A 54,637-nucleotide genomic window follows, 5' to 3' on the forward strand; every position below is an offset into this window, starting at 1 on the left:
GGGGGGGGGGTGGGGTGGGGGGGGGGGGGGGGGGGGCGGGCGGGCCGGGCCCCGGGGGGGCGGGCGGGCGGGGGGGGGGGGCGCGGGGGGGGGGCGGGGGGGGGGGGGGGCGCCCCCCCCCCCCGCCCCTCTGTCGTCCGTCGTCCCGTCGAACCCGCCCAGTGCGGTGACCCTTTCCGGCCCGGGCGGTGCGACGGCCCGTCGTCAGCCGGCGAGGACCGGCGCGAAGACGAAGGTGAAGTTGGTGTTGGACTGGTCGGCGAGGACCAGGCCCGCGTTGTCCTTCACCCCGAGGTTGTTGTTCTGGTTCGAGGCACCGGCCCCGGTCGCCGTCTGCTGTGTCCAGTTGTAGTTGCCGTCGACGGAACCGAAGACGTTGCCGCTGCCGATGTTCGAGACCACGCTGCCGTTCGAGCCGTGGTCGGCAGCCGCACCGTTGTCGGCCGCTGCGACGCCGACCCCGACGAGCAGCAGACCGGCTGCGAGCGGGACGGCGGCCAACAGGCCGGCCAGGCGAGTGGTGCGGAAGCGCGCCATGAATTCCTCCGTGGTGCCGTGGTGCTGGGAACTGCTGATGGTTGCGGGAGTTCGCGGCCAGACGAACCCCTGCGGGCTGCGACGCCGAGGACCAGACTTCCGCAACAAATCGACAAAGCACCAGCACCGGAACGGCTTTTCCCCCGTTAGCGTGATGTCGACGCGTCGGCGCATAGTCCGCATGCGGTCGGTTCGTTGACAGACACACCGCCGCCCACCTGCGAAATGACCCGTACGGCTGCGGGCCGCACCCGGTCGGACGCCGCGCGGGCGGGGCACGTTCGGCGAGCCGTGCGACTCGCACGGCGCACGAACCACCGAACGCGCCCCGGAAAAGTCGAATCAGCCATCCATGTCGACAATTCCAGCCGAATCGGCCGACTTTGGATGAAATGAATAATGACGGTCAGAAGGTCTTACCCGGATTGAGGATTCCCAGCGGGTCGAAGACCCCCTTGATCTGCCGCTGCAGCTCCAGCCCGACCGGCCCCAGCTCCCGCGCCAGCCACTCCCGCTTCAGCAGCCCGATGCCGTGCTCGCCCGTCACCGTGCCGCCCAGCTCCAACCCCAGCGCCATGATCTCGTCGAACGAACGGCGCGCCCGCTCCGTCTCGTCCTCGTCCTTCGCGTCGAAGATCACCACCGGATGGGTGTTGCCGTCCCCCGCGTGCGACACCACACCGATCGTCAGCCGGTGCCGGTCCGCGATCTCCGCCACCCCGTTCAGCATCTGAGCCAGCCGCGCCCGCGGCACCGCGACGTCGTCGATCATCGTCGTCCCCATCCGCTCCATCGCCGGCAGGGACAACCGCCGCGCCTGCATCAGCAGCTCCGACTCCGCCCGGTCCTCGGCCGGCACCACCCCCGTCGCCCCCGCCTCGGCGCACACCTGCGCCACCGCCGCCACCCGCTCCCGCCGGTCCGGGCCGTCGAACGCCACCAGCAGCAGCGCCCGCGTCGACTCCGGCAGGCCCATCTGCGCCATCTCGTTCACCGCGCGCACCGTCGTCGCGTCCATCAACTCCATCAGCGACGGCACGAACCCCCGCGCCATCACCTCGCACACCGCCGCCCCCGCCGCGTCCACGCTGTCGAACTCCGCCGCCAGTACCAACGCCGGCTCCGGCGCCGGACGCAGCGCCACCACCGCCTCCACCACCACCCCCAGCGTCCCCTCCGAGCCGACCAGCAGCCGCGTCAGGTCGTAGCCCGCCACGCCCTTCGCCGTCCGCCGCCCGGTCCGCAGCAGCCGCCCGTCCGCCAGCACCACCTCCAGGCCCAGCACGTACTCGCTGGTCACCCCGTACTTCACGCAGCACAGACCACCCGCGCCGGTGCCGATGTTGCCGCCGATCGTGCACGACTCCCAGCTCGACGGGTCCGGCGGGTACGCCAGCCCCACCTCGCCCGCCGCGCGCGACAACTCCGCGTTCACCACGCCCGGCTGCACCACCGCGATCCGCTCCACCGGATCGACCGCCAGGATCCGGTCCATCTTCGTCAGCGACAGCAGGACGCAGCCGTCCACCGCGTTCGCCCCGCCCGACAGGCCCGTCCGCGCACCCTGCGGCACCACCGGCACCCGCAGCTCGCTCGCCGTCCGCATCACGTGCTGCACCTGCTCCACCGACTCCGGGAACACCAGCACCGCCGGCTCACCCGCCGCGCAGAACCCCGCCATGTCGTGCTTGTACGCCGCCAGCACGTCCCCGTCCACCGCCACCGAACCCGCCGGCAGTCCCTGCCGCAGCCGCTCCACCAACTCGCCCATACCGCGCCGCCTCCGCACTCGGGTACCCCTGTCCGCCTCGCACTCTCCCCCGCCCGCCGACCCCCGGCAAGCACACCGCACATCGGCTGCGAGGCCGCCTGGCGCCGATCCGGGCGGGGACGGACGCGGACACGCTCGGGAAGGGCGTGGCCGGCGTCTGCACCCAGCCGTACGGCGCGGGGCTCCCGGGTGCGGTGGGGAAGTCCGCCCTCACGGCGCACCGGGACGGCCACGGCGCTACCGGACGGTGGCGAGGGGGATCCTGGTGAGGATGGATCCTGGGTGCCCGGGCAGCGCCTCCCCGCCTGAGCCGGGGTGACCGATGGGTGCCGGGCGGTCGATCCGCAGCAGGTCCACCTCCATGGAGACCGGGTCGATCCCGGTCGGCGGGTGGTGAAAACTGCCGTCGCTGATGGAGAGGTTGAGGATCAGATAGGCGGAGAAGTCCGGCCCCACGCCGGTGCTGTCGGACCACACCTCGGTCAGCCTGTCGGGCGTGGTGCCCACGTACCAGGTGTCGTTGTCCGTATCGAGCCTGACGGCGATGTAGACCCACTTGCCGGCGCCGACCGCGGGATCGGCGTAGACGGTGCTGCCCGAGCGGACATGGTTGACGAACTCGATCTGGTCGGGCCGGTCCGCGTACCACTCAAACAGGTCGACCTCGCTCCCGCCGTCCCGCCACGTCCACAGGCAGGGCCAGGCCCCGGAGTCCGCGGCCGGAAGCCGCACATGGACCGTCACCAGGTCTCCGGTGCGCGCCTGGACGCCGCTGCCGCCCGAGTCGCAGGAGTCACCGGTGGTGATCAGACCGGTGTTCCACTGGCCGTCGTCCCGGTGCGTGGCGGTGACCGTGAGATGCCCCGACGCGACGCTCAGGGACGAAGGAGTGAGCCGGTCGCGTTTCCAACTGTCGGGATTGTCCGTGCAATTGGCATACGCCGCGGTCTGCCAGCCCCAGGCGCTGCCCAGGCCGGTGTCGAGAGTGGCGAACTGTTCGAGGAGGACCGTCCGCATGCCGCCCTGGGACATGGGGCTCGCAGCCACCGGGGAGCCCTGACCGAGCGCGGCGGCCACGGCCATCGAGAGTGCCACGAGGAGTCTGGTCACCATGGCGCCAGGATCCCCGCCCCCGGACGAACGCACCTACGATGAAGCCGAACGGAGGAAACGGCCTGCGGCACCCGACTCGCACGCCGACGAGCAGCGTGTTAGCGGTGACACCGGACCGGCCGGGAGACCGGCCAGGACCGCGCCACCGTCAATCCAGAAGTCCCCGTCGCACCATCTCCGCCTCGATCAGCTCGCGCATGGCCTTCCAGCCACGACGTCCCTTGTTGAAGGCCGCGCGGGCCTCACCGGCTCGATAGCGTTGCAACTCGGCGCGGAGCTCGTCGTCGGGCATGTGCCGGTACTTCTGCGCCTGATCGGCGTCCTTCTTCCACCTGGGCAAGGGGCACCCCCATCGGTCGAGCCCCTTGTTTGTCCCGGGTCACGGGCAGGGGAAAGGAGTCGACCCCTGACCGTTGGTACTGGTCAGGGGTCGTTTCATAGGCGGAGGGTGTGGGATTTGAACCCACGGTGGCGCTAGGCCACGACAGTTTTCAAGACTGTTCCCTTAGGCCGCTCGGGCAACCCTCCTCGGCGGAGGCCAGCCTAACGGGTTCGGGTGGGTTCGGTGCACACCGTTTCGGCCGGATCAGCTGTCGCCCTTGCGCTCGCCGAGGGTGACGGTGGTCTTGGCGGCCTTGCCGTCGCGGGTGTACTCGACCTCGACCTTCTCGCCGGGCTTGTGGGTCCAGATCTCGCTGACCAGGGTCGGGCCGCTGTCGATGGAGATGCCACCGAGCTTGGTGATGACGTCGCCGGGCTTGAGGCCGGCCTGGTCGGCGGGGCCGCCGGGGGTGACGGGCGGGGTGCCCTTGACCGCGGAGGTCTGGATCTGGGCGCCGTCGCCCTTGTACTCGTCGTTGCGCAGGACGCCGAGGATCGCGTAGACGGGCGTGCCGTCCTTGATCAGGGTCTGGGCGACCCACTTGGCCTGGTTGATCGGGATGGCGAAGCCGAGGCCGATGGAGCCGGCCCGGCCGGAGCCCGAACTGTTGGACTGGATCGCGGAGTTGATGCCGATCACGGCACCCTCGGCGTTGAGCAGGGGGCCGCCGGAGTTGCCGGGGTTGATCGAGGCGTCGGTCTGCAGGGCGTTCATGTAGGACGCCTGGGCGCCGGTCTCGTCGCCGGAGGCGACGGGGCGGTCCTTGGCGCTGATGATGCCGGTGGTGACGGTGCCTTCGAGGCCGTACGGGGCGCCGATGGCGATGGTGGCGTCACCGATGGCGACCTTGTCGGAGTCGCCGAGCGGCAGCGGGGTGAGCTTGCCGGTGGGCGGGTTGTCGAGCTTGACGACGGCGACGTCGTAGCCCTGGGCGCGGCCGACCACGGAGGCCGAGTAGGACGAGCCGTCGGAGAACTTGACGGTCAGTTTGCCGCCGTCGGCCGCGGGGGCGACCACGTGGTTGTTGGTGAGGATGTGGCCCTCGGTGTCGAAGACGAAGCCGGTGCCGGTGCCAGACTCGCTGGAGCCCTGGGCCTTGATGGTGACGGTGCTGGGCAGGGCCTTGGCGGCGATGCCGGCGACGGAGCCGGGGGCGCGGTCGAGGTTCTGCTTGCTGTCGCCGACGGAGACGGTGGTGCTGGTGTGGCTGTTGCCACCCGCGGAGCTGCTGCCGCCGTCACGACTGGCGGCGCCGATCGCGCCGCCGACCAGGCCGGCCACCAGGGCGACCGCGGCGACCAGGGCGATCAGGCCGCCGCGCTTGCGGCCGGGCTGCGGGCCGCCGGGCGCGGGGGTGCCCCAGGCGGACGGGTACTCGGGGGTGCCGGAGCCGCCGCCCGCGCCGTGGCCCCAGCCGCCGAGCGGCTGGCCGGCGCCGAAGGGGTGGTGCGGCTCACCGGGAGCGGCCGGAGCGGCGGGGTGAGCACCGGGCGCCGGCTGGGCGAACGCGGCGGTGTCGGCGGTCGGCGAAACAGGCGCGCCGGGCGCAGCGGGTACGGCCGGCGCAGCGGGTGCGGCCGGCGCGGCGTACGGATTGGCGGGCTGCTGCGGCGCACCCTCGGCCGGTCGGGCGTACGGGTCGGCCGGCGGCTGCGAAGCGGCGGGTGCCACCGGGGCGGCGGGCGCGGCCGGGACGGCCGGCGGCGGGGCGTCGATGTACGACGGCTGCCCGGCCGGGGCGCCAGGGGCGGCGGGCGCGGCGGGGGCGGTGGGCTCCGGGCTGTCGGCCTTCGCGAGCGAGGGCGCGGCGGGCGCGGCCGGGGCCGCGGGGGCGGCGGGCGCGGGCGGGACGACCGGCGGCGGGGCGTCGATGTACGACGGCGGCGCGGTGTCGGGAGCGGGAGCAACGGCCTCGGAGCCGGTGGAGCTCTGCTGCTCCTCCGGCCCGGTGGAACCACTCGCGTGCTCGGTGCTCACGGACGACCTCCATAGCTGACAGGACCTTGGCCCATAGTTTTTCGCATAGCCGGTTGGGGCGCCGTAAGCGGCCTCCTGAAGAATCCATGAGAAGGCTTAGGCGCCGCTGACAACCCCTGCCGGTGGTCCCGGGATACGGACGGGTACCCCCTTGGCCTTGGCACTCTCCCCGCCTGGCGTTAGCCTGTCGCCCTTGTAACCGAAGAATCGCGGGAGCTTGGACCAACCAGGCTGAGAGTGCACCGGTTCGACCGTATGCCATGGCGGTGACGCCAGGGCGGTCGAGGGGGTGCAGACCGCCGGAACCTGTCCGGGTAATGCCGGCGTAGGGAGTATCGGCCATGACGGCTGTTTCGCCTGCCCCAATTTCCGAAGAGACCTCGTCGGCGCGTGCCGAGGCGCCGCTGGTGCTGGACACCGCGCCGCCGCGCACCCTCGACTTCCGGGCGCTGTTCGCGCTCTGGGCCAACCTCGGGGTGTCGCTGATCGGCTTCACCTCGGCGGCGACGGTGCTGGGGGCGCCGGGCCAGGAGCTGGGCTTCGCGGCGGCGGTGACGGCGATCGTCGCCGGTACCGCGATCGGTACCGCGATGCTCGGTGTGGCGGCGCTGATCGGTACCCGGACCGGCGCTCCGGCGATGGCGGTGCTGCGCGGTCTGTTCGGCACCCGGCTGTCGTACGTGCCGACGGTGCTGAACATCCTGCAGTGCATCGGCTGGGGCGTGTACGAGCTGATGGTGATCGCCTGGGGTGCCCAGACGGTGGCCGGGACCGAGGGCTGGCGCTGGCTGTTCGTGGTGCTGGCGGGTGCGCTGACCACGGTGCTGACCATCTGGCCGCTGGGTGCGATCGCGGTGCTGCGCAAGTACGTGGCGATCGCGGTGGGCGTGGCGATGGTGTACTTCACGGTCCAGCTGGGCCGGCAGGGCTTCCCGGACCCGGGCGCGGGCAACTGGAACGGCTTCCTGAAGGCGACCGACGCGATCATCGCGGTGTCGATCTCGTTCGTGCCGCTGGCCGCGGACTACACCCGGCACGCGCGGACCACGCGGTCCTCGTTCTGGGGGACGTTCTCCGGCTACACCGTGGCGCAGGTGTGGTGCTACGTGCTGGGCCTGATCGCGCTGCTGCAGTCCGGCGGCGACCCGGAGAAGATCTTCTCCTCGTTCACCGGGGTGGCGGCGGGCTGGGCGTTCCTGCTGGTGCTGGTGGTGCGGGAGACCGACCAGTCGTTCGCGAACGTGTACTCGACCGCGATGTCGGTGCACAACCTGCTGCCGCGGGTGGACCGCCGGGTGCTGACCGGCGGGATCGGCGTGCTGATCACGGTGCTGGCGCTGCAGATCCAGAAGTTCACCGATTCGTACTACGCGTTCCTGGGCCTGATCGGGTCGGTGTTCGTGCCGCTGCTGGCGGTGCTGGCGGTGGACTACTTCTTCGGCGCGGGTCGGCGGGGCTGGGACCTGGGGCAGGACGCGCCGTCCCGCTGGTCGATGCTGCTGCCGTGGGTGCTGGGCTTCGCCACGTACCAGTTCCTGGCGCCGACGGCGATCACCCCCGGGTGGACGGACTTCTGGACGAAGGCGCAGGAGGCGGTGCACTTCACGCCGCAGGCGTGGTCCTCGGCCTCGCTGTTCTCCTTCCTGGTGGCGGGCGTGGTGACCGCCTCGGTGGCGGCGCTGAGCAAGCCGAAGCTCCAGGCCCTCTGACAGGCCCACTGACAGGCCGCTCCGAGGCACTCCGAGGCACTCCGAGGCACTCCGGGGCGGTCTAGGCGCCGGTCGGGGCCGGCTCGGCGCGGGTGAAGGTGCGCCGGTAGTTGCGGGGCGGCACGCCGCGGCGGCGGACGAACTGTTCGCGCAGGACCGCGGCGCTGCCGAAGCCGGAGCGGCGGGCGACATCCTCGACCGGGAGGTCGGTGGTCTCCAGCAGTTCCTCGGCCCGGGCGAGGCGCAGGCCGAGCAGCCAGGCGTGCGGGGTGGTGCCGGTGGCGGCGGTGAAGCGGCGGGCGAAGGAGCGGCGGCTCATCAGGGCACGGCGGGCGAGCTCGGCGACCGGCAGCGGCCGGTCGAGGTGTTCGCGGGCCCAGGCGAGGACCTCGGTGAGCCGGTCGTCGTCGCCGTCGTCGGGCACGGGGGCGGCCAGGTACTGGGCCTGGCCGCCGTCGCGGTGCGGGGGTGCGACGAGTTCCCGGGCGAGGGCATTGGCGGCGGCCGCGCCGTACTCGCGGCGGACCAGGTGCAGGCAGAGGTCGAGTCCGGCGGCGGCGCCGGCGCCGGTGACCACGCTGCCCTCGTCGACGTAGAGGGCGTCGGGGTCGACGGTGGTGGCCGGGTGGCGTGCGGCGAGCAGGTCGGCGAAGCGCCAGTGGGTGGTGGCGCGGCGGCCGTCGAGGAGTCCGGCGGCGGCCAGCGCGAAGGTGCCGACGCAGTGCGCGGCGACCAGGGCGCCGCGCTCGTGGGCGGCGCGCAGGGCGTCGAGCGCGGCGGGCGGCGGCGGGGTGCGGAAGTCCGTCCAGGGCAGGGCGAGGACCAGGTCGGCCTCGGCGATCCGGTCGAGGCCGTGCTCGACGGTGAGCGGGGCGCCGAGGTCGGTGGGGACCGGGCCCGGCCGGTCGGTGCAGAGCGCGAAGTCGAAGCGCGGCAGGGCGGCGGGCGGGGCGCCGAACACCTCGCAGACCACGCCGACGGCGAGCAGTCCGGCTCCGGGCGGCAGGTAGGCGGCGACGTTGTGGAACGGCGGCATCCGGGCAGTCTGGCACGGCCGTGCAGGCGTTGGCACGATTCCCGCGATCGGTGGCACGGCGGCCACTCGTCGCGTCCCGGTCGCCCCGGCAGGCTTGCTGCCATGACTGACGCACCGGTCGGCCGCAGCGCCGCCTACACGATCCTGACCACCGGCTACACCCTGTCCACCGGCCCCGGGGTGGCCGCCACCGTCTCCTTCGTCGAGGACGGGGAACGCCGGGTGGTGATCGACCCCGGCATGGTGGCGAGCCGCGACCGGATCCTCGGGCCGCTGGCGGAGCTGGGGTACGGCCCGGACGACGTGACCGACGTGGTGCTCAGCCACCACCACCCGGACAACGTGCTGAACGTCGGGCTGTTCGGCCGGGCCCGGGTGCACGACCACAAGGCGGAGTACCTGGCCGACCAGTGGGTGGACCGGGACGCCGAGGGGTACGAGCTGACGCCGTCGCTGCGGCTGATCCGCACGCCGGGGCACAGCCCGGAGGACATCACGCTGCTGGTGGGCACGGCGGACGGGGTGGTGGCGTTCGCCGGGGACCTGTGGTGGCGGCCGGACGGCCCGGCCGAGGACCCGGTGGCGCCGGACCGGGACGGGCTGCGGGCCTCCCGGGAGCGGGTGCTGGCGGCGGCGGACGTGATCGTGCCGGGCCACGGCGGCCCGTTCCCGGCGGACGAGCACGCGGTGCGGTGAGCACGCGGTGCCGTGAGCGTGCGACGTGCGGTGACCGGGCGCCGTGCGGTGACCGGGCGCCGTACCGGGGGGCAGCGCCGTGCCTGGCACAGCGCCGTGCCGGGGCGCTCGGCAGCGCTCGTCGGGGCACGGTGCGCGGCCCGGCGCACGCCCCGGCGGATCTGTTCACCCCGGGTTCCCCGTGGCGGTGCGGGGGCATCACGGGAGCCCCAGTAGGGTGGTTGACGTGGACACCCAGCCCCTCCCCGTTCCCGGCGCAGCCGCCCCGGCCGACCGCTCGGCCGTGAAGGTCATCGCGCACCGCGGCTCCTCCGCCGCCCTGCCCGAGCACACCGTCGAGGCGTACGCCCGGGCGATCGAGGAGGGCGCGGACGGGCTGGAGTGCGACGTCCGGCTGAGCGCCGACGGGGAGTTGGTGTGCGTGCACGACCGCACGGTGCGCCGGACCTCGGACGGGCAGGGCGCGGTCTCGTCGCTGACCCTGGCGCAGCTCTCCGAGCTGGACTTCGGCTCGTGGAAGTCGCCGCAGGCGCCGACCCCGGCGTCGATCCTGACGCTGAGCGCGCTGCTGGAGCTGGTGGCGGACGCCGGGCGGCGGGTGGAGCTGGCGATCGAGACCAAGCACCCGACCCGGTTCGCGGGCCGGACCGAGGCCGAACTGCTGCGCATGCTGGAACGGTTCGGGTTGATGCCCGAGGACCCCGCGGAGTCCTCGGTGCGGGTGATGAGCTTCTCCGAGCTGTCGCTGCACCGGGTGCGCCGGGCCGCGCCGCAGGTGCCCACGGTGTACCTGCTGGAGCGGAAGCTGCCGGTGATCGGCCGGACCAGGGCGCTGCCGGGCGGCGCGCGGATCGCCGGACCGGGCATCGAGCTGGTGCGCCGCGACCCCGGGCTGGTGACGGCGCTGCGCCGGGCCGGGCACCGGGTGCACGTGTGGACGGTGGACCGGCCGGAAGATGTCGAACTCTGTCTGGAACTCGGTGTCGAGGCGCTGATCACCAATCGGCCGGCCGAGGTACTTGCTCAGCTCGGTCGTTGAAAACGGTTAATTTCCAGCCGTTTTCACGACGGAACGTGAGCTGCGCATCACCTTTTGCACACCGTGTGTGGTGCTGCTCCGAAATGGCCGTCGACGATCGTCGAACGCCCGTTTCCGACGCATTACCAAGGGGCATCCATCCCTCGGCAGGAGCTGAAGGAGGTCCGGGGGTGGCGTTGATGGTGGCGCGTACTGTGCCAGTTGCAGCCGGGACGACCTCATCGGCGATGGCGGTTCCACATGGTCCGTCCAGCGTCGGCGTGGCCCGGCGCAGGCTGCGTACCGATCTCGGTGACCGCGCGATACCTGACGCGGTGATCGACGATGCGGTGCTGATTCTCTCCGAACTGCTCAGCAATTCCTGTCGGCACGCACGTCCGTTGGACATCGACGAGGCGTCGGCCGATCAGGACGGAACGGTGCTGGTGCGGTGGGGAATGCGGCGGGACGGGCTGCTCACCCTGGAGGTGACCGACGGCGGTGCGAGCACCAGACCGCGGCCGGGCAGTCCGTCGGTGAGCGCGCACGGCGGCCGGGGGCTGAACATCGTGGGCGAGCTGGCCAGCGACTGGGGGGTGCGGCACGCACCCGGTCAGGTGACGGTGTGGGCCGAGCTGCCGGCGTTCGAGCAGGTCGGAGCGGCCGTGGAACAGCACGGCCGCTGAGCGGGGCACGTGAAGGTCTAGGCTGCGGGGAGCAACGTCGCCGTCCCCGGGAGAGCCGCACCATGGCCAAGAAGGCCGCCAAGAAGCAGACCGGTCAGTCCACCGTCGTCGAGGGCGACATCCCCGTCGTCGGTGCCCGTGAGGCGTGCCCGTGCGGCTCCGGCCGCCGGTACAAGGCCTGCCACGGCCGCCAGGCCGCCCACGCGGTGCAGGAGTTGGTGCACCGCCCGTTCGAGGGCCTGCCGGGCGAGGCGGACTGGGTGGCGCTGCGCGAGCTGGTGCCGGCCGCGACCGTGCCGCTGACGCTGGCCGCCGGGGTGGCGGAGTCCGCGGTGGGCGAGGTGCCGTCGGTGACGCTGGCGACCGTGCTGCCGCTGGCCTGGCCGGCGCTGCGCCGTCCGGACGGTTCGATCATGCTGGGCCTGCAGACCCAGTCCTCGTCGGGCGACCTGAGCCGTGACCTGGCGGACGCGCTGGAGGCGGCCCTGGCGACCGAGCCGGGCAGCCCGGTGCCGGCCCGCCGGACCGGTGCGGGCGGCCGCCGCCTGCAGGAACTGCTGGACACCTCGGCTGAGTTCACCCCCGCGGTGCACACCGGTTTCGAGTTCTGGCTGGAGGACGCCGAGTCGGCGACCGGTGAGGTCGCGGCCTCGCTGGAGCGCGCCAACGCCTCGGCGATCCCCACCGAGAAGGTCACCAGCGTGGACTCCGCGTACTGGTGCGGCACCCCGGACAAGAACCACCTGCGCTGGGTGATGACCGTGCCGGAGGAGGAGCTGCTGGACGCGCTGGCGCGCCTGTCCGCGGCGGGCACCTCCTCGCTGGGCGAGGGCACCAAGCTGGTCGGCTCGTTCCGCGCGCACGGCCTGACGGTGCCGGTCTGGGACCTGCCGCTGGAGATGACCGCGGACGACTGCGAGAAGCCGGCCGCCGAGTTCGCGCAGCGCCTCGCCGAGGTGCTGGCCGCCCCGGCCCCGCTGACCGCGGAGGAGCGTCGGGCGCGCGCCAACCTGGTGAGCCGTCAGGTCACGCTCAACTGATTCCGTTCCGGAATCGAGGCGCCTTCGAGTGACCTGCGTCACATTTATCCGGCCTGCGGAAAATTCCAAGACCCCGCTGGCGTGGACAAATTGGCGCGGAGGCGGATCTTTGTTACTGTTTCAATAGTCCGACCGCTGGTGCATCCCCCGTCGCCAGCGGTCGGATCTTTTTTACCGGTTCGGCAGGGTGACCGCACTGGCGGTGATCAAGCCCCCGAGCAGGGTGCCGACTTGGGGCAGCCAGGGCTCCCCCGGCAGCGGCCGCCGCACCCAGTGCACCCCGCCTGCGCCGGTCCGCGACGGCGGCAGCGCCAGGTAGCCGCCCGGGCCGTGGTAGCGCAGCGAGCCCGGCACCCACGGCCGCTCGGCCAGCAGCGACCCCAACTCGTCCAGCGTGTACGGCGCGGTCAGCAGCACGAAGTGGTCGACGGTGGCGAGCACCGGGCCGATCATCACCCCGGTCTCGGCGAGGTGGCGCAGCAGCCACGGCCCGGCCGCGCGGGGCAGGCTGACCGCGCAGACCGCCCGCCCGGTGGCCACCAGCACCGGCGCGCCGGGCGCCCGCCGCTCCCACCACCAGCGGACCATCCGCGGGTCGGTGGTGGCGGCCTCCAGCGGCGGATCCAGCGGGTGCTCCCCCGGGGCCGGGCAGGCGGGCGCGCCGCACGAGCAGGGGCCGTCGTCGCCGCGGAGCGCGCGGGCGCCGGGCACCACCGGCCAGCCCCGGCCGACCGCCGCGTCCAGCGCGGCGGCGAGGGCGACCGTCCGGGCCCGCCGCAGGGGCGGCCACCACAGCCGGGCGGCCGGCTCGGACATCTGACCAGGGCGCGTACGGCGCATGGCGGCTCGTTCCCTTCCGCGACCGGGGTGAGTGACCGGGCTGAGTTGTGTGGGGGAGGCACCGCGAGGAGACCGGGCCCTGGAACGAGAATCCCCCATACGTCCAGATGGACGCCGCCAGGAGGCCGCCGGTTCCACCGTACGAGTGAGGTGGCGGCCGCTCGGGCGGGTGAGTGGCGGCCGAAGCATACGATCCCGAACGCGACTTGATCATCCGTCACACTCCGGTCCCGGCAGCGGTATGGACATGCCCCGATCGGGCTGTGTACAAGTGGTGGATTCGTGCCGAGAAGTGAGTCAAGAACCGTATCGGTCGGTCTCGGGGGTCCTGCGTGACATGTTCCGGATTGTGGGGAGTTGCACATGACCGACGTCCAACCGCTGCTGCCGGTGGAGACGCTGCCCGACTTCGGTGAGCCCTCGGCCGACCTGCAGGACCGTTTGGCCGGATGGCTGTCCGATTTCACCAGCCTGCAGGAGCACACCGAGCTGCTGGCCCGGGCGCGCGGCCTGGCCGCCACCCTGGACACCGTGCTGGACTCCGGCGCCGCGCTGCTCGGCGCCCGCCGCGGCCTGATCGTCACCGTCCGTCCTGGCCCGGCCCGCACCCTGGGCCGCCCGGTCGGTCTCGGGCTGGACCGCTCGATGCTCGGCGCGCTGGAGACCGTCCCCGCCGAGCACGGCCCGTTCGCCGAACTGCTCAGCCACCCCGTCCGGGGCGGCCGGCTGCTGATCGACGACCTGGCCACCGACCCGACGGTCGGCCCGCGATTCCGCGAGGTCGCCGCCCAGTTGGGCCTCGGCGCCTGCTACGCGCTGCCGCTGGCCACCGAGGCGGACGGGCCGCTGGGCGCCGCGGCCTGGTTCTACGACGAGCCCGGCCGCCCGGACGAGCGGCGCGAGCACCTGGCCCAGCGCTACTGCGAGTTCGCCGCGCAACTGCTGGCCCGGCAGCTGGAGGCCGAGCAGGCGGTTCGGGCCACCGAGGCACTGCGCCGCGGCCTGCTGCCCGACCACCTGCCGACCGTGCCCGGGGTGAAGATCGCGGCCCGCTGCCGGCCCGGCGCGCTGGAGCGCTCGGCGGGCAGTGCCTGGTACGACGCGATCGCCCTGCCGGACGGCACGCTCGGGCTCACCGTCGGCAGCGTGCTGGGCGACGGCCCGGGCGCGGGCCCCGGCTCCGCGCCCGGCGCGGCCGCCGCGATGGGGCGGGTGCGGGCCGCCCTGCGCGCGTACGCGGTGCTGGAGGGCGAGGACCCGGTGTCCGTCCTCGGCGACCTGGAACTGCTGCTGAAGACCACCGAGCCGACCCGGTCGGCGACCGCCGTGTACGCCTGCGTCAACCCGGACGACCGGCGGATCTCGCTGGCCGGCGCCGGCCACTGCCCGCCGGTGCTGCTCACCCGCTTCGGCGCCAACTTCGTGGAGACCTCGCTGTCCGCGCCGCTCGGCATGCTGAGCTGCTGGGAGGCGCCCGGGGTGGAGCTGACCGCCGAGCCCGGCGACGTCCTGGTGCTGTACACCGAGAGCCTCGCCCGGCGCTGCGGGTCGACCCTGCACGGCGGGCAGGCCGCGCTGCGGCGGGCCGCCTCGGACGCGCCGCGCGACGTCCGGCTGGACCCGGACCGGCTGTGCGAGCACCTGCTGGCGCCGGCCGTGGCCGGCGACGGGCCGGCCGAGGACGACCTGGTGGTGCTCGCCGTGCGCTTCGACTAGCCACCCCTGCGGAGACCGGGGAGGCGGGCCCGGGGTGGGGGCTCCCGGTACCGAACGGTTGTTTCGTACCATGGGTCGCAACGGCCGCCCGCCGCCCCCGCGACCCGGGAGCGCGCGACCGGCGGCACCACGCGCGCAAGGAGGCGACGTACGTGACCGAGGACCGTACCCCGGCGGTGTCCGAGAACCCCGAGGGAGCCGCCGCGGCAGAAGAGGACAAGCCGATCAAGTCCCGCAAGAACGGGCTCTACGGCGAAATCTCCGACGAGCTCGCGGCCTCGATGAAGTCCGGCTGGGCCGACACCGAGCTGCGCGGCCTGCAGCCCGTCCCGCAGGCGGCGTACGCCGCCGAGCGCCGGGCGAAGCTCTCCGCCGCCTTCCCGGGCGAGCGCCTGGTGGTCCCGGCCGGCAACCTGCGGGTGCGCGCCAACGACACCGACTACGCCTTCCGCGCCGCCAGCGAGTACGTGCACCTGACCGGCGAGCAGAGCGAGGACGCCGTCCTCGTCGCCGAGCCGGTCGGCGAGCAGGGCCACGTCTTCGCGCTGTACCTGCGCCCGCGCTCCGACCGCGAGAACGGCGAGTTCTGGCTCGACGGCCACGGCGAGCTGTGGGTCGGCCGCCGGCACAGCCTCACCGAGGCCGAGGAGCTGTACGGCCTGCCCACCCGCGACTGCCGCAAGGCCGCCGAGGAGCTGGCCGCCGCCACCGTCCCGACCCGGATCGTCCGCGGCTACGACGCCGGCCTGGAGGCCGCCCTCACCGCGCAGCTCGACGAGGAGAAGGACGACGAGCTCAAGGTCTTCCTCTCCGGTCTGCGCCTGGTCAAGGACGAGTGGGAGGTCGCGGAGCTGCGCGCCGCCTGCGACGCCACCGTCAAGGGCTTCACCGACGTGGTCCGCGAGCTCGGCCAGGCCGTCGCCACCTCCGAGCGCTGGATCGAGGGCACCTTCTGGCGCCGCGCCCGGGTCGACGGCAACGACGTCGGCTACGGCTCCATCGCCGCGGCCGGCCCGCACGCCACCACGCTGCACTGGGTCCGCAACGACGGCGACGTCCGCCCCGGCGAGCTGCTGCTGCTGGACGCCGGCGTGGAGACCCGCAACCTGTACACCGCGGACGTCACCCGCACCCTGCCGATCAACGGCCGTTTCGACGCGCTGCAGCGCAAGATCTACGACGCCGTGTACGACGCGCAGGAGGCCGGCATCGCGGCGGTGAAGCCGGGCGGCCGGTTCCGCGACTTCCACGACGCCGCGCAGCGCGTCCTGGCCGAGCGGCTGCTCGCCTGGGGCCTGCTCGACCCGGCCGTGTACGACGTCGAGAAGGTCCTGGAGCTCGGCCTGCAGCGCCGCTGGACCCTGCACGGCACCGGCCACATGCTCGGCCTGGACGTGCACGACTGCGCGCACGCCCGCCGCGAGAACTACGTCGACGCGCTGCTCGTCCCCGGCATGGTGCTGACCGTCGAGCCCGGCCTGTACTTCCAGGCCGACGACCTCACCGTCCCCGAGGAGTACCGCGGCATCGGCGTGCGGATCGAGGACGACATCCTGGTCACCGCCGACGGCAACGAGAACCTCTCGGCCGGCCTGCCGCGCACCGCCGACGAGGTCGAGGCCTGGATGGCCTCGCTCGCCGGCTGATCACCCGGCCGACCGGCACACCGGCACGTCAGCCCCGGTAGGCGGGCGTGCCGGTGTACTCCGAGACCAGCGTCGGCGCGGCCGAGCCGTCGGCGGGCAGGGTGACGATCCCCTGCGCGGTGCGGGCCGCGACCGTCTTCCCGTCCGGGGAGAAGACGGGCGCCGCGTAGTCGGTGGTCGCCTTCGGTGTCAGGTCGTGGGCGCCCCCGTCCGTCCGCTTGGTCGCGAAGAGGTGGGCGTGGCCGTCGACCGAGCGGACGAAGACGATGTCGTCCCCGTCGGACGACAGGGCCGGCTCGGAGCCCTTGCCGAGGGCGTAGCCGGTCTGGCGGATGAAGTCGTCGCGCACGAAGACCTCACCGGTGACCCGGTTCGCGTAGACCGCGATGCCCAGGTCTCCCCCGCCGTCCGGCCAGAGGTTGCCGGTCTGCGGCAGAGGCTTGCTGTCCGGGCCGCTCTCGTTGCCGAGGCTGATCGGCTGCGGGGCACCCTCGACGGCCGAGGACTTCACTCCCATCAGCCGCAGCACGCCGTTGGTCTCGGCCGCGAACAGGAGGTTGCTGCGCGCCGGCACCATCCCCTGCCCCTGGACCGGGTTGACCTGCCAGGTGGGGTGGGTCCAGACCTGACCACCCGGGTTCTTGGCGACCGTGGTGCGGGCGGTCCCGTCCGGCGCCGAGACCACCAGGCTGCCGGAACCGTCGATGAACGCCGCGTGCTTCCCGTCCGGCGACCACGCCAGATCGTGCACCTCGGTCCCGAAGTCGACCAACTTTCCGTCCATCACCACGAACTTCGTACCGTCACTGACGGTCAGCCCACCCTTCTCCGTCCCGTTCAGCTTCGAACGCGAAGGAGACGGCGACGCCGTGGGCGACGGCGTGACCGGCGGAGCGGCCTGCGGCGGCCCGCTCGACGCCGCAGCCGACGCCGCGGCGGTCGGGGCAGCGCCATCGCCCGAGCGGTGCGACGGATCGGCACACCCGCTCAGGCCCGTGGCGAGTGCCGCGGCCAACGGAACGGCCAGAACCGCACGCCGACCACGACGGACGGAACGACGGACAACGGATGCGCGCACAGCGCAACCCTCCTCGGTTGAAAGCGGATCAGGCCCGGTAGGCGGGCAGTCCGGTGTACTCGGATACCAGCGTCGGCGCGGCCGAGCCGTCGGCGGGCAGGGTGACGATGCCCTGCGCGGTGCGGGCCGCGATGGTCTTGCCGTCCGGGGAGAAGGCGGGCGCCGCGTAGTCGGTGGTCGCCTTCGGCGTCAGGTCCTCGGCCTCACCGGGCTTCCGGAAGTCCTCCCGGAAGAGGTGGGCGTGGCCGTCGACCGAGCGGACGAACACCACGTCGTAGCCGTCGGGTTCCATCGCCGGTTCGGACCCCTTGCCCAGGGAACCGCCCGACAACCTGAGGTAGTCGTCGCGGAACCAGACATCCCCGCTGCGGCGGTTGGCGTAGACGGTCTGGCCGTGGTTCCCGGCGCTGCTGGGCCACAGGTTGCCGGTCGTCAGCGGCCGGGCGGCATCCTCGCCGTTGGCGCCGACCACCTGGAATGCCGCCGGGGTCCCCCCGGTCGCGTTCGCCTTCACCGTCATCAGCCGGAGCACGCCGTTGGTCTCGGCCGAGAAGAAGATGTTGTTGCGCGGCTGGTTCTCCGCGCCACCCGAGAAGACCTGCCAGGTGGGGTGGGTCCAGACCTGACCGCCCGGGTTCTTGGCGACCGTGGTGCGGGCGGTCCCGTCCGGCGCGGAGACCACCAGGCTGCCGGAACCGTCGATGAACGCCGCGTGCTTCCCGTCCGGCGACCACGCCAGATCGTGCACCTCGGTCCCGAAGTCGACCAACTTTCCGTCCATCACCACGAACTTCGTACCGTCACTGACGGTCAGCCCACCCTTCTCCGTCCCGTTCAGCTTCGAACGCGAAGGGGACGGCGACGACGTGACCGGCGGAACGGCCTGTGGCGGCCCGCTCGACGCCGCAGCGGACGCCGCGGCGGTCGACACAGCGACATCACCCGAACGGTGCGACGGATCGGCACACCCGCTCAGGCCGGTCGCGAGTGCCGCGGCCAACGGAACGGCCAGAACCGCACGCCGACCACGACGGACGGAACGACGGACAACGGACGAGCTCATCGTGGACCCCCCTGGGACGACAACGGATCAGTGTCCAGCAGCGGCGGTGCCGGTCGGGCTCGGAGTCGCCGAGGCGGTGCTGCTCGGCCCGGCACTCGTCGACGGGCTGGCGGCCGGCTGGCTGGCCTGCGTGGTGGCGGTCGCGCTCTGGGGCGGAGTCGCCCCGCCTTGAGCGCAGGCCGACCCTGCACCGGCAGGGGTGGCTGCCGCGACCGTCGTATCCACGGTCAGCTCACCGACTATCCGAACGGCCTTGGCCGGTTGACCGTTCGGGCTGTCGTCGGTGACCCCGCCGAGCAGCACGCCGATCTGGACGGCACCGGCCGGATGACTGCCGTCCAGCTTGAGCCGGTACCGGACCGTGTGACTCTCACCGGGCCCGATCGCGAACGCGCCGTTCCCGCGCTGGGCCTGGTCCAGGGCGAGCCCCGTGCCCATGGCGTCCTTCCAGCCGGAACCGGTCTCCACCTGGAACTGGTTGCCTGCCGCGCAGGGGGAGGGCGCGCCCCACTCACCGAGGCCCGGCACCAATTTGGGGAAGGACACCTCGGTGGTGTTGGTGAAGGTCACCTTGAACACCAGCGGGTCCGCACCGGCTGTCAGGGTGGCGCCCTTGGCCAGACCGTCGACCGTGACACTGAGAGCGGTCGACTGGTAGTCCTGAGGAATGGCCGGAACACCGCCCGGGGTGATGGTCATCGACGGCGACGCGCTCGGTTCGGCCGGGATCTGCATGTCGCCGGTGGGCGAGGCGGTCGCGGAGACGGAGGCCGCCGGGCCGTTGTCGCGCTTGGCGGCGGTGGGGGTGCCGTGGATGGTGTAGAAGCCGGCCGAGGCGGCGGCCAGGGCGAAGAGCGGGACGGTGACCGCGTAGACGGGCTTGAGCTTGCGCAGCTTGGTCTTCGGCGGGGCGGCCTGGCGGAGGCTGTGGACGGTGACCTGGTTCGCGCGGGCGGTGAGCGCCTCGCGCAGCAGCCGTTCGGTGGGGGTCTCCTCGACGGGATGCCTGTCGCTGCTCATCGGACCTTCTCCAGGTGCTTCTCCAGGGCGTCCAGGGCCCGGCTGGCGGTGGACTTCACGGCACCCCGGGACAGGCCCAGGGTGTCGGCGATCTGCGCCTCGGTCATGTCCGACCAGTAGCGCAGCACGAGCACCTCGCGCTGGCGCTGCGTCAGTTCGTTCAGGGCGACGAGCACCCGGCGGTGTTCGTCGTTGAGGACGGCGTGGTCCTCGGCGGAGGGCGCGTCGGCCTCGTGCGGAGGCACGTACTCGCGGGCGGTCTTGCGGCGGCGCAGCACCGAGCGGGCGCCGTTGACGACCGAGGTGCGCAGGTAGCCGAGGGCGTTGTCGAGGTCGTCGAGGTGTTCGCCGTGCTTGGAGTAGAGGGCGGTGAAGGCCTCCTGGACGACGTCCTCGGCGATGTCCTGGTGGTCGACCAGCAGGACGGCCATCCGGACCAGGCCGAGCCGGTGTGCGTGGTAGAGCTCGGTGAGGGTGGGCCGCTGCTCGTCGGCCGGCCTGCCGCCGCGCAGCAGGCGGAAGCCGCGTCGCGGTTCCGGCCGTGCCTCGTCCGCGGGGGCGCCGAGCGCCCCGAACAGCAGCCGGATGAAGCCCCGAACGCCGCCGTGTGCCGTCGTTCCGGCCACCGGCGCGATCGCCATGGACATCTGTGTGTTCTGCTTTCCCCCGGGACATCCGGTGGCGTCGGCCACCGGACGTCAGGTCCAGTGATCAAGAATGATGATCGGACGTATCCTGCACCACCGCGTCGCACACGGAGCAGGCAGGCGGCGTTTCAGTGAGCGACCGTCAGCTGCTGGGTGGTCAGAGCTGCGTAGTGGCCGTCCGCGTGGGCACCGACGGCGACGGTCAGTGCCGCAAGGTCGGCGGGGGCGGTCTTCGCCAGCGAGAAGCGGAACATCATCCGCTCGCCGCGGCCGGCCGCGAGCGCCTGGTTGAAGGCGGTGGTGTCGACCCTGAGGCCGTGCGTCGCGCCGCTGCAGGTCTCGACGGTGGGGACGGACTGCCAGGCGCCCTTCCAGAACACCTCGGCCTTGATGTCCTCCTTGCGCAGCACCTGCCGGGTCTCGAACGGGCTGTTCTGCACGTCGAGCAGGCTGACCTCGGGCGCGACGGCCTTGAACGGCCCGCCGGTGAAGTTGACCACCTGGGTCTCGACGACGACCGCGGCGCCGCCGGCCGTCACGGGGCCGGTGAGCTTCTGGGTGAGGGCGGCCGTCGGACGGTGCGGGTCGACCACCTGGACGTCCGTCACGGTGACCTTGCCGAGCTGCTGGAAGTTGTCGCCGATGTAGGCGGCGGCCTCGACCGGCAGGGTGCCGGGGCCGTTGTCGGCGGCGAGCGCCATCCGGTACTCGATGGTGCGGGCGGCGCCGGGGGCGAGGTCGAACCGGGCGTTGTTGCCGGTGGTCGCGTAGTCCATGCCGGTGCCCTGGGAGAGCGAGGGCAGCTTGGTCCAACCGCCGGTGTCCTTGCGCTCCAGCGTCCCGGCCGCCATCGGCATCGGGTCGCCGCAGCGGGCGCCCGCGAAGTCGCGGGAGGAGACCACCGGGCGGATGCCCCGGTAGCTGCGGTCGGTGTCGTTGGTCCAGGTCACCGAGAACGTGACGGCCTTGCCGCCGGCCTCGGCCCTGGCACCGGCCAGGCCGTTGATGCGGACGGAGAAGCCCGTGCGGGCGGCGGCCTTGGCGGGGGCGGGCGTGGTCGCGGCACCGGTCGGCGCGGTGGTGCCGGTAGCGGCCGGGGTGGTCGGGTCCTGGGCCGGGGTGGACGGCGAGGCGGACGCCGGGACGGACGGCGAGGCGGACGGGGCCGAGGTGGTCGGCGCGGCCGTGGCGGCGGCGGAGGTCGCGGCGGCGGCCTTGCCGGCGTCGGGGTTGTCGCAGGCGACGGCGCCGACGGCCAGCACGGCGGCCAGCGGGACGGTCGCCGCGAGGCGGTGGCCGCGACGGGTCCAGCCGGTGCCGGCCAGCGCGATGTTCTTCGCAAAACGGTCGATAACGGACGTGTTCATGGCGCAACCCCCCAAGGAACGGACGTGCTTCGGATGCGGAGCGGAAGCCGGTGGCGCCCCTCGCGCCGCTTCCCTTGCCCTCGTCCTGATAGACGTCCATCCCCCCGGGGGGTTGCAGGTGGTTCCAGAAGTTTTTTCCCGACCTCCGGTCAGCAGACCAGGCCGAGGTCGGCGGGGGTGGCGGCCTTGGGGTCGATCGGCCGCCGGCCCTCGGTCGGCCAGCCCTCGCGCACCCAGTACTCCAGGCCGCCGATCATCTCCTTGACCTCCCGGCCGAGCGCGGCCAGCTTCATCGCACCCTTGGTGGAGCCGTTGCAGGCCGGGCCCCAGCAGTAGACGACGAGCAGGCCCGCGGGCAGCTCGGCGACCCGCTCGGCGGTGATCCCGGAGATCGGCAGGCTGATCGCGCCCGGCAGGTGCGCCTTGCGGTGGGCGCCCTCGGCGCGGACGTCCAGCACGGTGAAGTCCTGCTTCCCGTCCCGCATCGCGTACCAGACGTCCGCCGGGTCGGCCTGGCAGCCGAGGCGCTCGGCGAAGAAGGCGTAGGCCTTCTCGGGGGCGAGGGCGGGGATCTCGGTCACGGGCGAGGCGGTGGTGGTCATCTGCGGTCTCCTGGCGGTCCGTTGTGCTGCGCTTTCCGACGTCTCGATCTTCCGATCCGGACACCGGGCGCCGACAGTGGCGGCTACGACTACACTCGCCAAGATTCCGCCAGCCAGGAGCAACCGGGGAGAGCCCATGTCCGCACCCGTGGCCGTCACCATCGGCCCGCGCCCGGAGCCGGTGCACACCATCGCCGTTTACGCCTTCGCCGGCATGGCACCGTTCGAACTCGGCGTCGTGGTCGAGGTGTTCGGACTGGCCCGGCCGGAGCTCAGCGGGCTGCTGGCGGCGCCCTGGTACGACGTCAGGGTCTGTGCCGACCGGCCGGGCGAGCCGCTGGAGGCCGTCGGCGGCTTCGCCGTCACGCCCCGGCACGGCCTGGACGAACTCGCCGCCGCCGACACCGTGATGGTGGTCGGCGTGCCCAACGCGTTCAGCGGCGAAGTCTCCCCCGGCCTGGTCGAGGCGCTGCGCACCGCCCACCGGCGGGGGGCCAGGATCGTCTCGATCTGCTCGGGCGCCTTCGCCCTGGCCGCCGCCGGCCTGCTGGACGGCCTGGAGGCCACCACCCACTGGCGTTACGCCGCACTGCTCCAGCAGCGGCATCCGCTGGTGAGGGTCAATCCGGACGTGCTGTACGTGGACAACGGCTCGGTGCTGACCAGCGCCGGCAGCGCGGCCGGCATCGACCTGTGCCTGCACCTGGTCCGGCAGGACCACGGCGCCAAGGTCGCCAACACGGTCGCCCGGCGCTTCGTCGTGCCGCCGCACCGGGACGGCGGGCAGGCCCAGTTCATCGAGGCGGCGGTGCGTCCGGTCGACGAGACGGACGACGGCGTCGGGCGCTCGATGCGGTGGGCGCTCGACCACCTCGCCGAGCCGCTCACCGTGCCGGCCCTCGCCCGGGTCGCCCGGATGTCGGACCGCTCGTACCTGCGGCACTTCACCGCCCGCAACGGCACCAGCCCGATGCGCTGGGTGATCACCCAGCGCATCGCGGCCAGCCTGCCCCTGCTCGAAGCCCCCGAGGGGACGGTGGAGGAGATCGCGGCGGCCGTCGGCTTCGAGAGCGCGGCGACCTTCCGGCACCACTTCGGGCGGACCGTGCGCACCTCGCCCACCGCGTACCGCCGCACCTTCGGCCGCACCGCGGCCTGACCGGGCCCCCGGCGCCCCCCGGCGCCGGGGGCTGCTACTCCCAGATGATGTTGGCGGCGCTGGCCGTGGCGGCCAGGACCGGCACGGAGGCGAGGGCGAGGGCGGCGACCGCGGCGGCCTTGGCGAGGCGGGAGCGAAGCATGGCGGGATTCCTTCGGGAGGTCGGCTGGAGGAGCCGGATCCTGCGTCCCGCGGTGACGCGCCGTCCGGCGATCACCACTCTCACCCAGCCGCTGACCTGCGGGAAGGACATTCAGCTGGACGGAACCGGCCCTGGACAGTTCCGTCCAGCCGGGCAGGCCTGCGCGAGCGTCCGCTCGTGGAAGGGCGCGATCAGCGGCACCTCGGCCGGGCCGAAGTCCCAACCGCGCAGCTCGGGCAGCTCGTCCACGGCGCGCCGGACCAGCGCGGCGGTGCGCCGCTCGGCGTCCGCCAGCCGGTCCGCGACCAGGAACACGCCGACCACCGGTGCGGGTTCGGCGTCCGGGTGGACCACGACGTGCTCGACCTGGTCGGGACCGGCCAGCGCGCGGATCGACGCGGCGAGGCCGGGTGCCAGCGGGCCACCACCGGCGGGCGGAGCGTTCAGGGTCGCGTGCACGAGGTACATGGCTCCGACTGTCCCAAGGCCGGTGGTGCCCACAACAGGCCTGCCGGCTGGACCCTTTGGGCCCTGACCGGTTCCGTCCACGGTCCGGCGGCCCGCCGGGTAACACCTTGGCGACACACCGTCACACAACCCGATCGGCCGATGAACACCCGTGCGATCATCGTGGGGATCCGACCCACTCACACAGTCTTCATCCCCGGGGGGACCACTGTGCTTGCCGTGCTCGGCCTCGATTCCGCGTCGGAGCGGGTCTACCGCGCGATGCTCGCCCGTCCGCGCGACGGCGTCGCCGCCCTCGCCGCCCGGCTGGGCCTCGGCGAGGAGGAGACCCGCCGCAGCCTGGAGCAGCTCAGCGAACTGGCCCTGATCCGGCCCTCGCACCAGCACCGGGGCGAGCTGCGGGCGGTCTCGCCGGACGTCGGCATGGAGCTGCTGATGGCCCGGCAGCAGGCCGACCTCGCCGCCCAGCAGCTGCGGATCGAGGCCTCCCGGGCGGCCGCCGCGCAGCTCATCGCCGAGTACTCCGACCTGCGTCCGGCCGGCCGCAGCCCCGGGGTGGAGCAGCTGATCGGCCTGGACGAGATCCGCGACCGGATGGGCGGGCTGGCCCGCGAGCTGCGGACCGAGGTGATGACCTTCGCCCCGGGCGGCGGCCACCGGCCGGAGACCATCGCGGCGGCCAAGCCGCACGACCGGGCGGTGCTGGAGCGGGGCGTCCGGATGCGCACCGTCTACCTGGACAGCGTCCGCAACAGCCTGCCGACGCTGGAGTACGTGACCTGGCTGGCGGAGCTCGGCGGCGAGGTGCGGACCGCGCCGGAGCTGCCCACCCGGATGATCATCTTCGACCGGACCACCGCGCTGATCCCGGTCAGCAGCGAGGACACCGCGGCCGGCGCGGTGGTGCTGACCGGGAACGGGACGCTGACCGCGCTGTGCGCCCTGTTCGAGAACGTCTGGGCCGGCGCGCAGCCGCTCGGCGGCACGGTCCGCGACCGGAGCGGGCTCAGCCCGCAGGAGTCGGCGGTGGTCCGACTGCTCGCGCAGGGGCTCACCGACGACGCCATCTCCAAGCGGCTCGCGGTCTCCCCGCGCACCGCCCGCCGGCTGGCCACCGAGCTGATGGAACGGCTGGAGGCCCGCAGCCGCTTCGAGTTCGGCGTGCGGGCCGTCCAGCAGGGGTGGCTGCCGTCCGAGCGGTAGCGGTCAGGCCCGTTCGGCGCGGTCGGCGTTGGCGACGATCGCGTCGCGCAGCCACTGGGCGAGGCCCGGGGCGAGCTTCTCGTAGGTGGCGGTGAACCGCGGGTCGGCGACGTACATCTCGCCGAGGCAGCGGTGCATGGTGTGCGGGCAGTCGTAGAAGTGCCCGGTGATGTGCAGGCGGTGCTCCTCGGCGAGGGCCGTCGCCTGCTCGCTGTCGGGGGCGACGCCCGCGGTGAGCGCCTCGACGAGGCGGGCGTTGAGCTCGTCCATCTCGTCCTTGATGCGCTGCCAGTCGGCCTTGCCGTAGCCGCCGGTGCGCCGCCTGGACTGCTTCCAGGCGTCGGTGTCGCCCCAGCGCTGCTCGGCCTCGTCCTCCCAGCTCTCCTGGTAGTCGGGGCCGAAGACCTCGAACTTCTCCTCGGGCGTCAGCTGCATGCCCGTTCTCCTCGCTTCCATGGCTCGTTCGACGGCCGCGGCCAGTTCCTGGAGGTGCCGGATCCGGTCGCCGATCAGCTCGTGCTGCCGGCGCAGGTGCTCGGTCGGGGTGACCGAGGGGTCGTCCAGGATGGCCGCGATCTCTTCGAGGGGGAAGCCGAGCTCCCGGTAGAACAGGATCTGCTGGAGCCGGTCCAGGTCCGCGTCGGTGTACCGGCGGTAGCCGGACGTGGTGCGCTCACCGGGCGACAGCAGGCCGATCCCGTCGTAGTGGTGCAGCGTGCGCACGGTCACCCTGGCGAGCGCGGCCAGCTGTCCCACGGAGTACCCGTCCACCGGGGGCTCCCTTCCTCGTGTGGCACCAGCCTGCGCTCTCACGTCGCGTGAGGGTCAAGTCGGTGCGCACCTGCCGTACGAGTCTCCGAGCGGCGGCCCCGCCGGGGCGGCGCCGCTTCGGCACACCTGCCAATTGTCCGGGTCGCGGCGGTGCCAGCAGCATGACGGGCATGATGACGACTCCCCTGCCCAGGCGGCTGGCCGCCGAGGCGGTCGGCACGGCGCTGCTGGCCGCGGTGCTGGTCGGCTCCGGCGTCCGGGCGAGCGGGCTGAGCGCGGACGGCGGGGTCCAGCTGCTCGCCAACGTGCTCGCCTCGGTGCTGGCGCTCGGCGTGCTGATCGCGCTGCTCTCCCCGGTCTCCGGCGCGCACCTGAACCCGGTGCTGACCGCGGCCGCCTGGTGGACCGGGCGGCGCGACGGCACCGGTCCGGGCGCGGGCGAGCTGGGCGGGTACCTGCTGGCGCAGCTGGGCGGCGCGGTGGCGGGGGTGGCGCTGGCGGACGCGATGTTCGGCCGGCCGCTGCTGGCGCCGGCCACCCAGATACGTGCCTCGGGGCAGCTGTGGCTGGCCGAGGCGGTGGCGACCGGCGGGCTGGTGCTGCTGGTCTTCGGCCTGCTGCGGACCGGCCGGGGCCGGCTGGCGCCGGTGGCGGTGGCGGCGTGGATCGGCGCCGCGTGCTGGGGCACCTCCTCGGGCAGCTTCGCCAACCCGGCGCTGACCGTGGGCCGGGCGCTGAGCGACGGGTACACGGGGATCGCGCCGGGTTCGGTGGCGGGCTTCGTGCTGGCGCAGGTGGCGGGCGCGGTGGTCGGGTTGGCCCTGGTGGCGGCGGTGTTCGGCCCCCGCCCGGGATCGCGTCCCCGCCCGGGCCCGGGCGCCCGCCCGGGATCAGGCGGGGACGGGCGCGGGGACGGTGGCGAAGAAGGTCTCGGCGCGGCGCAGCGCGGCGGTGTCGTCGAGGACCTGCCCGGGCTTGCTGCCGTTGCCGAGCAGTAGCCCGCCCCAGCGCATGCCGAGGTAGTTGCCGGAGGTGCGCAGGGTGCCGGCCAGCGGGTCGGCGAGCGCCGGGTCCTCGTCGGCCATGGCGGTGATCGCCCACAGGGTGCGGCCGTTCATCCGGGCGCGGAAGTCCACGCCGGGCACCCGCAGCCAGCCGGACCAGTGGTCGAGGTAGTGCTTGACGCTGGTGGTGACGCTGTACCAGTAGAGCGGGGAGACGATCACCAGGTCGGTGGCGTCCAGGGTGGCGTCCAGCAGGGTGCGCAGGTGGCCGGTGGGCTCGGGGTACGCGCCGTCGCCGTGCCGTTCGTCGCTGAAGGCGGGCAGCGGCAGGTCACCGAGGTGCAGCCAGCGCTGGGCGGTGCCGGCCGGGAGCTGTGCGGCGGCGTGGCGGGCGAGCAGCTCGGAGTTGCCCTGGTGGCGGGTCGAGCCGAGCAGGAAGAGGAATCGGCGCTCGGCGGGGTCGGCCGTGGCGGGCTGGTCCATCGGGTCCTCCGGGATGTGGCGGGACGGGTTGTCGGGAGCAAGTCCGCCGCGGCCCGCCGCATTCCCGACGACCGGTCAGACGCCCGCGCGGCGGGAGAGGACGCCGACCTCGCGGTCGGCGTAGCAGTGCATCGGCTCGCCGAACGCCGGGTCGGGGCGCAGGCCCAGGTCGGTGAGGCCGAGCCGGTCGGCGACCGCGCGGGAGGCCGCGTTGTGGGCGTGCACCCAGGCGATGAACGGCAGGTCGGGGTCGTGCCGGTAGGCGGCGTCGTGGGCGGCCCTGGCGAGTTCGGTGGCGTAGCCGCGGCCCCAGTGGACGGGGTCGAAGCGGTAGTACAGGTTCCAGAAGCCGGGCTCGTGGCGCTGGGCTCCGCCGATGCCGATCACCTCGCCGGTGCTGCGCAGCCGGGCGGTCCAGTAGCTGAGGCCGTCGGTGTGCCAGCGGGCGGCGGCGCGGTCGATCCAGTCGCGGGTGGTGGCGAGGGAGGCGTGCCGGCCTTCGGGCAGGTGGGTCCAGGTGCGGGGGTCGGCGTTGATCCGGTGCAGGGCGTCCAGGTCGTGCTGGCCGACGGCGCGGAGGTCGAGGCGGTCGGTCAGCATGCGGTGGAGCTCGCTGAAGTCGCTCATCCGGTGATCGTACTGACCCCGGGTCAGTCGGCGGAGCCGTAGCGGACCAGGTAGGCGGCGAAGGCGGCGACGTCAGGGTCGGCCCAGCCCTCGAAGCGTTCGGTGAAGGAGCGGCGGCGCTGCTCGTTGGCGTCGGCGAGCAGCTGCTCGCCCGCGGCGGTGAGCCGGAGCAGCTGGCCGCGCTGGTCCTCGGGGTCGGCCTCGCGGCCGAGCAGGCCGAGCTTCTCCAGGCCGCCGACCTGACGGCTGACGGTGGACTTGTCGAGCATGAAGTGCGCGGCGAGGTCGGCGGCCCGGCAGGCGCCGCGCTCCTTGACCAGGTCGAGCATGCTGTAGGTGACCAGCGACAGGTCGGGGTGGAGCTGGGAGGCCTTCTGCCGGGCCCGCCGGGCGAACGCGGTGAGTTCCCGCTGGATGGTCTCCAGCGCGGCGTCGCGGTCGGGCATGGCGGTGGCTCCTTCGGTCCGGGTGCTGCGGACCACGGTAGGCGCCCCCGGTTCGGGGGCGGCCACCGCGGTGGCCTGCGGCGTTGCCCGGACGCCGGCCGCCGGGGAGCGGCTACGGCTGCAGGATGTCGTCCAGCTCGCGCAGCAGCCGGGCCTTCGCCCGCGCCCCGACCAGCACGCGGACCGGCTCGCCGCCGCGGAACACCATCAGCGTCGGCATCGACAGCACGCCGTACGCCGCCTGGGTCTCCGGGTTGGTGTCCACGTCCAGCGAGACCACCTTCAGCCGCTCGGTGTGCTCCGCGGCGACCTCCGCCAGCACCGGCGCGATCTGCCGGCAGGGCGGGCACCAGTCCGCGGTGAACTTCACCAGCACCGGCCGCTCGGCGGCCAGCACCTCCCGCTGGAAGGTCTCGTCGGTGACCGTCGTCAGTCCAGCCATTGCCCTGCTCCCCTCGATTCAGTCCTGTTCGGCTTCCGTGGCGCGGGTGAGTTCGCAGCGCGGCGCCGGGCCGTCCGGGGCGTCCGCCGCGCGGGCCAGCCGGTCGCGGTCCTGCTCGGCCCGGGTCAGCTGCCCGGCCACCCGCTCGCGGACCTCCAGCAGCCGGTCGATGCACGCGTCCAGCTCGGCCAGCTTGGCGCGGTACACGTCCAGCGAGGCCGGGCAGGAGTCGCCCGCCGGGTGGCCGGCCTGCAGGCACTCGACGAACGGCCGGGTCTGCTCCAGGTCGAAGCCGAACTCCTGCAGGGTCCGGATCTGCTGCAGCAGCCGCAGGTCCTCCTCGTCGTACGCGCGGTAGCCGTTGCCGCCGCGCCGCGCCGGCAGCAGCCCGCGCGACTCGTAGTACCGCAGGGTGCGCGTGGTCGTGCCCGCGCGCGCCGCCAACTCACCGATCCGCATGCCCCGACGGTAGACCTTGACCCCGACGTCAACGCCAGGCGATTACAGTCCGGCTGTGAACGATCATCGAAACGAGCACCAGGACGGCGCCGCGGAGCTGCTCGCGGCCTACGACGCCCAGCTGCGGGGTGTCGACCCCGACCCGCCGGCCGGGATCGAGCACCAGCAGGACGGCCCGGTCACCCGGGTGGTCGGGCAGTTCCGCGGCTTCGTCGCCGCGCCCGCCGACCTCGGGGTGGACGGCGCCGACCTGGACGCGCTGATCGCCCGGCAGCGGGACTTCTTCGCGGCCCGCGGCGAGGCCGTGGAGTGGAAGATCCGCGGCCACGACCGGCCCGCCGGTCTGCCCGGCCGGCTGGCGGCGGCCGGGTTCGTCCCGGAGGACCCGGAGACCGTGCTGATCGGCCGGGTGGAGGAGCTGGCCGGCGAGCCGGTGCTGCCCGAGGGCGTCGCCCTGCGCGAGACCACCGACCCCGAGGACCTGCGCCGGATCGCCGCGCTCGAATCGGAGATCTGGGGCTTCGACATGAGCTGGCTCGGCGAGGAGCTGATCGCCCGCACCACCGCCTCGCCCGCCGCCTTCCAGGTCCTGGTCGCCGAGGCGGACGGGCGGCCGGTGTCCGCCGCCTGGCTGGCCCTGCGGCCCGGCAGCGAGTTCGGCGGGCTGTGGGGCGGCTCCACGCTGGAGGCCTGGCGCGGACGCGGCATCTACCGCGCCCTGGTCGCCGCCCGGGCCGGCCGCGCGCGGTCGCTCGGCTACCGCTACCTGCAGGTCGACGCCTCCGACGACAGCCTGCCGATCCTGCGTCGGCTCGGCATGGTCCCGGTCACCAGCACCACCCCGTACGTGTGGACGCCGCCGGCCGGCTGACGCTCACCCCTGCGGGCCGCCGATCCCGGTGATCGACCGGTCGGCGGCCCGCACCGTGTACCGCACCGGCAGCGTGCCGCCCCGCCGCCACTCCTCCACGACCAGCACCGCCCCGCCCGCGCACCCCGTCCGCCACGCGTCCGGCGGATCCGCGGCCCGGAACACCGGGTCCAGCCGGTGCGCGGCGGCCCAGGCGTCGAGCCGCGCGTTCAGTTCCGGCGTCAGGTAGAGCGCCCGCACCTCGGACGGCGTCCGCCCGGTGCCGCCGAGGCCGAGCACCGCGTCCCGGTACGCGCCCACGAACTCCCCCACCAGCGCGGCGTCCTGCCCGCACCCGGCCGCCCCGGCCGCCGGGGCGGCCGCCGCCGGGCCGCCCTGCGCCGCGAGGGCCAGCGCCGCCACCAGAACCGCCTTGCGGAACATGTAACCACTACTCCAAGATTGAAGGGTTAGTATCGGATCTGTCGAGGAGCCCCCCGTGACCGTGCCGCGCCCCCCGCTGCCCCCGTTCACCGCCGAGAGCGCCCGTGCCAAGGTGCAGGCCGCCGAGGACGCCTGGAACTCCCGCGACCCGCAGCGGGTCGCGCTCGCCTACACACCGGACTCGGTCTGGCGCAACCGCGAGCAGTTCATCACCGGCCGCGCCGAGATCGAGGCGTTCCTCACCCGGAAGTGGGAGAAGGAGAGGGAGTACGCCCTGCGCAAGGAGCTCTGGGCGCACACCGAGGACCGGATCGCGGTGCACTTCCAGTACGAGTGGCACGACGCCGACGGCCGCTGGTGGCGCTCGTACGGCAACGAGCTGTGGGAGTTCGACGAGGCCGGACTGATGCGCCGCCGCGAGGCGTCGATCAACGATGTGGGGATCTCCGAGGCGGAGCGCACGATCTTCGGACCCCGCGGCGACTGACCGCGGGCGGGCCCGGCAAGCTGTACCGGACCGACCGGAGGAGCGTCGCCGTGCCCGACACCTGGACCACCGCGCTCGCGCTCGGCGCGATCGTGCTGGTCGGCTCCTCGGTGCAGCGGATGGCCGGGATCGGCTTCGCCCTGGTCTCGGCGCCCGCCCTGGTGATGGTGCTGCCGGCGACCGAGGGCGTGGCGCTGTCCAACTGCGCGGCGGGCGTGATCAGCGCGATCGGCCTGGCGGGCGCGTGGCGGCAGGTGCGGCTGCGGGCGATGCTGCCGCTGGTCGCGGCGGCCGCGGTGACCGTGCCGGTCGGTGCGTGGGTGGCGGCCCGGCTGCCGGAGCCGGCCCTGCTGGTGTCGATGGGCGTGCTGGTCACCGCTGCGGTGCTGCTGGTGCTGCGCGGGGCCCGGGTACCGGCGCTGCGCGGGACGGGCGGGGCGTTCACGGCGGGCGCGGCGAGCGGGTTCATGAACGCCTCCGCGGGCGTGGGCGGCCCGGCGATCTCGCTGTACGCGGTGAACGCGGGCTGGACCGTCCGCGAGTTCGTGCCGAACGCCCAGTTCTACGGACTGCTGGTGAACGTCTTCTCGGTCACCGCCAAGGGCCTGCCGCACCTGGCGGCGCCGTCCTGGGCCCTGTGCGGCGCCGCCGTGCTGGCCGGCAGCGCGATCGGGACGGTGCTGGCCGCCCGGACGCCGGAGGGCCCCGCCCGGCGCTTCGTGCTGCTGCTGGCGCTGGCCGGCGGGGTCACCACCGTCCTCAAGGGCATGTCGGGACTGTGAGCCGGGAAAGATCTTCGAAAAGATCTCGGGGCGGATGTCGAGAAGCCCGTGCGGGCTCCGACCGAGGGACGACAGCACACCGCGAGAGGGGACACCCGGGATGAAGTACCTGCTGATGACCTACGGCAACCAGGAGAAGTGGGCCGCCCTGTCGGCCGAGGAGTGGCCGGCCGCGATCGCCGCGCAGGAGGCGTTCAACACCCGGTACCGGGAGAGCGGCGAACTGCTCGGCGCGTACGGGCTCGGCGACGCGGCCGTCTCCCGGCTGGTGCGCCGCGAGGAGGGCCTGCCGGCGGTCAGCGACGGCCCGTACCTGGAGACCAAGGAGTACATGGCCAGCTTCTACCTGCTGGACTGCGAGAGCGAGGAGCGCGCGCTGCAGATCGCGGCGGACATGCCGTGGGCGGACCGCGAACCGGTCGAGCTGTGGCCGATCCTGCACGAGTCCCCGATGGCCGGATGAGCACCGACCGACCCGGCGTCGAGGACCTGCTGCGCGAGCTGGCGCCGCAGGTCCTCGGCGCGCTGGTGCGCCGCTACGGGCAGTTCGACAGCTGCGAGGACGCGGTGCAGGAGGCGCTGCTGGCCGCGGCGGTGCAGTGGCCGGCCGAGGGCGTGCCGGCCAACCCGCGCGGCTGGCTGGTGACGGTCGCCTCCCGCCGGCTGGTGGACCAGGTGCGCAGCGAGCACGCCCGCCGCGCGCGGGAGGACCGGATCGCCTTCGCCACCCCGCAGTCGGAGCTGCTGGCCCGGCCCGCCGACGCGGACGCCGGCCGGGACCGGGACGACTCGTTGACGCTGCTGTTCCTGTGCTGCCACCCGGCGCTGTCCGCCCCGAGCCGGATCGCGCTGACCCTGCGCGCGGTGGGCGGCCTGTCCACCGCGCAGATCGCGGCGGCGCTGCTGGTGCCGGAGGCGACCATGGCGCAGCGGATCAGCCGGGCGAAGCAGACCGTCCGCAGCTCCGGCCTGCCGTTCGCGCTGCCGGAGCCGGCCGAGCGGGCGCAGCGGCTGCGCGAGGTGCTGCAGGTGCTGTACCTGGTCTTCAATGAGGGCTACACGGCCAGTTCGGGGCCGGAGTTGACCGCTCCGGCGCTCTCCGCGGAGGCGATCCGGCTGGCCCGGCTGCTGCGGGCGCTGCTGCCCGAGGACGCCGAGGTGGCGGGTCTGCTGGCGCTGATGCTGCTGACCGAGGCCCGGCGGGAGGCCCGGACGGCCGCGGACGGTGCGCTGGTGCCGCTGGCGGAGCAGGACCGCGCCCGCTGGGACGCCGGGGCGATCGCCGAGGGGGTGGCGCTGGTGTCGTGGGCGCTGCCGCACGGCGAGGTCGGCCCCTACCAGCTGCAGGCGGCGATCGCGGCGGTGCACGACGAGGCGGCGTCGGTGGCGGAGACCGACTGGCCGCAGATCCTCGGCCTGTACGAGCTGTTGGAGCGGGTGTCGCCCGGTCCGATGGTGACGCTGAACCGGGCGGTGGCGGTGGCGATGGTCCAGGGGACGTCCGCCGGGCTGGAGTTGCTGGAGGCGCTGGCGCAGGACAGGCGCCTGGCCCGGCACCACCGGCTGGTCGCGACCCGCGCCCACCTGCTGGAGCTGGGCGGTGAGCGGGCGGGTGCGGCCGCCGCGTACCGCCAGGCGGCGACGCTGGCCACGAGCGTGGCCGAGCGCCGCCACCTGGCGGGCAGGGCTGTGGAGCTGGGCGATCAGCTGCCGGGGACGGTGTCGGTGAAGGTGGTGCCGGCGGAGCGGTAGCCGGTGACCTTCGAGGCGACCTGGGCCGGGGTCAGCACCTGGTCCTTGACGAAGTACACCCAGTCGACCTGCTCGTTGTACGAGCGCGAGGTGGACGAGGTCTGCCCGTTGAGGTCGATCAGCCAGTGGTTGAAGTCGATCCACTGCGGGGTCTCGGGCAGGTAGGGCTCGCCGTGGGTGGCGACGACCTGGCCGTCGATCCAGTAGGTGATGGCGGAGTTGTCGACGGTCAGCAGCAGGTCGTGCCAGCCGTCGTAGGACTGCCGCTGCTCGCCGTGGGCGTTCACGGCGTTCCACGGGTCCGGGTTGTAGGTCTCCCAGGAGGTCTCGTACATGATGTTGCCCTGCTCGCCCCAGCCGCCGTTGGGCAGGTACTCGAAGTCCTGCTCGCTGTAGTTCGGGTCCATCGGGGCGTTGAGCGGGGTGAAGGTGAAGAAGGTCTGGTTGACGTGGTCGCCGTCGGGGCCGCCGGTCGGGGTGTCGTTGAACTTGACCCGGGCCGCGTAGGTGCCGTTCTTGAACTTCCGTGCGGTGGTCTGGATCTCGGTCTCGCGGGTGCCGGCGGCGGTGCCGTCGGTGGTCAGCCGCATGTTCATCACGGCGGCGCTGCCGGTGCCGACGAAGGTGATGTCCTGCGGGGACCAGGTGGCGCCGGGGACGCCGGGGCCGCCCTGGCCGGACTTGACGGTCCAGCCGTGCTGCTGGATCGCGGCGTCCGAGCTGCTGCCGTACGCGAAGTCGTCGAACAGCGCGGGGGCGTTGGGGTCGACCGGCGGGGTGGAGGTGGAGCCGGACGGGGACGGCGAGGGCGACGGCGAGGAGGTCGGGTCGTTGCCGGCCGGGGCGGTGCCCCAGATCAGCGCGCCGTTCTTCTGGACGGTGACCTTGGTCCAGTTGGCGTAGGAGGTCTGGGTGCCGCTGAAGGAGTAGTCGTCCGACTGGGTCAGGGTCTGCCAGTCGGAGCGGTAGAAGCGCAGCTGCATGTCGCCGGTGGACTGGCCCGGGGCGAGCGAGCCGGCGCCGGCGGTGAAGCCGATCTCCAGGTAGCGGTCGGCGGTGGCGGTGGGGTTGGCCAGGGTGCCGAAGGTGCCGGTGATGTTGCCGCAGCCCTTGACCGCCCAGGAGCAGGCGAAGCGGTAACTCACCGACGGGCCGTCGGACTTGAAGTAGTAGCGCAGCGTGGTGCCGTTGAGCGCGACGGTGGTGGTGCCGGTGTTGGTGAGCTGCAGCCAGGGCTCGGACTGGTCGGCGGTGGCTCCGCTCGCGCTGGTGCGGTACTGGGCGGTGAGCGCGTCACCGGCCGCGGCGGCGGGTTCGGCGAGGACGAGGCCGGTGCCGATCAGTCCGGCGGCGGTGGCGGCTGCCAACGCGGCGCGGGCACTGGCGGGTATGCGCAGTCGTGCGGACACGAGATCCCTTTCCGTGGGGGTGGTGGTACGGGACGTGCTGCGGTGCTGATGTGCGGTGCTACCTGCGGGTGGTGATGCCCAGCGCGGCCAGCCGGGGGGCGTGGTCGCGCAGGGCGGGCAGGAAGTCGGTGGCCCAGTCGCCCGCCGGGTTCCAGGCGCGGTCGGCGAGGGCGAGCAGGCGGGGGTAGAGCAGGTGGTCGTACTGCTCCTCGGTGGTGACGAACTCGGTCCACAGCTGGGCCTGGGTGCCGAGCACCCGGGCGGTGTCGGCGGGTGCCCAGTGCGCGGGGGCCGGGTCGCCGGCGTGGACGGCGTGCAGGTCGACGACGGCGCCGGCCTGGCCGAGCGGCTCGTCCGGGGAGTCGCTCTGCGGGTAGTCCAGGTAGGTGGACAGGTGCGGGGCCATCACCACGTCGTGGCCGCGGCGGGCGGCGGCCAGGCCGTGGTCGGCGTCGCGCCAGGGCATCACGGTGAACTCGGGCGGCAGCGAGGAGGAGCTGTCCTCGGCCCAGCAGACCGGGCGGCGGCCGTTGGCCATCAGATGGGCGCCGACCTGGGCGAGGAACCAGCCGTGCAGTTCCTTCGGTGCGGCGAGGCCCAGTTCGGCGGTGCGGGCGAGCGCGCCGGGGGCGGTCTCCCACTCGGTGGTGGGGCACTCGTCGCCGCCGAGGTGGATGTACCGGGACGGGAAGAGGTCCATGGTCTCGTCGAGGACGGTGCGGCAGAAGTCCAGCACCCCGTCGTGGACGCCGAGAATGGTGTCGCACACGCCCCACTCGGTCCACACGTCCAGCTGCCGCCCGGGCCGGTTGCCGAGCTCCGGGTAGGCGGCCAGCGCGGCCCGGACGTGCCCGGGCATCTCGATCTCCGGCACCACCCGCACCCCGCGCTCGGCGGCGTACGCGACCAGGTGGCGCAGTTCCGCCTTGGTGTAGGCGCCGCCGTGCGGGACGTCGTCCCAGCGGTCGGAGCCGGCCTGGCCTAGCATGGAGCGGGCGCGGACCGAGCCGATCTCGGTGAGCCGGGGGTAGGCGTCGACGGGCAGTCGCCAGCCCTGGTCGTCGGTGAGGTGCAGGTGCAGCACGTTGAGCTTGTGCAGGGCGATCCGGTCGACGGTGCGCAGCAGGCGGTCCATCGGCTGGAAGTGCCGGGCGGTGTCGATCATCAGGCCGCGCCAGGGGTGGCGGGGCCGGTCGGCGATCTCCACGCAGGGCAGGGTCCAGGCGGTGCCGGGGGCCGGGCGGTCCTGCAGGGCCTGGGGCGGGAGGAGCTGGCGCAGGGTCTGGATGCCGTGCAGCAGTCCGGCGGGGCGGGCGGCGACCAGCCGGACGCCGTCGGGGGTGATGCTGAGCCGGTAGCCCTCGGCGCCGAGCACGGCCGGGTCGAGGGCGAGGACCACGGCGCCGTCCGGGGAGGCCGGCAGTGGCAGCCCGGTGGCGGGGGCGAGCAGGGTGCGCAGCAGCCGGGCGGCCGGCTCGGCGGCGGCTTCGGCGCGGACGGCGGTGGCGGCATCGAGGGTGAACCGGCCGGCGGTGCGGTGGGCCCGCACGGGGGTCGGGAGGATCACGGGGGGTTCTCCTGGGGTCGGGGATTCCTGGTGGACGGTCAGCCCTTGACGGCGCCGGCGGTCAGGCCGGCGGTGACCTTGTTCTGGAGGACCAGGAAGATCAGCAGCACGGGCAGCATGAACAGCCCGGCGGCGGCCATGGTGGCGCCCCAGTCGGTGCCGAAGACGTTGGCGAAGGAGGACAGCCAGACCGGCAGGGTGCGGGCGTCCTGGTTCTTGATGATCAGGGTGTTGGCGAAGGCGAACTCGTTCCAGGCGGTGATGAAGCCGAACAGCGAGGTGGCGAGCAGGCCGGGGGCGAGCAGCGGCAGGGTGATCCGGCGGAAGGCCTCGGGCCGGGTGCAGCCGTCGACCCGGGCGGCCTCCTCCAGTTCGACCGGGACGGCGGCGAGGAAGCCGCGCAGGGTGACGATGGTGAACGGCAGGGTGGTCATGAAGTAGACCAGGGTGAGCATGGTCAGGCTGTCCAGCAGGTCGGTGTCCCGGGCGATCACGTACATCGGGATCAGCAGCGCCTCCCAGGGCGCCATCTGCGCGGTGAACACCAGCAGCAGGAAGGCGCGCCGGCCGTGCCAGCGCAGCCGGGCCACGGCGAACGCGGCGAGCAGCGCGACCAGCAGGGCGAGCAGCACCGAAGCGCCGGTGACCAGCAGGCTGTTGCGCCAGAAGGTGCCGAAGCCGGGGGCGGAGACGGCGGTGCGGTAGTGCTCCAGGGTGGGGTGGAGCGGCAGGAAGGTCGGGGTGTCGGCCTGGATCTCGGCGGTGGGCTTCAGCGCGGTGATCGCCATCCAGTACACCGGGAAGGCGCAGACCGCGAGGACGGCGAGGCCGGCGAGGTTGAGCGGCAGGCGCCGCAGGGCGGGGATCACGGGTTCTCCTCGGCTTCCTGGCGGTGCATCCGGCGCAGGGTGGCGACCAGGGCGGTGAGCAGGATCAGCACGGTCAGGGTGGAGACCGCCGAGCCGAGGTCGTACTTGTGCAGGGACTGGGCGATCTGGAAGGCGTAGACGGGCAGGGTGGTGGTGGCGCTGTTCGGGCCGCCCTGGCTGACCACCCAGATCTGGGCGAAGCACTTGAAGGTCCAGATCACCTCCAGCGAGGTGACCAGGGCGAACAGCGGGCGCAGGACGGGGAAGGTGACCAGGCGGAAGGTCTGCCAGGGTCCGGCGCCGTCCAGGCGGGCGGACTCGTACAGCTCGTTCGGGATGGTGGTCAGCCCGCCGTACAGGGTGAGTGCGGCGAACGGCACCGACTGCCAGACGATCAGCGCGACCAGCACGGCGAAGGTGGCGTCCTCGTGGGCGAACCACGCGTAGTCGCGGAAGCCGTGCAGACCCAACTGGTCAAGTACCCAGTTGACCACTCCGAAGCGGGACTGGAAGAGCCACTGGAAGACGGTGGTCGCGGCGATCACCGGGGTGGCCCAGGTGAGGACCAGGGCGCTCATCACCGCGAGCCGCATCCGCCGGCCGAGCCGGATCAGCAGCAGCGCGGTGAGGGTGCCGAGCACGGTGATCAGGACGGTGTTGAGCGCGGTCCAGGCGAGCGTGCGGCGGACCACCCGCCAGAACTCCGGGTCGTCCAGCACCTCGGTGTAGTTGGCGAGGCCGACCCAGGGCGCGCCGCCGCGGATCAGCTCGGCCATCCGGAAGTGCTGGAAGGAGATCAGCAGGTTCCGGGCGAGCGGGTAGAGCAGGAGGAACGCCGCGCCCACCACGGTGGGGGCGACCAGCAGATAGGGCCCGACCCGGCTGCGGATCGGCGGTCGGGCGGTGGGCGCGGCGGTGGGCACGGCGGTGGACTCCCGGTCAGGACGAGCTGTTGAGGGCCTTGGTGATGGCGTCGGAGGCGGCCTTGCCGGCCGCGTCCGGGTCGGCGCCGGTGAGCACCTGGGTCATGTACTGCTTGATCGGGTTGTTGGCCTCGACGGCCGCCCAGTTCGGCGAGTTGGGGGTGGCGTGGCCGTTGACCGCGCCGGCCGCCATCGCCACCGCGCCGTCGTTGCCGGCCAGTGCGCCGGCCAGCGAGGTGCGGTTGGGGACGTAGCTCATCTCCTTGGCCATCTCGGCCTGCCACTTCGCCCCGGCCAGCGCCTTGACCACCTGGTAGGCGGCGTCCTGGTGCTTGGAGGACTCGGGGACGACCAGGTCGGAGCCGCCGGTGAAGACCGCGCCGGGCTTGGCCGCGCTCTTGCCGGGGATCGGGAAGAAGCCCAGCTTGTCCTTGAGCTCCGGGTTGGCCTTGACGATGGCGTTGGCGCCGCCGGGGGTGGAGATCACCTGGGCGATGTGGCCCTTGGCGAACACCTCGGCCTGCAGCGGCTTGCCCTCGTCGGCGTCCTTGGGGCCCTTCCCGAGCGCCTGGAGCCGGCGGTAGAAGTCGATCGCGGCGCGGGCCTGCGGGGTGTCCAGGGCGCCCTTCCACTTGCCGTCCGAGCCCTTGACCGCCAGGTCGCCGCCCTCGTCCCAGACGAAGCCGGCCAGCGCGTACCAGGTCTGCCCGGTCAGGTAGATGCCCTCGTTGCCGCCGGAGTTGAGCTTCTCGGTGGCGGCCAGCCACTCCTCGCGGGTCTTCGGCAGGGCGGTGACGCCGGCCTGCTCGAAGAGGTCCTTGCGGTAGATCACCACGCGGTTGGCGGCGTACCAGGGGATGCCGTACTGCTTGCCGTCGATCCGTCCGGGCTCGGCCAGGCCCGGGATCCAGTCCAGGCCCTCCAGCTCGGCGACCTTGTCGCTGAAGTCGTGCACGCCGCCGCTGGCCGCGTACTGGGCGACCTGGGTGTTGCCGACCTCGATGACGTCCGGCGCGTCCTTACTGGCCAAGGCACTGGTCACCTTCTGGCCGATGCCGTCCCACTCCTGGATCTGGACGTTCAGCTTCAGGTTCGGGTGGGTCGCCTCGAAGTCGGCGCGGAACCGCTGGAGGTAGCCGTCGGTGACGCTGTCACGCATGATCCAGACGGTCAACTCCTGGTTACCGGAGGAGTTTTCGCTGGACTGACCGGTGGAGGAGCAGGCCGCCGTACCGGCCAGGACGGCGGCGGCGAGGAGCAGGCGCAGCGGTGGTGCGGAGGGTCTCACGGAGACGTCACCTCATGGGGGAAGGGGCTGAAAACTTACCAGTGGCTCTGACTGGTAAAGGAATGTGGCATAGACCAGTTGGGCCGTCAAGGCCTGCGGCGGGGGTCGATGGTGCACACTGGTCAAGGCCCGACTACGCTCGGCCGCTGGTTCGACCACGACAGGAAGGGCGGAACGGCATGGGCGGCGAGGCCTCCGGTCCCGCGTACAAGCGCACCCGGGTCCGCGACTACCTGCGGGATTACGTCGAGTCGCGCTCCCCCGGCGACCCGATCCCCTCCGAACGGACCCTGTGCGAACAGCTCGCCGTCTCCCGGCCGACCCTACGCTCCGCCGTCGACGAACTGGTCTCCACCGGACTGATCGTCCGCGAGCACGGCCGCGGCATGTTCGTCGCCCCCGCGAAGATCACCCAGGAGCTGGCCGCCGCCACCGAGGACCACGCCTTCGTCCTGCCGCGCGCCGCCGGCACCTGGACCAGCCGGGTGCTGGAGTTCTCCACCGTCCGGGCCGGCGCCCGGGTCGGCCGCAAGCTCAACCTCTCCCCCGCCGTGGAGATCGTCTACATCGCCCGGCTGCGGCTGGTCGACGGCGAGCCGATGGCCATCGAGTACCTGCACGTCCCGGCCTCCCTGGTCGGCGGCCTGCAGGCCGAGGAGATGGAGAGCGGCGACTTCTACGAGCTGCTGCGCGACGCCCACGGCGTCCGGGTGCACGAGGCCACCCAGTGGATGGAGCCCACCGTGGTCAGCGAGAAGGAGGCCCGGCTGCTCGACGTCCCGGTGCTCTCCCCCGCCCTGCACGTCGAACGCCTCACCACCGACCGCACCGGCCGCCCCGTCGAGTACGTCCACTCGCTCTACCGCGGCGACCGCTACCGGATCGTCTCCCACCTCTCGCTCGGCGACCCGGACGCCCCCACCGGGTGAGACCCGCGCCACACCGGCGCGCACCCGTGTCACACCCGGCCCCGCCGTGCTGCTCTCAGTCCACAACCGCGACAGGAGGGCGCACGATGACCGACCCCGAACCGGCGACCGAGACCTACCTCGACCACCGGGAACTGCTCTTCTCCATCGTCTACTCCATGCTCGGCAGCGTCGCCGACACCGAGGACGTCCTGCAGGAGACCTGGCTCGCCTGGACCGCCCGCACCGCCGACCCCGGATCCGAGCCGATCGACAGCCCGCGCGCCTACCTGGTCCGGATCGCCGTCAACAAGGCCCTCGCCCGGCAGGCCGCGATGGCCCGGCTGCGCGAGACCTACATCGGCCCCTGGCTGCCCGAACCCCTGCTCACCACCCGCGAGGCCACCCCGCTCGGCGACGGCGCCGACGCCGCCGAGCGCGCCGACGCGGTGTCGATGGCGATGCTGGTCGTCCTGGAGACGCTCAGCCCGCTGGAACGCGCCGTCTTCGTCCTGCACGAGGTCTTCGGGTACGCCCACACCGAGACCGCCGAACTGCTCGGCCGCTCCCCCGCCTCGATCCGCCAGCTCGCCCACCGCGCCCGGGAGCACGTCCACGCCCGGCGCCCCCGCTACCGGGCCGACGCCCGGCTGCGCCGCCAGGTCACCGAACGCTTCACCGCCGCCATCGCCGGCGGCGACCTGGACGCCCTGCTCCGCCTGCTCGCCCCCGACGTCACCCTGTGGGCCGACGGCGGCGGCAAGGCCACCGCCGCCGGACCCCGCCCGCTGCACGGCCGCGACCGCGTCCTGCGCGCCCTCGCCCGGGGCCGCTCCGTCGCCCCCGGCGGCATCGACGTCCGTCTCACCGACGTCAACGGCGGTCCGTCCGCCGTGCTCTACGCCGACGGCGTGCCGTTCGGCGTGCTCGTCCTCGACCTCGCCCCCGACGAGGACCTGGTCACCGGCATCTACTTCGTCACCAACCCCGACAAGCTCGCCCGCCTGGAAGGAGCAGAGCTGTGAACATCACCGTCTTCGCCGCCACCGGCGGCATCGGCCGCCACCTCGTCACCCAGGCCCTCGCCGCCGGCCACCGCGTCACCGCCGCCGTCCGCACCCCCGACTCGCTCGCCGGACTCCCGGTCCGCACCGTCCGGGTCGACCTGTCCGACCCCGACCCCGCCGCCGTCCGGGACGCCGTGGCGGGCGCCGACGCCGTCCTCTCCGGGCTCGGGGCGCGCAGCGGCGCCGACATCGGCGTCGCCCGGCGCGGCACCGAGGCGATGATCACTGCCATGCGGGCCGCCGGCGTCCGACGGCTGGTCGTGGTCAGCGCCGCCCCGATCGGCACCGTCCCCTCGCCCCGCCGGCCCACCCCGCCCCGGCACGACCCCGGCGACGGACCCTTCGTCAAGTACCTGGGCTCGCCGATGATCAAGGTCGTCCTGCGCAAGCGCTACGCCGACCTCGCCCTGATGGAGGACGCGGTGGCCGCCAGCGGCCTCGACTGGACCACCGTCCGCCCGCCCCGCCTCACCAACGGCCCCGGCACCGCCGACTACCGCACCGCCCTCGACCGCAACGTCCCCGGCGGCAGCGCCATCTCCCGCGCCGACGTCGCCCACTACATGCTCCGCGCCCTCACCGAGCCCGACTCCGTCCACCACACCGTAGGCATCGGCAGGTGAAGTCGACAGGGGCTCGGGGAACCGCGAGGCCGGCCCCGTGATCGGCCGACAGCGCCTGTTCGGCCGTCCACGTGGTCGGTGTCGCAGAGCCCCGAGCCCCTGACGGTGCTCCCTACCGCCGAGGGTCCGCACCCGCACCGAGCAGCGCCTCCAACGGCAGCATCGCCGCCCCGAACGCCACCGCGTCCGACCCCAGCGACCCCATCTCGATCGTCACCTGCCCGAACGGGAACGCCAGCGCCTGCCGCTGGGCCGCCTCCCGGATCCGCGGCAGCAGCCGGGGCCCGAGCAGCAGCCCGGCCCACCCGCCGAGCACGACCCGCTCCGGGTTGAACAGGTTGATCAGGTTGGCGATCCCGGCGCCCAGGTAGTCCGCCGTCTCCGCCAGGACCCGCTCCGCCTCGGCCGACGGGTCGGCGAGCAGCGCCGCGATCGCCGCCTCCTGGTCGTCCCCGGCGAGTCCGCCGCCGGCCTCCCGGTGCCGTTCCACGACCGCCCCGGCACCGACGTACGCCTCCAGGCAGCCCTGGGCCCCGCAGCGGCACTCCCGTCCGCCGTACACGAGCGTGGTGTGCCCCCACTCGCCGGCGGTGGAGCCGGCACCCCGGTAGGCTGCGCCGTCGTTGATCACCGCGGCGCCGACGCCGGACCCGACCAGGGCCACCACCGCGTGCCGGGCCCCGCGGCCGGCACCGAACCACATCTCGGCGCGCCCCTGGGCCTTCGCCCCGTTGTCGACGAACACGGGCGCGGTGACGCCGCGTTCGCGCAGCAGCTGCTCCAGCGGCACCGCCTGCCAGCCGATGGTCGGGGCGTGCACGGCGATGCTCTCGCCGCGCTCGACCGTGCCGGGGACGGCCACCCCGATGCCGATCACCTGGTCGGCCTGGACGCCGGCCGCGCCGAGCACCTGGGCGAGCCCGGCCACCACGCGGTCGGCGACCTCGGCGGGGGTCGGCCGCTCGCCGGCCAGCGGCAGGTCGGCCTCGCCGCGCCGTTCCATCGCGAGGTCGAAGAGTTCGACCTTGACGCCGGTCTCGCCGACGTCGGCGCCGACGAGGTACCCGTAGCGGGGGTCGACCCGGAGCATCACGCGCGGCCGTCCGCCGTCGGACTCGACCTGCCCGACCGGCACGATCAGCCGTTCGTCGACGAGCTCGCCGGTGAGGTTGGAGACGGTGGCGCCGCTGAGCCCGGTGAGCTGGGCGAGTTCGAGCCGGCTGAGCGGGGCGTCGAAGAACAGCTTGGAGAGCAGTATCGAGCGGTTGCGGCGGCGGATGTCTCGCGCGCTGGTGCGGGACCTGTCGTCCATGGGGCTGTCCTCGACTCGCGGGCTTCGGTGGTCCTGTTGTCGCTCACCATCTTGACGCTTCGACCGCCTCAAGATTTAATCCAGACGATAATTCAATGCTTGAGTTAAGCCCGCAAGGGCTTCTTGGGGAGCAACATGAGCCAGCTGCGGGACCTTGGGCCGGAGTTCGTCTGGGGTGCGGCCACCTCCGCGTACCAGATCGAGGGTGCCGCCGCCGAGGACGGCCGTACCCCGTCCATCTGGGACACGTTCAGCCGGGTGCCCGGCGCGATCGACAACGCCGACCACGGCGACGTGGCCTGCGACCACTACCACCGGATGCCCGAGGACGTCGCGCTGATGCGCGAGCTCGGCCTGGACGCGTACCGCTTCTCGGTGTCCTGGAGCCGGGTGCTGCCGGAGGGCACCGGCCGGATCAACGAGGCGGGCCTCGGCTTCTACGACCGCCTGGTCGACGAGCTGCTCGCCAACGGGATCACCCCGTACGCCACCGTCTACCACTGGGACCTGCCGCAGGCCCTGCAGGACCGCGGCGGCTGGCCGGAGCGCGACACCGCCTACCGCCTCGCGGAGTTCGCCGGGGTGCTCGGCGAGCGCCTGGGCGACCGGGTCGCCGACTGGTTCACCATCAACGAGCCGCTGTGCTCGGCGTGGATCGGCCACCTGGAGGGCCGGATGGCCCCGGGCGAGCGCGACCTGGAGCGGGCCGTCCGCGCCTCGCACCACCTGCTGCTCGGTCACGGCCTGAGCATGGAGGCGCTGCGCGCCGCCTCGCCCGGCCCGGTCCGGGTCGGCGCGGTGCTCAACCCCAGCCCGGTGGAGGCCGCCTCCGACCGCCCGGAGGACGTCGCCGCCGCCCGCCGGGTCGACGGCCACGTCAACCGGTGGTGGATGGACCCGCTGTTCGGCCGCGGCTACCCGGCCGACATGGTCGAGGCGTACGGCGTCGAGCCGCCGGTCCAGGAGGGCGACCTGGAGCTGATCGGCGCCCCCGCCGACCACATCGGCATCAACTACTACTTCCGCCAGATCATCGAGGACGACCCGCAGGGCCCGGCGCCGCGCGGCCGGATGGTCACCGACCCGTCGTGGCCGGTCACCGGCATGGACTGGGAGATCCACCCGGCCGGCCTGGAGGACGTGCTGCTGCGGATCACCGACGAGTACGGCGCCCGCAAGGTGTTCGTGGCCGAGAACGGGTCCGCCTTCCCCGACCTGGTCCGGGCCGACGGCAGCATCGACGACCGGGAGCGCACCGAGTTCCTGGAGCAGCACCTGGCGGCCGCCGCCCGGGCGGTCGCCAAGGGCGTCCCGCTGGCCGGCTACTTCGCCTGGTCGCTGATGGACAACTTCGAGTGGGCGTACGGCTACGACAAGCGCTTCGGCCTGGTCCACGTCGACTACGACACCCAGGTCCGCACGGTGAAGGCCAGCGGTCGGCGCTACGCCGACCTGATCGCCCACCACCGAGGGCTCGTCCGAGGCTGACCCGCAGCCGGCCGAGGACGCAGGCGACGAGGGGGCCGGCAGCAGCCGGCCCCCTCGTCCGCGTCCGGAAGCGTCAGCGCACCGCGCGGGCGGCCCGCACCACCGCCGCCGCCAGCCGGTCGTTCTCCGGCGCGGCACCGGACGGCGGGAAGACGAAGCGCCGCCGGGTGTAGCCGTACGCCACGCCGCTCGCCGGGTCGGCGAACCCCTGCGCGCCGGACACCCCGCAGTGGCCGAAGGCGTCCGGGCCGAGGAACGGGTAGCTCAGGCCCGACGTCTCGAAGCCCAGCGCGAAGTTGTCCACCGAGCCGGTGACCAGGTCGGTGCCCGGGTAGTGGACGGTGGTGAACTCGGCGACGGTCTCCGGCTCCAGCAGCGGCCCGTGGCCGCCGAGCCCGCTGATCGCCGCCGCGTACATCCCGGCGACGCCGCGGGCGCTGCCCACGCCGCCGGCCGAGGCCGAGCCCTTGGCCCGGGTCTCCCGCTCGTTGACGAAGTTCACCAGGTCGGTGCGCAGGTTGAAGGAGATCGCGAACAGGCCGTCCTTCCCCGGCATCGGCTGCGCGAGGAACTCGGTCAGCTGCTCCGGCGTCGGCTCGGCGCGCAGCAGGGAGCGGAAGCGCGGCTCCAGCTCGGCGGGCAGGCCGAGGTACAGCTCCAGGCCGTGCGGGGCGCGGATCCGCTCCTCGTACAGCTCCTGCAGGGTGCGGCCGGTCGCCCGGAGGACCACCTCGCCGGTCAGCGCGCCGATCACGGTGGCGTGGTACCCGTGGGCGGTGCCGGGCTCCCAGTACGGCTTCTGCACGGCCAGCCGGGCGGCGATCAGCCGGTCGTCGGCCAGCTCGGCGGCGCTGAACCCGCCCTCGACCGAGATCACCCCGGCCCGGTGGGCGAGCAGCTCGCGCAGGGTCAGCCGGCCCTTGCCCTCCGCCGCGAACTCCGGCCAGTACGCGGCGACCTCGCGGTCGAGGTCGAGCACGCCGTCCTGCACCAGCAGGGCGACCAGCAGGTGCGCGGCGCCCTTGGTCACCGAGTAGACGCCGGTCAGGCTGTCCTGCTCGACGCCTTCGGAGCGCAGGTCCACCACCGGCCGCCCGTCCAGGTACGCGGCGAGCTGTGCGCCGGGCGCGGCCGGCTCCTCGGCCAGGAAGGCCTCGAACTCCTCGCGGACGCCTTCGAACCCCTCGGCGACCGTCCCGTGCACGGACATGGCTGACCCCCTTGCTGACCGCGTGACGCCGGGTCAACAAGGGGGCGGATGTGGGGTATTCCCCGTACCTAGCGGCCGGTGGCGCGGACCCGGGCAATGGTGTCGCGCAGCCACAGCGCGCTCTGCTTGGGCGTGCGCTCCTGGGTCTCGTAGTCGACCCGGACGATGCCGAAGCGCTTGTCGTAGCCGTACGCCCACTCGAAGTTGTCCAGCAGCGACCAGGCGAAGTAGCCGCGCACGTCGGCGCCGCCGGCCCGGGCCTCGGCGACCGCGGCGAGGTGGGAGGCCAGGTACTCGGTGCGGTCGGTGTCGGCGACGAAGCCGGTGGCGTCGGGCTTGTCGTCGTACGCGGCGCCGTTCTCGGTGATCACCAGCGGGATGCCGGGGTAGTCGCGGGAGATCCGCAGCAGCAGCTGGGTGAAGTCCTCCGGCATGACCTCCCAGTCGAGGTAGGTCACCGGCAGGCCGCCGATCGGCAGGTGGCGGGTGACCGGCAGGCCGTCCGCGTCGGTGGTGGAGCCGTCCTCGGCGACGCCGCTGGACTTGCCGGAGCGGTAGTAGTTGACGCCCAGGGTGTCGATCGGGCTGGAGATGATCTCCAGGTCGCCGTCCTGCACCGGGATCTCGACGCCGCGCTCGGCGAGGTCGGTGACCAGGTCCTCGGGGTAGCTGCCGCGCAGGATCGGGTCGATGTACATGCGGAAGCCCAGCGCGTCGGCCCGGCGGGCCGCCTCCCGGTCGACCTCCGAGTCGCTGGCCGGGATGGCGTTGGAGAGCAGCTGGGTGACGGCCAGGTCGAGCGGGCGGCCCGCGGGGGCGAGGGCGCGCAGCCGCTGGACGGCGAGGCCGTGCGCGAGGTGCAGGTGGTGGACGGCACGGACGCCGTCGGCGAAGTCGCGGCGGCCGGGGGCGTGCACGCCCTGGACGTAGCCGAGGACGGCCGAGCACCAGGGCTCGTTGAAGGTGGTCCAGTGCTCGACCCGGTCGCCGAGCCGCTGGTAGACCAGCTCCGCGTAGTCGGCGAAGCGGTACGCAGTGTCGCGGGCGGGCCAGCCGCCGGCGTCCTCCAGCTCCTGGGGCAGGTCCCAGTGGTAGAGGGTGAGCCAGGGGGTCACGTTGTTGGCGAGCAGCTCGTCGACCAGGCGGTCGTAGAAGCCGAGGCCGGCCTCGTTGGCCGGGCCGGTGCCGCTGGGCTGGACGCGCGGCCAGGAGACCGAGAAGCGGTAGGTGTCCAGGCCCAGCGAGCGGATCAGGGCGACGTCCTCGGGCATCCGGTGGTAGTGGTCGCAGGCCACGTCACCGGTGTCGGCGTTGTCGATCGCGCCGGGCACCCGGCACAGGGTGTCCCAGATCGAGGGGGTGCGGCCGTCCTCGGCGACGGCGCCCTCGATCTGGTAGGCCGAGGTGGCCACGCCCCAGCGGAAGTCGGCGGGCAGCCGGTCGATCGAGTCGTTGTAGCGGTCCAAGACGTCTCCAGGTGTCACGAAGCGGTGGGGTGCAGCCAGCAGGCGACGCTGCGGTCCGGGTGGCCGTCCGGCGGGCCGAGGCGCGGGACCTCGGTGGCGCAGCGGTCGAAGGCCTTCGGGCAGCGCGGGGCGAAGGCGCAGCCGGCCGGCATGGCGCGCAGGTCCGGCGGGGAGCCGGGGATGCCGGCGAGTTCGCGGCGCGGGCCGTGCAGGGCCGGGAAGGAGTGCAGCAGGCCGTCGCTGTAGGGGTGCAGGGAGTCGCGGTAGATCGCGCCGGACGGGGCCTGCTCGACGATCCGGCCGCCGTACATGATGGCGATCCGGTCGGAGAACTCGACCAGCAGCGACAGGTCGTGGGTGATGAAGAGCACCGAGAAGCCGAGCTCCTCGCGCAGCCTGACCAGTTGGCGCAGGATCTGGCGCTGCATCACCACGTCGAGGGCGGTGGTCGGTTCGTCCATGATGACGACCTGGGGTTCCAGCGCCAGGGCCATCGCGATCATGACGCGCTGGCGCATGCCGCCGGAGAGCTGGTGCGGGTAGCTCTCCAGCCGGTCCGCGGCGATGCCGACCAGCCTGAGCAGCTCCCGGGCCCGCACCAGCCGCTGGGCCTGGGTGCTGTCGGGCTCGTGGGCCTTGATGACGTCGGTGAGCTGGGTCGAGATCTTGTGCACGGGGTTGAGCGAGTTCATCGCGCCCTGGAAGACGATCGAGGTCTCGGCCCAGCGGAAGGCCCGCAGGCCGGCCTCGTCCAGGCCCAGGATGTCGACCGCCGGTCCGCCGTCGCGCGGGTGGTAGAGCACCTCGCCGCCGGTGATCAGGCCGGGCGGCGGGAGCAGCCGGGTGAGCCCGTACGCCAGGGTGGACTTGCCGCTGCCGCTCTCGCCGGCCAGGCCGAGCACCTCGCCGCGGCCCAGGGTGAGGTTGACGTCGTGGATCGCCCGGACGGCGCCGGGGCCGTAGCCGTAGTCGACGTTGAGGCCCTTGATCTCCAGCACCGGGCGGCTCATCGGGCGGCCCCTTCCTTGACGACCGGCGTCGCGGGAACGGCGACCGGGGTGGTACGGACGACCGGGGTGAAGCCGGGACGCATCCGGATCCGGCCGGCCGGGGTCTTCAGGTCGCGGCCGGCGGTGCGCAGGCGCGGGTTGACGATCTCGTCGATGCCGAAGTTGACGAGCGAGAGCGCGGTGCCGAGCAGGGCGATGGCCAGGCCGGCGGGGACGAACCACCACCAGGCGCCGAGGCCGAGGGCCTGCTGGGTCTGCGCCCAGTAGAGGATCACGCCCCAGTTCCACGGGGACATGCCGGGGATGCCGATGAAGGCGAGCGAGATCTCGGTCATCACGGCGTACATCACGGTGCCGATGAAGGAGGAGGCGATGATCGCGGTGAGGTTCGGCAGGATCTCGAAGACCACCACGCGGAAGGTGGACTCGCCGGTGGCCTTGGCGGCGACCACGAAGTCGCGGCGGCGCAGCGAGAGGGTCTGGGCGCGCAGGACGCGGGCGCCCCAGGCCCAGGAGATCATGCCGATGATCAGGGCGACCATCAGGTCTCCGCTGTGCGGCATCACCGAGGAGACGATGATGATCAGCGGCAGCGCGGGGATGACCAGGAAGACGTTGGAGATCGCCGACATGGTCTCGGCGCCGGGGCCGGAGAGGTAGCCGGAGGTGACGCCGACCAGGACGGCGACCACGGTGGCGAGGACGCCCGCCACGACGCCGACCAGGATGATCGAGCGGGTGCCGACCAGCAGCTGGCTGAAGATGTCCTGGCCGAGGTGGGTGGTGCCGAGCCAGTGCTTTCCGGACGGGCCCTCCATCAGGTCGGTGGAGCGGGCGTCCGGGTCGAAGGGGGCGATCCACGGGCCGATCACGGCGATCAGCCCGAAGAACGCCAGCATGGCGAGGCCGATCCGGGTCTTGGTGTTGGCGAGCACGGTGTCAGCCCTCCCGGCGGGTACGCGGGTCGAGCGCCAGGTAGGCGAGGTCGGCGAGCAGGTTGGCGGCGAGCACGGAGAGGGTGATCACCAGGAAGATCCCTTGCATCAGCGGGTAGTCCTTGACGCCGATGGCCTGCACCAGTTCCAGGCCGATGCCGGGGTAGGAGAAGACCACCTCGACCAGGAAGGTGCCGCCGACGACCAGGCCGAGGGCCATGCCGAAGCCGGAGACGCTGGGGAGCAGGGCGTTGCGGGCGGCGTAGGAGAGCATCACCCGGCGTCCGCTGAGGCCCTTGGCGTGGGCGACGGTGATGTAGTCCTCGGCGGTGACGGTGACCATCATGTTGCGCATGCTCATGATCCAGCCGGCCACCGAGGAGACCAGGATGGTGAGCGAGGGCAGCAGCGAGTGGTTGATCGCGCTGCCGATGAACTCCGGGTCGAAGTGCGGGACCAGGCCCGGCTCGTAGCCGCCCGACGAGGGCAGGAAGCTGCCGCTGCCGGTGAGGAAGGCGATCGCGATCAGCGCCAGCCAGAAGTACGGGATGGACGCGAAGAAGGTGGAGATCGGGAGCAGCGCGTCCGCCCAGGACCCGCGCCGCCAGCCGGCCAGCACGCCGGCGAGGGTGCCGAGGCCGAAGGCGAGCACGGTGGTGACGCCGACCAGGCCGACGGTCCACGGCAGGGTGGTGCCGATCACCTCGGAGACCGGGGCGGGGAAGGACTTGAAGGAGATGCCCAGGTCGCCGTGGGCGAGCTGGCCCAGGTAGCTGACGTACTGCTCCCACAGGCTCTGGTGCTTGTCCAGGCCGAAGAGCACGGTCAGCGACTGCACCGCCTGCGGGTCCAACTGGCCCTGGTACTGCGCCATCAGCGCGGTGACCGGGTCGCCGGGGGTGAGCCGGGGGATGAAGAAGTTGATGGTGATCGCGGCCCAGGCGGTGAACAGGTAGAACCCGAGCCGTTGCAGCAGGTACTTCACTTGGCCGTCTCCTCGTCGTACAGCCAGCACGCGGCCCAGTGACCGGGCGCGTCGCCGATCTCGATCCGCGGAGGCAGCTCCACCCGGCAGCGGTCCATCGCCATCGGGCAGCGCGGGTTGAAGCGGCAGCCGGTGGGCGGGACGATCAGGCTGGGCGGCTCGCCGCCGTCCTCCTCCTCGCCGTCGCCGGCGGCAGCACCGGTCAGCCGGTCCGGGTCGGGCGCGGAGGAGATCAGCAGCCGGGTGTAGGGGTGCGCGGGCGCTTGCGTGACGGTCTCGCTGTCGCCGCCCTCGACCATCCGGCCGGCGTACATCACCATCGTCTCGTCGGCGAAGTAGCGGGCCGAGGCGATGTCGTGGGTGATGTAGAGGATCGCCAGGTCGAGGCGTTCCTTGAGGTCGCGCAGCAGGTTGAGGATGCCGAGCCGGATCGACACGTCGAGCATCGAGACCGGCTCGTCGGCGAGCAGCGCGTCCGGGTCGGCCGCCAGCGCGCGGGCGATGGCGACGCGCTGGCGCTGGCCGCCGGAGAGCTCGTGCGGGTACTTGTCCAGGTAGTTGTCGGCCGGGGTGAGGTGCACCCGCCCGAGCAGTTCCTGGAGCGCCGCCTCCAGTCCGTCCCGGCCGCTGCCGGCCCGCCCGTGCACCTTGAGGGCACGGGAGAGGTGGTAGCGGACGGTGTGCACCGGGTTGAGCGAGCCGAACGGGTCCTGGAAGATCATCTGGACCTTCCGGGCGTACCTCCGGAACGCCCGCCCGCCGCGCACCGCGGTGGACGAGCCGTGCAGCCGGATGTCTCCCCCGGTGCGCGGGTAGAGCTGCGCCAGCAGGCGGGCCACGGTGGACTTCCCGGAGCCGGACTCGCCGACCAGCGCGGTGACGCGACCCCGGCGCAGGGTGAGGGTCACGTCGTCGACCGCGTGCACCACCGAGGGGGTGCGGGAGAGCAGGGCCCGGCCCCGCTTGGGGACCGGGAAGTGCTTGGTGAGGCCGTCGGCCTCCAGGACCACCCCGTCCGAGAAGGACGGGGCGGTCGCCGGGGTGTGGTTCGTGATCGTCATCAGTGAGCCGGCTTGAGGTGGAGCACCACGTCCAGGGCGTTGACCTGGGTGGGCTGGATGGGGGCGTAGGGGTTGCTGTCGTCCGGCCAGCCGGTCCAGTTCTTGGTGGAGTACTCGGCGCCGTAGTTGCCGGCCGAGGTCGGGATCATCGGCATCTGCTCGACGAAGATCCGCTGCAGGGTGGCGAGCGCGGCCTTGCGGGACGCCTCGTCCGCGGCGTTGGCGTAGTCGGCCAGCGCCTTGGTGGCCTCCTTGTTGTCGAAGCGCCCGTAGTTGTTGGTGGCGGGCGAGCCGACCGGCTGGAGGCCGGCCCCGTCCATGATGTTCTGGTACATGTCGTACGGGGTGGCGCCGCCGTTCGACCAGTGCATCGCGGCCTGGAAGTTGCCGTTGGCGATGGCGGTGAACCAGGCGTCCTGGTCGGCCTTCTCCGGGGTGGCCTTGATGCCGATCTGCTTCAGGTTGTCGGAGATGATCGTCAGGGTGGTCTGGTAGTCGCCCCAGCCCGCCGGGTCGGTCATGGTCAGGGTGACCGGCTTGCCGGTCGGGTCCTGCAGGGTCTCGCCGTTGTAGGTGAAGCCGGCGTCGGTGAGGATCTTCTTGGCGCTCGCCACGTCGCCCTCGGACTTCTTGCCCTGGTACTCCGGCGAGATGAACGCGTCACCGATCGGGGTCGGCAGGCCGGTGATCGACTCGACGGCGGGCTTGAAGTAGCCGGCCGAGGCCTGGTTGAAGATGTCCTGGCGGTTGATCACCACCGACATCGCACGGCGCAGCGCCGGGTTGTCGAACGGCTTGTTGGTGGTGTTGATCCACAGGCCGTCGGCGGAGAGGTTCGCCGGGAACCAGAGCTTGTTGTGCTCCGGGTCCTTGGCCGTGTAGAGCTTCTTGGCGTCCGGGATGAAGGCGTAGGTCCACTCCAGCGCGCCCGAGGTGAGCGCCGAGGTGATCGCGTCGTTGCCGCTGTACGTGGTGTACCGCAGCTCCTTGATCTTCGGAGCGTCCTGCCAGTAGCCGTTGCGCGTGGTCAGCGTGACGGTCTGCGGGGTGAAGGACTTCAGGGTGTACGGGCCGGTGCCGACCGGGTTCTCGACGGTGTCGGTGGCCGGGTCGGCGATGGCCGACCAGAGGTGCTTGGGCAGCACCAGGGTGGAGAGCACCACGGCCTGGCGGACGAACTGCGAGGTGCCGAACTTGACGGTGACGTCCTTGCCCGAGGCGGTGACCGACTCGATGGGCAGGGCGGAGGTGTTGAGCGCCTTGTTGTCCTTCATCAGCTGGAAGCTGTAGGCGATGTCCTCGGCGGTCATCGGCTTGCCGTCGGAGAAGGTGACGCCGTCGCGCGCGGTGAGGGTGAGTGTTCTGTAGTTGTCCGCCCACTCGAACTTCGAGGCCAGCCAGGGCTTGGCGGGCTCGGTCGGCTTGACCAGGTTCACCATCGCCAGGGGCTCGTAGATCATGTAGCGGTAGCCGAGCACCGCGGCGGCCGAGGTCGGCAGCAGCGGGTTGCTGTTGTTCTTCACGGTGGCGCCCTGGGGCATGCCGACGTTCAGCACGCCGGTGGCGCCGCCGGCGCCGTCACCCTTGTTGGCGGAGCCCGGGTTGCTGCTGCAACCGGCCACCAGGGCCAGCGAGATCGCGGCGACCACGAGCGGCGCCATGGTGCGCCGGGCTGCGGAACCGGTGGACGCGAAGGACATTGCTCCTCCTGGAGTGGGGAGAACCGGCGGCGGTGCCGTCCCGCTTCGGGGTGTGCGGCATCGCGGTCGGACGCGGCGCGTCCGGCCGGTGGCGTGGGTGGTGGATCAGCTCGAGGCTGAGGTGGAGCCCCGGACGACGAGGTCGGTCGGGATGACGGTCGGCTCGACCGGCAGCGGCTCGCCGGCGAAGTGGGCCATCAGCATCCGGGCCGCCGCGGCCCCCATCTCGCGCAGCGGCTGTCGGACGGTGGTGAGCGGCGGTTCCGTCTGGGAGGCGAGCGGCACGTCGTCGAAGCCGACGATCGCCACCTCCCCCGGGACCGCACGTCCGGCCTCTCTCAGCGCCTGGAGGGCGCCCGCAGCGGAGAGGTCGTTGTGCGCGAAGACCGCGTCGAACTCGACGCCGTCCTCGATCAAGCGCCGCATCACGGCGCGGCCGGTCTCGAAGGAGAAGTCACCTTCGACGACCGAGCCGGCCGGGAGCGGCCGGCCGCCCTCGGCGTACACCGCGGTGAACCCGTCCAGGCGTTCCGCGGTGCAGCCCCACGCGAGGGTGCCGGTGATCACGACCGGCCGGGTACGGCCGTTCGCGAGCAGGTGTCGGGCGGCGGACTCGCCGCCCGCGCGGTTGGTGGTGGCCACCGAGGCGAACTGCGGGCGCAGTTCGCGGTCGTCGATGAGGACGACCGGCAGCCCGTGCCCGTGCAGCTCGGTGATGTAGTCGAGCTGCCCCTCGGGCTCGATCACCAGGAGACCGTCGAAGGCCTTGGCGGACGCCTTGTTGGCGAACTGGCGCATCGACTGGTCGCCCTGGTTGCAGGTGAAGAGCATCAGGCCGTAGCCGTTGCTCTCGACCGTGTCGACGGCGCCCTGGAGGACTTCGCCGATCCACGGCCAGGTGAGCGAGGGGACGAGCATGCCGATCACCCCGGCCCTGCCTCGCGCCAGGCCCACGGCCCGCGCGCTCGGCACGTACCCGAGCTCCTCGATGACCCTCCTGACCCGGGCCGCCGTGGAGGGCTCGAGTTCGCCCTTGCCGTTGAGCACCCGGGAGACGGTGGTCTTGCTGACCCCGGCCCGGGACGCCACGTCGGCGATGGTGATCGGCATGATGCCCCTCCTCGGAACCGGTTTCGGAAGCGGTTCCGAGGAGAGTGAACACCGCGCAACACCCGGGACACAATCACGGGGCGGTAACGAACTCGCACTTAATACAAGCCTGAAAGAATGTCCCGCCCCGGCGGGTGCCGGGACGGGACGGTGGCGGGGGCGGCGGGAGGCCGGTCAGGCGCGCCCCGCCGCCTTCTGGGTCCGCCGGGCCAGCGAGTCGATGACCACCGCCGCCAGCAGCAC

Annotated in this window: 55 protein-coding genes, 1 tRNA gene and 1 riboswitch (1 of these 57 cut by a window edge); of the genes, 19 read left to right on the forward strand and 37 right to left on the reverse strand. The window is 73.0% G+C overall.

Annotation, left to right across the window (positions count from 1 at the left end; genetic code table 11):
- Positions 1–204: 204 nt before the first annotated feature.
- The 6 genes from ACGFX4_RS20250 to ACGFX4_RS20275 form a co-directional block, all read right to left on the reverse strand.
- Entirely contained in the window at positions 205–537 is a 333-nt protein-coding gene (locus ACGFX4_RS20250; RefSeq protein WP_393076062.1) for a hypothetical protein, read from the reverse strand.
- 406 nt (positions 538–943) lie between these two features.
- On the reverse strand, positions 944–2,308 hold the full coding sequence (locus ACGFX4_RS20255) for an FAD-binding oxidoreductase (protein ID WP_393076065.1): 1,365 nt from the start codon (positions 2,306–2,308) through the stop codon (positions 944–946).
- A gap of 237 nt (positions 2,309–2,545) precedes the next feature.
- Entirely contained in the window at positions 2,546–3,385 is an 840-nt protein-coding gene (locus ACGFX4_RS20260; protein WP_393076068.1) for a beta-glucanase, read from the reverse strand.
- A gap of 184 nt (positions 3,386–3,569) precedes the next feature.
- Entirely contained in the window at positions 3,570–3,761 is a 192-nt protein-coding gene (locus ACGFX4_RS20265; RefSeq protein WP_393076070.1) for a hypothetical protein, read from the reverse strand.
- Positions 3,762–3,863: 102 nt separating this feature from the next.
- A tRNA-Ser gene (locus tag ACGFX4_RS20270) sits at positions 3,864–3,949 on the reverse strand.
- Between the two features lie 58 nt (positions 3,950–4,007).
- A complete protein-coding gene (locus tag ACGFX4_RS20275) occupies positions 4,008–5,780 on the reverse strand; it encodes a S1C family serine protease (protein ID WP_393076073.1) in 1,773 nt (590 codons plus the stop codon).
- Between the two features lie 199 nt (positions 5,781–5,979).
- Positions 5,980–6,129, forward strand: a riboswitch (TPP riboswitch).
- Positions 6,130–6,187: 58 nt separating this feature from the next.
- Here ACGFX4_RS20275 and ACGFX4_RS20280 point away from each other — a divergent pair.
- Entirely contained in the window at positions 6,188–7,489 is a 1,302-nt protein-coding gene (locus tag ACGFX4_RS20280; RefSeq protein ID WP_393076075.1) for a purine-cytosine permease family protein, read from the forward strand.
- Between the two features lie 61 nt (positions 7,490–7,550).
- On the opposite strand, the gene ACGFX4_RS20285 is transcribed toward ACGFX4_RS20280, so the two are convergent.
- Entirely contained in the window at positions 7,551–8,525 is a 975-nt protein-coding gene (locus ACGFX4_RS20285; protein WP_393076078.1) for a GlxA family transcriptional regulator, read from the reverse strand.
- A gap of 102 nt (positions 8,526–8,627) precedes the next feature.
- Here ACGFX4_RS20285 and ACGFX4_RS20290 point away from each other — a divergent pair, with 102 nt between their 5' ends.
- The 4 genes from ACGFX4_RS20290 (at position 8,628) to ACGFX4_RS20305 (ending at position 11,965) form a co-directional block, all read left to right on the forward strand.
- Positions 8,628–9,221, forward strand: coding sequence for an MBL fold metallo-hydrolase (locus ACGFX4_RS20290; protein WP_393076081.1), 594 nt, complete (start codon positions 8,628–8,630; stop codon positions 9,219–9,221).
- Positions 9,222–9,447: 226 nt separating this feature from the next.
- Positions 9,448–10,260: a glycerophosphodiester phosphodiesterase gene (locus ACGFX4_RS20295; RefSeq protein WP_393076084.1), complete on the forward strand. Its 813-nt coding sequence runs from the start codon at positions 9,448–9,450 to the stop codon at positions 10,258–10,260.
- A 179-nt stretch (positions 10,261–10,439) separates the two neighbouring features.
- Positions 10,440–10,925, forward strand: a complete 486-nt coding sequence (locus ACGFX4_RS20300) for an ATP-binding protein (RefSeq protein WP_393076473.1) — start codon at positions 10,440–10,442, stop codon at positions 10,923–10,925.
- A gap of 62 nt (positions 10,926–10,987) precedes the next feature.
- Positions 10,988–11,965 carry a DUF5926 family protein gene (locus ACGFX4_RS20305; protein ID WP_393076087.1) on the forward strand — a complete coding sequence of 326 codons (978 nt, stop codon included), beginning with the start codon at positions 10,988–10,990 and terminating at the stop codon, positions 11,963–11,965.
- A gap of 171 nt (positions 11,966–12,136) precedes the next feature.
- On the opposite strand, the gene ACGFX4_RS20310 is transcribed toward ACGFX4_RS20305, so the two are convergent.
- Complete coding sequence (locus tag ACGFX4_RS20310) at positions 12,137–12,781, reverse strand: bifunctional DNA primase/polymerase (RefSeq protein WP_393076089.1); 645 nt, start codon at positions 12,779–12,781, stop codon at positions 12,137–12,139.
- A gap of 387 nt (positions 12,782–13,168) precedes the next feature.
- On the opposite strand from ACGFX4_RS20310, the gene ACGFX4_RS20315 reads away from it, so the two are divergent.
- A complete protein-coding gene (locus ACGFX4_RS20315) occupies positions 13,169–14,521 on the forward strand; it encodes a PP2C family protein-serine/threonine phosphatase (protein ID WP_393076092.1) in 1,353 nt (450 codons plus the stop codon).
- Positions 14,522–14,673: 152 nt separating this feature from the next.
- On the forward strand, positions 14,674–16,167 hold the full coding sequence (locus ACGFX4_RS20320; protein ID WP_393076095.1) for an aminopeptidase P family protein: 1,494 nt from the start codon (positions 14,674–14,676) through the stop codon (positions 16,165–16,167).
- Positions 16,168–16,195: 28 nt separating this feature from the next.
- On the opposite strand, the gene ACGFX4_RS20325 is transcribed toward ACGFX4_RS20320, so the two are convergent.
- The 6 genes from ACGFX4_RS20325 to ACGFX4_RS20350 form a co-directional block, all read right to left on the reverse strand.
- On the reverse strand, positions 16,196–16,951 hold the full coding sequence (locus tag ACGFX4_RS20325) for a hypothetical protein (protein WP_393076097.1): 756 nt from the start codon (positions 16,949–16,951) through the stop codon (positions 16,196–16,198).
- A gap of 322 nt (positions 16,952–17,273) precedes the next feature.
- Complete coding sequence (locus tag ACGFX4_RS20330; protein ID WP_393076099.1) at positions 17,274–18,026, reverse strand: hypothetical protein; 753 nt, start codon at positions 18,024–18,026, stop codon at positions 17,274–17,276.
- Positions 18,027–18,335: 309 nt separating this feature from the next.
- The gene (locus tag ACGFX4_RS20335; RefSeq protein ID WP_393076102.1) at positions 18,336–19,328 is read right to left on the reverse strand and encodes a hypothetical protein; all 993 of its coding nucleotides are present in this window, start codon (positions 19,326–19,328) and stop codon (positions 18,336–18,338) included.
- On the reverse strand, positions 19,325–19,969 hold the full coding sequence (locus tag ACGFX4_RS20340; protein ID WP_393076476.1) for an RNA polymerase sigma factor: 645 nt from the start codon (positions 19,967–19,969) through the stop codon (positions 19,325–19,327). The genes ACGFX4_RS20335 and ACGFX4_RS20340 overlap by 4 nt, the downstream gene beginning before the upstream one ends.
- A 134-nt stretch (positions 19,970–20,103) precedes the next feature.
- Complete coding sequence (locus tag ACGFX4_RS20345) at positions 20,104–21,342, reverse strand: hypothetical protein (RefSeq protein ID WP_393076105.1); 1,239 nt, start codon at positions 21,340–21,342, stop codon at positions 20,104–20,106.
- Between the two features lie 149 nt (positions 21,343–21,491).
- On the reverse strand, positions 21,492–21,944 hold the full coding sequence (locus ACGFX4_RS20350; protein WP_393076108.1) for a rhodanese-like domain-containing protein: 453 nt from the start codon (positions 21,942–21,944) through the stop codon (positions 21,492–21,494).
- Positions 21,945–22,080: 136 nt separating this feature from the next.
- On the opposite strand from ACGFX4_RS20350, the gene ACGFX4_RS20355 reads away from it, so the two are divergent.
- Positions 22,081–23,103 carry a helix-turn-helix domain-containing protein gene (locus tag ACGFX4_RS20355; protein WP_393076111.1) on the forward strand — a complete coding sequence of 341 codons (1,023 nt, stop codon included), beginning with the start codon at positions 22,081–22,083 and terminating at the stop codon, positions 23,101–23,103.
- Positions 23,104–23,356: 253 nt separating this feature from the next.
- Here ACGFX4_RS20355 and ACGFX4_RS20360 read toward each other — a convergent pair whose 3' ends face one another.
- Positions 23,357–23,713 (reverse strand): hypothetical protein, encoded by a 357-nt coding sequence (locus ACGFX4_RS20360; protein WP_393076113.1) that lies wholly within the window; start codon positions 23,711–23,713, stop codon positions 23,357–23,359.
- A 210-nt stretch (positions 23,714–23,923) separates the two neighbouring features.
- Here ACGFX4_RS20360 and ACGFX4_RS20365 point away from each other — a divergent pair, with 210 nt between their 5' ends.
- Positions 23,924–24,916 carry a LuxR C-terminal-related transcriptional regulator gene (locus ACGFX4_RS20365; protein ID WP_393076115.1) on the forward strand — a complete coding sequence of 331 codons (993 nt, stop codon included), beginning with the start codon at positions 23,924–23,926 and terminating at the stop codon, positions 24,914–24,916.
- 3 nt (positions 24,917–24,919) lie between these two features.
- Here the strand turns inward: ACGFX4_RS20365 and ACGFX4_RS20370 are convergent, their stop codons facing one another.
- A complete protein-coding gene (locus ACGFX4_RS20370) occupies positions 24,920–25,687 on the reverse strand; it encodes a MerR family transcriptional regulator (RefSeq protein WP_393076117.1) in 768 nt (255 codons plus the stop codon).
- A 173-nt stretch (positions 25,688–25,860) separates the two neighbouring features.
- Between ACGFX4_RS20370 and ACGFX4_RS20375 the strand changes: the two genes are divergently transcribed.
- A complete protein-coding gene (locus ACGFX4_RS20375; RefSeq protein WP_393076478.1) occupies positions 25,861–26,685 on the forward strand; it encodes an aquaporin in 825 nt (274 codons plus the stop codon).
- On the opposite strand, the gene ACGFX4_RS20380 is transcribed toward ACGFX4_RS20375, so the two are convergent.
- The 5 genes from ACGFX4_RS20380 to ACGFX4_RS20400 all read right to left on the reverse strand — a co-directional run bounded on the left by ACGFX4_RS20380 (position 26,578) and on the right by ACGFX4_RS20400 (position 29,148).
- Positions 26,578–27,174: a flavodoxin family protein gene (locus ACGFX4_RS20380; protein ID WP_393076119.1), complete on the reverse strand. Its 597-nt coding sequence runs from the start codon at positions 27,172–27,174 to the stop codon at positions 26,578–26,580. The two genes, ACGFX4_RS20375 and ACGFX4_RS20380, sit on opposite strands and share 108 nt — an antisense overlap.
- 75 nt (positions 27,175–27,249) lie before the next feature.
- Positions 27,250–27,801: a GNAT family N-acetyltransferase gene (locus ACGFX4_RS20385; RefSeq protein ID WP_393076122.1), complete on the reverse strand. Its 552-nt coding sequence runs from the start codon at positions 27,799–27,801 to the stop codon at positions 27,250–27,252.
- A 23-nt stretch (positions 27,802–27,824) separates the two neighbouring features.
- Positions 27,825–28,247, reverse strand: a complete 423-nt coding sequence (locus tag ACGFX4_RS20390; protein ID WP_393076125.1) for a MarR family winged helix-turn-helix transcriptional regulator — start codon at positions 28,245–28,247, stop codon at positions 27,825–27,827.
- 112 nt (positions 28,248–28,359) lie between these two features.
- Entirely contained in the window at positions 28,360–28,689 is a 330-nt protein-coding gene (trxA, locus tag ACGFX4_RS20395; RefSeq protein ID WP_393076128.1) for a thioredoxin, read from the reverse strand.
- 18 nt (positions 28,690–28,707) lie between these two features.
- Complete coding sequence (locus ACGFX4_RS20400) at positions 28,708–29,148, reverse strand: MerR family transcriptional regulator (RefSeq protein ID WP_393076131.1); 441 nt, start codon at positions 29,146–29,148, stop codon at positions 28,708–28,710.
- Between the two features lie 55 nt (positions 29,149–29,203).
- Here ACGFX4_RS20400 and ACGFX4_RS20405 point away from each other — a divergent pair, with 55 nt between their 5' ends.
- A complete protein-coding gene (locus tag ACGFX4_RS20405) occupies positions 29,204–30,019 on the forward strand; it encodes a GNAT family N-acetyltransferase (RefSeq protein ID WP_393076134.1) in 816 nt (271 codons plus the stop codon).
- Positions 30,020–30,022: 3 nt separating this feature from the next.
- Here the strand turns inward: ACGFX4_RS20405 and ACGFX4_RS20410 are convergent, their stop codons facing one another.
- Positions 30,023–30,442: a hypothetical protein gene (locus ACGFX4_RS20410; RefSeq protein ID WP_393076137.1), complete on the reverse strand. Its 420-nt coding sequence runs from the start codon at positions 30,440–30,442 to the stop codon at positions 30,023–30,025.
- 55 nt (positions 30,443–30,497) lie between these two features.
- On the opposite strand from ACGFX4_RS20410, the gene ACGFX4_RS20415 reads away from it, so the two are divergent.
- From ACGFX4_RS20415 to ACGFX4_RS20430, 4 genes are all read left to right on the forward strand, one after another.
- Positions 30,498–30,929, forward strand: coding sequence for a nuclear transport factor 2 family protein (locus ACGFX4_RS20415; RefSeq protein WP_393076140.1), 432 nt, complete (start codon positions 30,498–30,500; stop codon positions 30,927–30,929).
- 50 nt (positions 30,930–30,979) lie between these two features.
- Positions 30,980–31,711, forward strand: a complete 732-nt coding sequence (locus tag ACGFX4_RS20420) for a TSUP family transporter (RefSeq protein ID WP_393076143.1) — start codon at positions 30,980–30,982, stop codon at positions 31,709–31,711.
- Between the two features lie 100 nt (positions 31,712–31,811).
- Positions 31,812–32,174 (forward strand): YciI family protein, encoded by a 363-nt coding sequence (locus tag ACGFX4_RS20425; protein WP_393076145.1) that lies wholly within the window; start codon positions 31,812–31,814, stop codon positions 32,172–32,174.
- Positions 32,171–33,463, forward strand: coding sequence for an RNA polymerase sigma factor (locus tag ACGFX4_RS20430; protein ID WP_393076148.1), 1,293 nt, complete (start codon positions 32,171–32,173; stop codon positions 33,461–33,463). Before ACGFX4_RS20425 ends, ACGFX4_RS20430 begins: the two co-directional genes overlap by 4 nt.
- Here the strand turns inward: ACGFX4_RS20430 and ACGFX4_RS20435 are convergent.
- The 5 genes from ACGFX4_RS20435 to ACGFX4_RS20455 all read right to left on the reverse strand — a co-directional run bounded on the left by ACGFX4_RS20435 (position 33,415) and on the right by ACGFX4_RS20455 (position 39,519).
- Positions 33,415–34,872: a cellulose binding domain-containing protein gene (locus ACGFX4_RS20435; RefSeq protein ID WP_393076151.1), complete on the reverse strand. Its 1,458-nt coding sequence runs from the start codon at positions 34,870–34,872 to the stop codon at positions 33,415–33,417. The two genes, ACGFX4_RS20430 and ACGFX4_RS20435, sit on opposite strands and share 49 nt — an antisense overlap.
- A 58-nt stretch (positions 34,873–34,930) precedes the next feature.
- On the reverse strand, positions 34,931–36,439 hold the full coding sequence (locus ACGFX4_RS20440; protein WP_393076153.1) for a beta-N-acetylhexosaminidase: 1,509 nt from the start codon (positions 36,437–36,439) through the stop codon (positions 34,931–34,933).
- A 38-nt stretch (positions 36,440–36,477) separates the two neighbouring features.
- A complete protein-coding gene (locus ACGFX4_RS20445; RefSeq protein WP_345701900.1) occupies positions 36,478–37,227 on the reverse strand; it encodes a carbohydrate ABC transporter permease in 750 nt (249 codons plus the stop codon).
- Between the two features lie 77 nt (positions 37,228–37,304).
- Positions 37,305–38,231 (reverse strand): carbohydrate ABC transporter permease, encoded by a 927-nt coding sequence (locus ACGFX4_RS20450; protein ID WP_393076156.1) that lies wholly within the window; start codon positions 38,229–38,231, stop codon positions 37,305–37,307.
- Between the two features lie 16 nt (positions 38,232–38,247).
- Positions 38,248–39,519 (reverse strand): extracellular solute-binding protein, encoded by a 1,272-nt coding sequence (locus ACGFX4_RS20455; RefSeq protein WP_393076159.1) that lies wholly within the window; start codon positions 39,517–39,519, stop codon positions 38,248–38,250.
- A gap of 179 nt (positions 39,520–39,698) precedes the next feature.
- Between ACGFX4_RS20455 and ACGFX4_RS20460 the strand changes: the two genes are divergently transcribed.
- From ACGFX4_RS20460 to ACGFX4_RS20470, 3 genes are all read left to right on the forward strand, one after another.
- Positions 39,699–40,448 (forward strand): GntR family transcriptional regulator, encoded by a 750-nt coding sequence (locus ACGFX4_RS20460; RefSeq protein WP_393076162.1) that lies wholly within the window; start codon positions 39,699–39,701, stop codon positions 40,446–40,448.
- Between the two features lie 86 nt (positions 40,449–40,534).
- Positions 40,535–41,452, forward strand: a complete 918-nt coding sequence (locus ACGFX4_RS20465) for a sigma-70 family RNA polymerase sigma factor (protein WP_393076165.1) — start codon at positions 40,535–40,537, stop codon at positions 41,450–41,452.
- Complete coding sequence (locus tag ACGFX4_RS20470; RefSeq protein WP_393076168.1) at positions 41,449–42,117, forward strand: NAD(P)-dependent oxidoreductase; 669 nt, start codon at positions 41,449–41,451, stop codon at positions 42,115–42,117. The genes ACGFX4_RS20465 and ACGFX4_RS20470 overlap by 4 nt, the downstream gene beginning before the upstream one ends.
- Positions 42,118–42,229: 112 nt before the next feature.
- Here the strand turns inward: ACGFX4_RS20470 and ACGFX4_RS20475 are convergent, their stop codons facing one another.
- On the reverse strand, positions 42,230–43,429 hold the full coding sequence (locus ACGFX4_RS20475) for an ROK family protein (protein ID WP_393076171.1): 1,200 nt from the start codon (positions 43,427–43,429) through the stop codon (positions 42,230–42,232).
- Between the two features lie 135 nt (positions 43,430–43,564).
- Here ACGFX4_RS20475 and ACGFX4_RS20480 point away from each other — a divergent pair, with 135 nt between their 5' ends.
- Positions 43,565–44,917: a GH1 family beta-glucosidase gene (locus tag ACGFX4_RS20480; protein WP_393076173.1), complete on the forward strand. Its 1,353-nt coding sequence runs from the start codon at positions 43,565–43,567 to the stop codon at positions 44,915–44,917.
- Positions 44,918–44,990: 73 nt separating this feature from the next.
- Here the strand turns inward: ACGFX4_RS20480 and ACGFX4_RS20485 are convergent, their stop codons facing one another.
- The 9 genes from ACGFX4_RS20485 to ACGFX4_RS20525 form a co-directional block, all read right to left on the reverse strand.
- A complete protein-coding gene (locus ACGFX4_RS20485; RefSeq protein WP_393076176.1) occupies positions 44,991–46,127 on the reverse strand; it encodes a serine hydrolase domain-containing protein in 1,137 nt (378 codons plus the stop codon).
- 68 nt (positions 46,128–46,195) lie between these two features.
- Entirely contained in the window at positions 46,196–47,593 is a 1,398-nt protein-coding gene (locus ACGFX4_RS20490) for a GH1 family beta-glucosidase (RefSeq protein WP_393076179.1), read from the reverse strand.
- A gap of 14 nt (positions 47,594–47,607) precedes the next feature.
- On the reverse strand, positions 47,608–48,603 hold the full coding sequence (locus ACGFX4_RS20495) for an ABC transporter ATP-binding protein (protein ID WP_393076182.1): 996 nt from the start codon (positions 48,601–48,603) through the stop codon (positions 47,608–47,610).
- Complete coding sequence (locus tag ACGFX4_RS20500) at positions 48,600–49,502, reverse strand: ABC transporter permease (protein ID WP_393076481.1); 903 nt, start codon at positions 49,500–49,502, stop codon at positions 48,600–48,602. Before ACGFX4_RS20500 ends, ACGFX4_RS20495 begins: the two co-directional genes overlap by 4 nt.
- 40 nt (positions 49,503–49,542) lie before the next feature.
- Positions 49,543–50,523, reverse strand: coding sequence for an ABC transporter permease (locus tag ACGFX4_RS20505; protein ID WP_393076185.1), 981 nt, complete (start codon positions 50,521–50,523; stop codon positions 49,543–49,545).
- The gene (locus ACGFX4_RS20510; protein WP_393076188.1) at positions 50,520–51,584 is read right to left on the reverse strand and encodes an ABC transporter ATP-binding protein; all 1,065 of its coding nucleotides are present in this window, start codon (positions 51,582–51,584) and stop codon (positions 50,520–50,522) included. Before ACGFX4_RS20510 ends, ACGFX4_RS20505 begins: the two co-directional genes overlap by 4 nt.
- The gene (locus ACGFX4_RS20515; RefSeq protein ID WP_393076191.1) at positions 51,584–53,284 is read right to left on the reverse strand and encodes an ABC transporter substrate-binding protein; all 1,701 of its coding nucleotides are present in this window, start codon (positions 53,282–53,284) and stop codon (positions 51,584–51,586) included. Before ACGFX4_RS20515 ends, ACGFX4_RS20510 begins: the two co-directional genes overlap by 1 nt.
- A gap of 105 nt (positions 53,285–53,389) precedes the next feature.
- On the reverse strand, positions 53,390–54,394 hold the full coding sequence (locus tag ACGFX4_RS20520) for a LacI family DNA-binding transcriptional regulator (RefSeq protein WP_393076193.1): 1,005 nt from the start codon (positions 54,392–54,394) through the stop codon (positions 53,390–53,392).
- Positions 54,395–54,568: 174 nt separating this feature from the next.
- Positions 54,569–54,637 carry the end of a sugar ABC transporter permease gene (locus ACGFX4_RS20525; RefSeq protein WP_393076483.1) on the reverse strand. It continues 1,200 nt past the right edge of the window, so only the last 69 of its 1,269 coding nucleotides appear in the window; its start codon lies off the right edge, out of view; it ends in the stop codon at positions 54,569–54,571.

It is taken from the genome of Kitasatospora sp. NPDC048365, assembly GCF_043200835.1.
Classification (GTDB): domain Bacteria; phylum Actinomycetota; class Actinomycetes; order Streptomycetales; family Streptomycetaceae; genus Kitasatospora; species Kitasatospora terrestris.

What these genes read in the sequence shown, in the direction of transcription:
- ACGFX4_RS20250 (WP_393076062.1), bottom strand. Translation starts at nt 537, where the DNA reads ATGGCGCGCTTCCGCACCACTCGCCTGGCCGGCCTGTTGGCCGCCGTC.
- ACGFX4_RS20255 (WP_393076065.1), bottom strand. Translation starts at nt 2,308, where the DNA reads ATGGGCGAGTTGGTGGAGCGGCTGCGGCAGGGACTGCCGGCGGGTTCG.
- ACGFX4_RS20285 (WP_393076078.1), bottom strand. Translation starts at nt 8,525, where the DNA reads ATGCCGCCGTTCCACAACGTCGCCGCCTACCTGCCGCCCGGAGCCGGA.
- ACGFX4_RS20290 (WP_393076081.1), top strand. Translation starts at nt 8,628, where the DNA reads ATGACTGACGCACCGGTCGGCCGCAGCGCCGCCTACACGATCCTGACC.
- ACGFX4_RS20300 (WP_393076473.1), top strand. Translation starts at nt 10,440, where the DNA reads ATGGTGGCGCGTACTGTGCCAGTTGCAGCCGGGACGACCTCATCGGCG.
- ACGFX4_RS20305 (WP_393076087.1), top strand. Translation starts at nt 10,988, where the DNA reads ATGGCCAAGAAGGCCGCCAAGAAGCAGACCGGTCAGTCCACCGTCGTC.
- ACGFX4_RS20310 (WP_393076089.1), bottom strand. Translation starts at nt 12,781, where the DNA reads ATGTCCGAGCCGGCCGCCCGGCTGTGGTGGCCGCCCCTGCGGCGGGCC.
- ACGFX4_RS20315 (WP_393076092.1), top strand. Translation starts at nt 13,169, where the DNA reads ATGACCGACGTCCAACCGCTGCTGCCGGTGGAGACGCTGCCCGACTTC.
- ACGFX4_RS20325 (WP_393076097.1), bottom strand. Translation starts at nt 16,951, where the DNA reads ATGGACGGAAAGTTGGTCGACTTCGGGACCGAGGTGCACGATCTGGCG.
- ACGFX4_RS20330 (WP_393076099.1), bottom strand. Translation starts at nt 18,026, where the DNA reads ATGGACGGAAAGTTGGTCGACTTCGGGACCGAGGTGCACGATCTGGCG.
- ACGFX4_RS20335 (WP_393076102.1), bottom strand. Translation starts at nt 19,328, where the DNA reads ATGAGCAGCGACAGGCATCCCGTCGAGGAGACCCCCACCGAACGGCTG.
- ACGFX4_RS20340 (WP_393076476.1), bottom strand. Translation starts at nt 19,969, where the DNA reads ATGGCGATCGCGCCGGTGGCCGGAACGACGGCACACGGCGGCGTTCGG.
- ACGFX4_RS20345 (WP_393076105.1), bottom strand. Translation starts at nt 21,342, where the DNA reads ATGAACACGTCCGTTATCGACCGTTTTGCGAAGAACATCGCGCTGGCC.
- ACGFX4_RS20350 (WP_393076108.1), bottom strand. Translation starts at nt 21,944, where the DNA reads ATGACCACCACCGCCTCGCCCGTGACCGAGATCCCCGCCCTCGCCCCC.
- ACGFX4_RS20355 (WP_393076111.1), top strand. Translation starts at nt 22,081, where the DNA reads ATGTCCGCACCCGTGGCCGTCACCATCGGCCCGCGCCCGGAGCCGGTG.
- ACGFX4_RS20360 (WP_393076113.1), bottom strand. Translation starts at nt 23,713, where the DNA reads ATGTACCTCGTGCACGCGACCCTGAACGCTCCGCCCGCCGGTGGTGGC.
- ACGFX4_RS20375 (WP_393076478.1), top strand. Translation starts at nt 25,861, where the DNA reads ATGACGACTCCCCTGCCCAGGCGGCTGGCCGCCGAGGCGGTCGGCACG.
- ACGFX4_RS20380 (WP_393076119.1), bottom strand. Translation starts at nt 27,174, where the DNA reads ATGGACCAGCCCGCCACGGCCGACCCCGCCGAGCGCCGATTCCTCTTC.
- ACGFX4_RS20385 (WP_393076122.1), bottom strand. Translation starts at nt 27,801, where the DNA reads ATGAGCGACTTCAGCGAGCTCCACCGCATGCTGACCGACCGCCTCGAC.
- ACGFX4_RS20390 (WP_393076125.1), bottom strand. Translation starts at nt 28,247, where the DNA reads ATGCCCGACCGCGACGCCGCGCTGGAGACCATCCAGCGGGAACTCACC.
- trxA (WP_393076128.1), bottom strand. Translation starts at nt 28,689, where the DNA reads ATGGCTGGACTGACGACGGTCACCGACGAGACCTTCCAGCGGGAGGTG.
- ACGFX4_RS20400 (WP_393076131.1), bottom strand. Translation starts at nt 29,148, where the DNA reads ATGCGGATCGGTGAGTTGGCGGCGCGCGCGGGCACGACCACGCGCACC.
- ACGFX4_RS20410 (WP_393076137.1), bottom strand. Translation starts at nt 30,442, where the DNA reads ATGTTCCGCAAGGCGGTTCTGGTGGCGGCGCTGGCCCTCGCGGCGCAG.
- ACGFX4_RS20425 (WP_393076145.1), top strand. Translation starts at nt 31,812, where the DNA reads ATGAAGTACCTGCTGATGACCTACGGCAACCAGGAGAAGTGGGCCGCC.
- ACGFX4_RS20430 (WP_393076148.1), top strand. Translation starts at nt 32,171, where the DNA reads ATGAGCACCGACCGACCCGGCGTCGAGGACCTGCTGCGCGAGCTGGCG.
- ACGFX4_RS20445 (WP_345701900.1), bottom strand. Translation starts at nt 37,227, where the DNA reads ATGGCGATCACCGCGCTGAAGCCCACCGCCGAGATCCAGGCCGACACC.
- ACGFX4_RS20460 (WP_393076162.1), top strand. Translation starts at nt 39,699, where the DNA reads ATGGGCGGCGAGGCCTCCGGTCCCGCGTACAAGCGCACCCGGGTCCGC.
- ACGFX4_RS20465 (WP_393076165.1), top strand. Translation starts at nt 40,535, where the DNA reads ATGACCGACCCCGAACCGGCGACCGAGACCTACCTCGACCACCGGGAA.
- ACGFX4_RS20475 (WP_393076171.1), bottom strand. Translation starts at nt 43,429, where the DNA reads ATGGACGACAGGTCCCGCACCAGCGCGCGAGACATCCGCCGCCGCAAC.
- ACGFX4_RS20480 (WP_393076173.1), top strand. Translation starts at nt 43,565, where the DNA reads ATGAGCCAGCTGCGGGACCTTGGGCCGGAGTTCGTCTGGGGTGCGGCC.
- ACGFX4_RS20485 (WP_393076176.1), bottom strand. Translation starts at nt 46,127, where the DNA reads ATGTCCGTGCACGGGACGGTCGCCGAGGGGTTCGAAGGCGTCCGCGAG.
- ACGFX4_RS20495 (WP_393076182.1), bottom strand. Translation starts at nt 48,603, where the DNA reads ATGAGCCGCCCGGTGCTGGAGATCAAGGGCCTCAACGTCGACTACGGC.
- ACGFX4_RS20500 (WP_393076481.1), bottom strand. Translation starts at nt 49,502, where the DNA reads ATGCTGGCGTTCTTCGGGCTGATCGCCGTGATCGGCCCGTGGATCGCC.
- ACGFX4_RS20510 (WP_393076188.1), bottom strand. Translation starts at nt 51,584, where the DNA reads ATGACGATCACGAACCACACCCCGGCGACCGCCCCGTCCTTCTCGGAC.
- ACGFX4_RS20515 (WP_393076191.1), bottom strand. Translation starts at nt 53,284, where the DNA reads ATGTCCTTCGCGTCCACCGGTTCCGCAGCCCGGCGCACCATGGCGCCG.
- ACGFX4_RS20520 (WP_393076193.1), bottom strand. Translation starts at nt 54,394, where the DNA reads ATGCCGATCACCATCGCCGACGTGGCGTCCCGGGCCGGGGTCAGCAAG.